This is a genomic window from Kitasatospora sp. NPDC056273 (genome assembly GCF_042268845.1).
Taxonomy (GTDB): Bacteria; Actinomycetota; Actinomycetes; order Streptomycetales; family Streptomycetaceae; genus Kitasatospora.
The window spans coordinates 1-47,916 of record NZ_JBHJSJ010000014.1; the positions used below are offsets into that span (position 1 = coordinate 1).

Below are 47,916 nucleotides of genomic sequence, written 5' to 3' on the forward strand. Positions count from 1 at the left end.
GCCCCCTCCCCCCCCCGCCCCTACCCCCCCGGCCCCCCCCCCCCGGCCCGGCCCCCCCCCCCCCGCCCCCCCCGCCCGGCCCGCCCGGGGGGCGGGCCGGGGCCGGCGGCGTGTCCGGGGCGGAACGACGGACCGCCGCCCGCGCCTGGGCGGGCGCGGGCGGCGGTCGGGTTCGACCGGTCCTAGGAGGGGAGTTCGAGGACCAGTCCGGGATGGATGAGGTCCGGGTCCTCGCCGACCGCGTCGCGGTTGAGCTCGTAGAGCGCCGGCCAGCCGCCGGGGACGCGCAGGGACTCGGCGAGGTCGGCGAGGGTGTCGTTCTCGCGGACCGTCCAGGTGCCGTCCTCGGACTCGACCGGGGCGGCGTGGGTGTGGGTGTGGGCGTGGGCCGGGGGCGGCGGGGCGTTGTCGCGGCCCTGACCGTGGGTGGCGCGGGCGCCGCACACGGGCCAGGGGGAGAGGCCGCGACGTTCGGCCAGGAGCTGGGCGACGGCGATCTGCTGCTCGCGGCTGGCGAGGTCGGCGCGCGGGGCGTAGCCGAGGCCGCCGTTCTCCCGCCAGGTGGGCTGGTCGAACTGGAGGCCGCCGTAGTAGCCGTTGCCGCTGTTGATGCGCCAGTTTCCGCTGCTCTCGCAGGCCGCCACGCGGTCCCAGTCGTACGAGCCGCCGCCCTCCCTCCCGGGGTCGGACCGGCTGTCGCGGCCTGGCGGCGCGGCGTGGGCCGCGGGGGCGGCGAGGGCCACGGTGAGGGCGCAGAGCGCGGTCGGGACGATGCGGCGCAGGCGAACGGTGGGAGGCATGGGCGGCTCTCAGACTCGGGGACAAGACCGGCGCCGTCCACGGGGGCGGCGCACTCCCACCCATGCACGCCGGACGGTGCGTTCCGTGGACGACACGTCCGACGGGTCACCCGCGCGGCGGTCCGGGGCCACCCCGGTGGTCGGCGGCCGACCGGCCGTACTCCTCGTCGCCTTGCCGTTTCGTCGCTTTGGTGCCTCGTCACCTCGCCGCTGGTGCGCCTGCCGCCCGCTTCCGGCGCCGGCAGCCGTCGTCGCGGCCCCGGCTCCCGCGCCGCGACCTCGGGGCTCCCGCGCCGCCCGGCCGACCGGGGACAAGGTCGTGCACCGAGGGTTCCCGGCCACCCGCCGTTCGGCTGCCGTTCGCCGTCCGCACGGCTGGGCGTGACCCGGCCGTGCGGTGCGGCTGGGAGCCTCCTCGGCGTTTCCCCGAGCCCAGGAGGCGGCAGTGGCGGCACAACCCTCTCGTACTTCCCGCACATCCCGTACGTCTCGAAGGACGGTCCTTCGCACCGGTGCGGCGGCCGGTGCGCTCGCCGCGCTGCCCGCGTCCACCCTGCTGTGGACCCAGCCGGCGGTGGCCGGCACGCCCGGTCCGGAGCAGGTCCACCTCCAGTGGGGCGACGAGCCCTCCCGCGAGATGACGGTCTCCTGGGCGACGGCGGCGTCCGTGAACCGTCCCCGGGTGCGGATCGGCACCCCGCGCGAAGGCGCCGGCCGGACGGTGCACGCGCGCAGCCGCAGCTACGTGGACGGCCTCAACAAGGTCGAGACCTTCACCCACCACGCCCGCCTGGACGGCCTGCGGCCCGACACGACGTACGTCTACGAGGTGCTGCACGACGGCGCCCAGCCGGTCCGCGGCACCTTCCGCACCGCTCCCGCGCCCGGCCGGGCAGCGTTCCGCTTCACCAGCTTCGGCGACCTCGGCACCGGCGACAACGTGTTCAGCAAGTCCTCCATCCACGGCGCGGCGGCGGTCCGTCAGGTCGAGGGTTTCGACCCGCTGTTCCACCTGCTCAACGGCGACCTCGCGTACGCCAACAACAACCCGCAGCGCCAGCCGCAGGCCTGGAACGCGTTCATGAACAACATGTCCGCATCGGCCGCCCACCGCCCGTGGATGCCCACGCCCGGGAACCACGAGGTCGAGGCGGGTGGCGGGGAGCTCGGCTACGCCTCCTACCTGACCCGCTTCGAGCTGCCGGACAACGGCACGCGTGACCACTGCGGCACCTGGTACGGCTTCCAGATCGGCTCGGTGCTCTTCGTCAGCCTGGACGGCAACGAGATAGCGGTCGAGGACGACGCCAGCATCGACCCGGCCACCGGGCAGTCGATCTACATCAGCGGGTACAGCGACGGCGCCCAACTCCGCTGGCTGGACCGGCTGTTGTCGCGGGCCCGGGGCGGCAGCTCGGTGGACTGGATCGTGGTCTACCTGCACCAGTTCGCGATGTCCTCCTCCGCCCAGAGCCACGGCGGCGACATGGGCATCCGGGAGAAGCTGCTGCCGCTGCTCGACCGCCACAGCGTCGACCTCGTGCTGGCCGGCCACGACCACGACTACGAGCGCACCCACCCGGTGCGCGGCACCGCCCCCGGCGGCCTGCTCACCCCCGCCGTCGCCGACGACGACCTGCGGCAGATCGACACCTCGCAGGGCACCGTCCACCTGATCCTGGGCGGCGGCGGCACCGCCGGGCACGACGACGTCTACCTGCCCGCCGACGCCGACGGCGTCCGCGAGGCCTCCGTCCGCACCCAGCGCCTCACCTACAAGGCCGACCCGGACGCCAAGGAGAAGGCCCACTGGTCCGCCGTCACCGACCCGGACACCCGCTACCCCTACGGCGTCGCGGTCTTCGACGTCGACCCGGGGACGGTGCCCGGCGGCCGGACCGCCATCACCGTCAGCTACTACCACTCCGTCCCGGCCACCGCCGCCGCCCCGCTCCCGACGCCGGTGCTGTACGACCGCTTCACCCTGTACCGCGACCGCAGCGACGGCTGGGACGACGACGACCAGGGTGAGGACTCCCAGGGCGAGGGCTCGCAGGGCCGGTCGGTCGTCGGCGCCGGCCGGTAGCGCACCCGTCGTCGAGGGCCCGCCGCGCCGCCCGTGCGCGGCGGGCCCTCGCTGTCGTACCAACTCGCCTGCCGTGAAAGGGAATCGAAAACACGTCCGGTGGTGCCGGACCTCTTGTCAAAGGTTAGGGAAGTTTCCTAACTTGATGTCATGTCCGAGACCGAGACCCCACGGCACTCCCGGCGCGACCTCCTCCGAGCCGGCGCGGCGGGCGGAGCGGCCCTCGCGGCCGGCGGCCTGTTGCTGCCGGGCACCGCCCTGGCGGCCCCGCGCCCGACCGCCCTCGCCACCCCGACCCTCCCCGTCACCCCGACCTCCCCCGCCGCCCCGACCGTCCCCGCGCCCCGGAGCGAGCGGACCGCCGGATCCGCGCTGCGGCCCTTCGGCCGGCACCTCGCCTACGGGGCCGACCCGTCCCAGCAGGTCGTCGTCTCCTGGCAGGTGCCGGACGCGGTGACCGCGCCGTTCGTCCGCATCGGCGTCCAGCCGGGCGACTACGGCGCCCCGATCGCCGCCGAGGTCCGCACCCTGGTCAGCAAGCTCTCCTGGCAGAAGCCGGTCGAGGACCAGCCCCTCGTCAAGCCCACCACCGTCACCCAGTACTACCTGCACGCGCGGCTGGACCAGCTGATCCCGGACACCACCTACTACTACGTCGTCGGCCACCAGGGCTACGACCCGGCCGGCCAGGGCGCCCGGCTCGGCGACGTGGCGAGCTTCCGCACCGCGCCCGCCCCCGGCCGCGGCGCCGGATTCACCTTCACCGCCTTCGGCGACCAGGGCATCGGGTACAACGCGGCGGCCACCGGAAACCTGATCGCCGGCCTCGACCCCGCCTTCCACCTCCACATGGGCGACCTCTCCTACGCCAACGCCGGCGGCAGCGGCAAGACCAGCGACGCGTACGACGCCCGCCTGTGGGACTCCTTCTTCGTACAGAACGAACCCGTCGCCGCGCGGACCCCGTGGATGCCGGCGATCGGCAACCACGAGATGGAGCCCTGGTACGGGACCGACGGCTACGGCGGCATGCGCGCCCGCTTCACCACGCCCGACAACGCCTGGAGCCAGTCCACCGGCATCTACTCCTGGCGCTACCAGAACGTCGGCCTGATCAGCCTCGACGGCAACGACGTCTGCTACAACACCCCCGCCAACCTCGACTACACCAAGGGCAGGCAGAAGAAGTGGCTGGAGAGCCGGCTCGCCGCGCTCCGCGCCGACACCGGCGTCGACTTCATCGTCGTCTACCTGCACCAGTGCACGTACTCCACCTGCCACGACAACGGGGCCGAGCTCGGCGCGCAGCAGGACTGGGCCCCGCTGTTCGACAAGTACCAGGTGGACCTGGTGCTCAGCGGCCACAACCACGTCTACGAGCGGACCGACCCCATCCGGGCCGGCAAGCCCACCCGCAAGGTCGCCTCCGGCGACACCGTCGACCCGGTCAAGGACGGCACCACCTACGTCGTCGCGGGCGGCGGTGGCGGCGGGCTCTACTCCTTCCCCGCCGCCGACACCTACCTCGGGCACGAGAGCGCCAACGACAAGCCCGTGCCGATGGTGGTCTCCGACCGGAGCGGCCACAACCAGACCGTCAAGGTCACCTGGTCCAGGGTCCGGTACACCGGCTACTGCCTGGTGGCGGTCGACGTGACCCCCGCCGTCGCGGGCAGGCCCGCCCGGATGGAGGTGCGCTCGCTCACCGAGGACGGCACCGCCGTGGACCGGGTCACCGTGCAGCGCGGCTGACCCGGCGGCCGGCACCCGGTCCCGTTTGAGTACCGCTACTCAGGCGGGCGGGGCCGGTGTGCCGGGACGATGGCGGTCCCACGACGCCGGAGGCCACGGAGGGCCCGCCATGCTCAGCCGGATCGCCGCCGCCCTGGTGCCCGTCCTCGGGCGCCTCTCCGTCACCTCCGAGACGCCCGGCCCGGTCGCCCCGGGCAGCGTCGTCGCGGCCAACCACAGCTCGGCCGCCGACCCCGGGCGTGGTGCTGGCCGCGCTGCGCCGCCTGGGCACCGAGCCGGTGGTGATGGCGACCGCCGGACTGTGGCGGGTACCGGTGCTCGGCGGAGTGCTGCGCTCCGGCGGGCACATCCCCGTCCACCGCGGCACGGCCCGGGCGGCCGAAGCCCTCGACGCGGCCGCGGCGGCGCTCGCGGCCGGCCGGGTCGTCCTCATCTACGGCGAGGGCGGCCTGCCCAAGCACCGGGACTCCCGCGACGCGGAACCGGGCGCCTTCCGCACCGGCCTCGCCCGGCTCGCGGCGGCGACCGGCGCCCCCGTGGTGCCGCTCGGCCAGTGCGGCGCCCGCCGCCTCAGCTCGGGCGGCACCGCCAAACAGCTCGCCGGACTCGCCACCGCCCCCGTACGCCGCCCCGCCCTGCACGTCCACCTCGGCGCCCCGCTCCACCTGCCCGGCGACATCCCCGAGGCCACCGCCACCGCCCACCGGGCCGTCACCGCCGCCTGGCGCACGGCGCAGCGGCGGTGCGGCGGGCGGGGTATGTCACGGATCACGTGATCCGTGACAACTCCCTTCCGGGCGAGGATAGTCAGAGCACCCAGTAAATTTACTGGGTGCCCGGACCGTCCTCGCCCGGTCAGCTCCGGGGCGAGGCCTCCAGTCGGTCGGCGGACCACAGGACGGCGGTCAGCGCCACCAACGCCGGGACGGCCAGGAGGCCGAAGCAGATCGCCCCGGCCTGGGGCGCGCCCATCCCGGCCCGGACGAGACGCCACCCGAGGCCCAGGTCGACCGCCGTCGCCAGGCTGCCGAGACCGCCGGCGGTCACCCGCAGGTGCAGTCGCCGCGACCGGGACGGGGTCGGTGCGGGTGTTTCCTGTGAGAGCATGGCAATGCCTTCCGGATCGGATAACGGATTTCGAACCCGATGAGGCATACGGGCGCCGTTCCGGCGAGGGAGCGGCGCCCATTTCATGCCCGTCTGCGGGTCCGGTGACGAGGATACCCACGCTCGGGCAGGGTGTGGACCGCCTCCTGATTCCGAAGCGACGGTCCTGTACCGGCCGTTGGAGTAGTGCAGATTGATATAAATTATTGCTGATCTCCGCAGGTCAGAGCCATGGTTTCGTCTACGGAGCACACATCTCCACCTGCGAATTCATGAAATCGCCGCAGAAAGAAGCGCACCACATTTCGACGCCGTTCCAGCCCGCAAGTCCGAACTTTGCGGGACGGGCCGCTCTCGTGGGCACTTTTGGATGGCATGCCGACAATGCCTGCCGCCGTTGGGTGGTTGGCATCCGGTCGATCCGGAAAAAAATTCCACCGATCCTTCGACCCGGCCCCGCCCGCCGCGCCACCACCTCGCCGCAGCCCTGGAGGTCGCGCCGGACCAAGCCGCGACGTCCGAACTCCTCGACCAGTACGACCAGTACGACCAGTTCGCCTCCGGCCGACAGCAGGCCGGGCCGTTGCCATCCCTACACTGACGGGATCGGGCTCCAGGCGTCCAGCAGGTTCCGGAGGCGTTCGCGGTGGTCCGCGATCCACCCTTCCGGCAGGTCGATCGGAACCCGCACGGTGACCATCGAGCCCGACTCGTCCTCGACAACCACCTCGGGGCACCCGCGCTCACCGGTGAGCTGGATGAAGACGGACGGTCCGCTGTCCATCTCCATCCACTCGATGTCCTGGCCGACATCGAGCCTGTCCAGGGCCAGGCCCCACTCCTCCAACTTCGAGGCCGACAGCACCAGGTCGATGCGCCCACTGACGAAGGGCGTCGCCACGGCGATCTCGGCGGCAAGCCCGCCGGACCATCGCGGGTGCCGACCCAGGACGGTGACCCCGACGCCGTTGCCCTCATCGTCAGCGAGAACGACAAGATCCATCGGAGCCACCTCGGCCATGACTCTCCCCCGTTCAACCGGCACGAGAGGGCATCGTGGCTCACCCGCCACGCTCGAGGCCAGCGCATTCCGGCCGGAGTGACCTCGACCGGCTCGGGGAGCCGGGGGCAGACCCGTCGGCCCGGGTGATCCCTTCGTCGTGCCGCGAACTACGCTGGCCGACATGGACTGGCTCGATCGGGTGGCGCGGCTGAGGCGCTGGACGAAGGGCGGCGAGCGTGCGCCGCACAAGCCGCTGCTGCTGCTCTACGCGCTCGGCGGCTACCAGCGGGACGCCGGCGGCGAACTGCGGTACAGCGCGGTCGAGGAGGAGCTGAAGCGGCTGCTCGTCGAGTACGGCCCGCCGCGTCCGACGACCCCCGCCTACCCGTTCCACCACCTGGTCAGCGACGGGGTGTGGGAGGTCCGCACCGACCAGGGGCCGGGGAGCCCCGGCAGCGGGGTCGGGGTCCTCCGGTCGAGCGGGGCCGCCGGCAGGCTCGCCCCCGCGCTGCGGGCCGCGCTCGGCGAGGAGCCGGCCCTGCTGGGCCGGATGGCCCGGGTGCTGCTGGACGCCCACTTCCCGACGTCCCTGCACGCCGACCTCTGCGAGGCGGTCGGCCTCGACCTGGAGCGGGCCGAGACCGGGGCCGTGGGCGGGCCCGAGGCCGCGGCCCGGCGTCAGCGCGACCGGCGGATGCGTGAACTGATACTCACCGCCTACGAGTTCCAGTGCGCCTTCTGCGGCTACGACGGCGCCCTCGGGGCGAGCCCGGTCGGACTGGAGGCCGCGCACGTGCGCTGGTGGTCGCACGACGGGCCGGACGAGGTCGACAACGGCCTGTGCCTGTGCTCACTGCACCACAAGCTCTTCGACAAGGGCGTGTTGGGCCTCGGCGAGGGCCATCGCATCCTGGTCTCCGACCGCTTCGTCGGCCGCAGCGAGGCGAGCCGCCGCCACGTGCTCGCACTCTCCGGCCGCCCGCTCATCGGCCCCCAGCCCGGCCGCCCCCCGGTCGCCGACCGCCACCGGCAGTGGCACACGCGCCAGGTGTTCCACGGCGTCCCGCGCCGGCCTGCAGAGCAGGGGGCCTTGGTCTAGTTGTACTGAGCGGGAAGGTTCGCCGGATCGGCGGTTCGAGCGGTTGGATGTCCGGAGACGTCCGATGCGACCGTCGGGGGTGTGGTGGCTGAGCCTGTCCGCGTGCGCAGGGTCGACCGACCAGGAGGGAGAGCGTCAGGCCCTCACACCACGCGCGATTCGGTACAGCACGTTCGGACGCAGTGGCCCTTCGGGCGCGGTGGGGTCGTCGAAATCGTCAGCCGGGTCGCGAGTCATGCCGATCCGGCGCATCACTGCTTGGGAACGGATGTTGGTAGCAGTCGTCACTGCAAGGATCTCGGGGAGTTCAAGCGTTTCGAAGCCGAAGGCAAGACCAGCCAGGGCGGCCTCGGTGGCGTAACCCTGGCCCCAGGCCGAGCGAGCGAGCCTCCAACCGATCTCTACCCCCGTGAACGGCATGTCATCATCCACCTGGTCCAAGCCCGCGAAGCCGATGAACTCGCCCGTGGCCTGCACTTGAACCGCCCACCATCCATAGCCTCGCCGGTCGAACTCGGCCTGGAAGCGCGCCACGGAGGCATCGCTCCGTTCACGGGTGAGCAGGTCGCCCAAGTGCTCCCGAACCTCAGGATCGGCATTCATAGCCGCCCACGGTTCAAGGTCGGAGTCTTGCCATCGACGGAGCACGAGGCGATCGGTACGCAGTTCAGCCATGCTGCCCAGCCAACGTGAGCGCCGCCCCCGAGGCAATCCATTTTCTCCGGGACCGCTACCTCCGCTCAGGAGGAGACTGCTCGGCCGGCTCCAGGACTGACGAAGCGACCACCGCCCCGGCGGGCATCCCGCTGGTCGGATCCTCGGTCACCACGAACAACCAACGGCCGGTTCAGCGGGTCGGCATGCCTCCGTGCGGACTGTTGACCACCAGCGGCAGGGAACCCTCGGCAAGGTAGAAGTGCCCGGGAAAGTAGTCGATGTGGAGGTGGCCGCCGTCCTCGGCGGAGGCCATGCCGCGCAGGTTGTCCGCGAGTACCGCCCGGCCGGCGGAGTCACCGCTGATCACGAGGAACTGCCGCTCGGAGTCCAGATGGACAAGGACACCGGGGCCGGCGGTCCCCTTCACCTCGATCCCCGCCAGGGCGCCGGCGTCCGGCGAGGGGGTAGAGCCGAGAAGCCCCTTGCCCTCGGCCACCGCGTCCGCCAGACGGTTCAGCTCCTCCGCCGACGCCGTCAGATCCACTTCGCCGTACACGGGGTCGCTGACGAGTCTCACGCGGTCGGCACTCCTTCACGATCGGAATCCCTGATGCTACTGAACCTGGGCGGGTGAGGTCGGGGAGCGGTGAGTGCGCCGGTGCCCCGGACTGTTCCGCGGGTGGCTGCCGCGCCAGGATGAGCGCATGACCGAGAGTGAAGCGGACCTGCCGGCGCTGCTGCGCGAGCTCGATGATCCGGCGTGGCTGGAGTGGCCGCAGCGCTACGACCGTCGCGGGACCGCGGTTCGCTTCGGTGCTCTGGTGGCTCGACTCGAAGGCGACTTCGCTGCTCCCTGCCCGGCCGAGCAGGACGCCCAGGACTCCAGCGAGTACGGACGGGTCGTCGTTCCCGGGGACGCGACCGTCTGCGGAACCCGGATCGTCGTCTGCGTCAGCAAGTTCGGCTCACTGGCGCTGGTCTGCGCCGACAACCCGGGCGCCTTCAGCGGAACGGAGGAAGCCCGGACCGAGGGCGAGCTGGACAGCGCGGACCTCGCCAGGGTCAACCGGGCGCTGGCCGAACTCGGCTATGTCGTGGTGGCCGAGGAACTACTGGAGAGCGACTACGACGGGCGGAGCCGACTGCCCTCGTACATTCAGCGGCCCACCTGGTCGGACCGCTTCTTCGGCTACTTCTGACGACCGCGATCGAGACCCGGTGCAGCACCGCGTTGATCCTGCGAGGGTCTTGATCGCCCCCGGCGGGGGTGGGGGCGCGATCGGCTGGGCGCGGTCCGGTTTCAGTCGTGGACGAGTACGGTCGTGTAGTCGGCCAGGGCGGTGTTGATCTCGGCTGGGTCGAACGCGGCGGGGTCGAACTGGTCGGCCGAGTCGAGGCCGAGCCATTCGAGTCGTTCCTCGTGTTCTTCGTGGCCGGGGTCGGTGAGAACCTCGACGAGGTACTCGTATCCCCAGATCCCGCCGCAGTCCTCGGGCGGGCCGGCCCGTCGGCCGGTGAGGCAGTGAGGGTAGGAGACACCGGGTTCGGCGTCTCCTACGGCCTCGACGAGGATGTCGTGCTCCCAGTTGTCGCCGAAGTCGTAGATGTAGCGGAACCGCGTGCCGACGCCGGGGGCGATCTGGTCGAGGCGCATCGCCGTCGCGTCGCGGATCCCCAGGTCCCGATCGGTGACGCCGTACCGTTCCCGCCCGGTCTCGAAGGCCCACAGGTGGTAGTCCTCCCAGCCGAACGCGGCCTGGACCAGGTCGTGCAGCCGCCGCAGATCCGTGCCCGACGGCACCTGCAGGCGACGCCAGATCGGGGGCTCGGAGCCGGACAGGGTGACCTTGATCGTGTGGACGGACGTTCCCGGGGCGGTCCGGGAACGGGTGGGCGGCTTCACGCGCCTGGTGTTCGACATGGCCGCCATCCTGCCAGCGGCACCGGTTCCCGTACGGGCGTCGGCCGTCGGCCCACCCGCCCGTGTGACAATGCGCTGCACTGGCTGAAGCTCGTCCGAGCGGTTGTCGTTCTCACAGCGCGAACGGTCGGTGGGCCAGGGCCAGTTCGACGACCTCGGCCGCTGTCGGCTCCGGCCCGTCGGCCGAGTAGATCAAGTCGCTGACGTAGCCACTCGGACAGCCAAGGCCCCTGTCCAGTGCCTCCAGCGTGCGGTCGACCTCGGCGTCGTCGCAGCAGTCCCCATCCATGATCTTCTGCACCATCGCAATGGCCGACTCACGAGTCATCACTGCTTCAGCCACCCCCTCCGGGATGAGGAGAGAGTCTAGTGAGCCACGTGATCGACCGGACAGATTCCTAGCCGGGGAAGAGCCGCCCGAGGTGGTAGCGCAGGACGGTGGTGGCGGCCTCCGCCGTTCGCTGGCCGAGCAGGACGCTGAGGCCGAGGCCGGCGGAGACGGCGAGGAGGACGACGGCCTCCTGGCGGGGGTCCAGCTGCGGGTCGGCGGTTCCGGTCTGTTGGGCTGCGGTCAGCTGGGCGGTGAGGAAGGCCTCCATCTCGTTGGGCGCGGCGAGGAACTGGGGCCCGCCGAGGGCCGGATCGGTGACGGAGAGCACCGCGTACTCGGTGTGGATGAGGTGGAAGGCCCGGCTCTCCTCGTCGGTGGGGACGGCTTCGAGCAGGACGGCTTCGATGATGCCGCGCGGGTCGGTGGCCCCGCTCGCGCGGACGCGCCGCTGGACGCGTTCGCCCATGCGGGCCGTCAGCCGGGTCATGGCGGCGAGCAGCAACTGCTCCTTGGTGTCGAAGTAGTACTGCACGAGGCGGACCGAGACGCCGGCCTCGATGGCCACCGACCGCATGGTGACGGAGTGCAGGCCGCTGTTCGCCGCCGAGCGGAGCAGGGCGTCGATGATGTGGGCCCGCCGCTCCTCGTGATCCACCAGCTTCGGCATCGGGTTCCTTCCGGATCTTTTTGTGGTACAACCATACCATCAAACAGGGAGGGATCATGACCAGGACCAGCGTCGGACACTTCGTCAGCGAGCCGGCTCGGGCGAAGTTCCTTGAGGCGTACGACCGGGCGATGGAACTCTGGCCGGGCCCGCGCCGGGAACTCGACGTCGAGACCGCGTACGGGAGCGTCCACGTCCACCGCTACGGCGCGACGACCGGCGAGCCGATCGTGCTGCTGCACGGCCACGCCGGGCACCCGTCCAACTGGTACCCGCAGATCGCGGCGCTCGGCGAGCGGCACCCCGTCTACGCGATCGACACCCTGGACGACCCGGGCCGCAGCGTGCAACGCGCCGTCGCGGCCGGGTCGGAGGAGAACGCGGCCTGGCTGGGGGAGGTGCTGGCCGGCCTCGGGCTGGAGCGGGTCCACCTGGTGGGGGTGTCGTACGGCGGCTGGTTGGCGCTCAATCAGGCGATCCACGCGCCCGAGCGGCTGGCCTCGGTCACGCCGCTCGACCCGGGCGGGATCGAGAAGGTCCCCGCGCGGTTCTACGCCCACATGGTCGGCGGCCTGTTCGGCATGCTCGCCCCGCGCCCGCTCCGCCCGGCCGTCGGCCGGCTGCTGGCCAACCCGGCACTGAGCGCGCCGCGCGAGATGATCGCACCGCTGATGCTCGCCATGCGGAGCTACAAGCCGGGCGGCCGCCCGCCGGCCCGGCCGTTCACGGACGAGGAGTTGGCGTCGATCGAGCTGCCGGTGCTCGTCCTGGTGGGTAGGCGCAGTGCGCTGCTGCGGCCGCGCCAGGTGGTGGAGCGGGTCACCCGCCTGATCCCCGGCGTGCGGGCGGAGATTCTGGAACGTGCCGGGCATGGACTCAACCTGGAGCAGCCCGAGCTGGTCAACGAGCGCCTGCTGGCCTTTGTCGAGCGGGAGTAGGGGGGAGGTTCAGGCCGCAGCGGCATGGCTCACGGTGGCGGCCTCCGGCGGGGAGAGCCAGATCAGTCGGGCGGTGATGCCCGGCCGCCTGGAGAAGTGGCGCACGGCCCGCTCGGGCGAGGAGAGGGTCATCCGCGTCCGCCCATCGATACTGATCACGTGGCTCCGGCCGTCCGAGTCGGCGAGCCCCCAGGCCGCGACCCACCCGTCGGCGTTCTCGCCGCACACCTGGACGACGGCGAACAGCCGGGGTGCGGTGTCGAGCACGAGCCCGCACAGCTCCTGCTCGAAGGTCGGTTCGACTGGCGGGCGGAGCGTGGTCGGGCGGGAGTTTGGCGAGGGCGTAGCGCTCATGGAAGTCTCCTACATGTAGGGGAGTTGGACGCCGCGCTGCTGTCACCGCCGGCAGCGGGCATCCATGACGCAGAGTCAAAAGTAGCCAGTCGGTAGTATGTAGTCCACCGCCTTTGAGGAATCTGTATCACTACCACTCCCATGGGTGACGGGCGCCGACGATGGCGGTCGAGAGCGAGGAGACAGCGGATGCCGCCCAGCAAGACTCCGCCGAGCATCCGGCAGCGGCGACTCGGTGCGGAGCTGCGCCGGTTGCGCGAGCAGGCGGGACTCTCGGTCACACGAGCCGGGGAACTGCACGGCACCCCGCAGTCCCGCATCAGCAACATCGAATCCGGCGGGTACCCGGTGAGCGCGGACCGCGTACGGACCCTGGCGCGTCTCTACGGCTGCGCGGACGACGCCCTGATCGAGGCACTGACGCACATGACCGGCGGCCGCACGCGCGGTTGGTGGGAGGAGTACCGCGAGATCCTCCCGGCCGGAGCGCTCGACCTGGCGGAACTCGAACACCACGCGCAAGCGATGCGGATCGCCTCCGCGATTCACATCCCCGGACTCCTCCAGACCCCGGAACACGCTCGCGCGCTCTTTCGGGACGTCGTTCCACCCCTCTCGCCACCGGAAGTGGAACACCTCGTCTCCCACCGAATCAAACGGCAGGCAGTGCTCCATGGCGAGCAGCCGGTCCCGCTGTCTGCGATCGTCCACGAGGCAGCTCTGCGCATAGGCTTCGGCGGTCCGAAGGTCGCTCGTCCGCAACTGGAGTATCTGCTGACCGTAAGCGAGCAACCTCACATCGACCTGCGGGTGATTCCGTTCGATACCGGAAGCTACCCCGGCTCTGGCGCCGGGATTGTGTACTTCGAGGCCGAGGTCGCACGATTGGACAGTGTCCAGGTTGATGGAGATCGATCCGAGTTCATCGACACTGAGCCGCAGTTGATTAAGTATCGGGCTGTGATGGACCGTTTGGAGACAATCGCGCTCCAGCCCGATCCATCCCGCGACCTCATCCGCCGTGTCGCGCAGCGTATCTGAGACAGGACTGAGTATGGCCTTCCACAACTGGCAGAAGTCCTCGTTCAGTGGCGACGCCGCCAACTGCATCTACGTCGCAGCGGTCGCCGACGGAGCTGTTCAGATCCGCGAGAGCGATGACCCCGGCATCGTCCTCTCCACTTCGCCCGGCGCGCTCGGCGCACTCCTGTGCGGCGTCAAGGCGGGGGAGTTCGACCACCTGACGACGTGACCTGTGCGGAGTGCACCCTTCCGGCCCGTGCCCCAGGCGTCCTGGGGCACGGGCCGACGTCATTCCCCCTGCGTGCGTGAGAAGTCGGCCAGGTCGACTTCTCACGCACACCATCGGGCGGGGCCGGCTGCCCGGGCCTGGTCGTAGTGCCGCAGTACGAGGCGGGCGAGGGTCGGGTGGGGGCGGTTGGGACCGGCTGGGGGAGGGCTGCGGACGGGGCGCTGGGCTGTTGGTATGACGTTCGGACGGTTGGGCGCGCGGGTGGATCTCCGGACGGTTAACGTCGGCCGCAATGCGTTCGTACGCCCATACGTCCTCAGACCGGAGGTTTCAGTGCAGCGGTGGATCATCCTGACGGTACTCACCTCGGCCCTCACCGGCCTCACCGGCGCTGCCGGGGCCGCCGTACCGGCCCGGGCCGACGAGCCGGTCCCCACCACCGTCACCCTCGGCGACGCCGTCATCGACCCCAAGCTCCCCGGACGGGTCCGGGTACAGGTCGAGTACCTCTGCTCGATCGCGGACGAGGCCCGATCGCTCACTGTCTCGGTCGAACAGAGGGACCCGGAGGACAACACCGCCGTCGCCTTCGGCTCCAGCCGGACCGCGGAGGCGGACGTGATCTGCGACGGCACGCCGCAGACCCGGCAGGTCCTCGTCCAGTCCAAGACCACCAACTGGATCCCGGACGTCGACGCCATCCTGACCACCACCGTCTCCAACATCGGCGCCACCCCGTCGGCCGCCGCCGACTCCAAGCGGGCCAGGCTGCTCGCTACCTCCGCCTGATGCGGACCCTCCTCCGGGCCTCGGCCCTCCTGCTCGCCGCGGCCCCCGTACTGACCGGCTGCGTCAGCTCGTTCATGGTGCCGGGCCCGGAGGAGACCAGCAGTACCGTCGCGCCGCCGTCGCCATCCACGGCCCCGCCGTCGCCCAGCCCCTTCACGGGGACGGTGACGATCCGCGACTTCTCCTTCGAGCCGGCCGACTTCACCCTCGGCCCGGGCACGGCGGTCACCGTGACCAACACCGGCACCACCGCCCACACCCTCACCGCCCAGGACGGCACCTTCGACACCGGCCCGATCGCCCCGGGCGGCAGCGCGACGCTCACCGCTCCCACCCAGCCCGGCGGGTACTCGTACCTCTGTACGTTCCACCACTTCATGCGCGGGATTCTGACCGTGGCATGAGGGGCGCTTGCCCTACGCTCGTCCCCTGCACATGGGGACGGGGAGGGTACGAGGGATGGTCGACAGCACGTCGAACTCGGCGGACAGGGTGCACGGGACGGTCGTGCAGACCGGAAGCATCGGCGTTCTGAACATGGGCGGGAGTCAGCCCCCGGCCGTACCGGAAGGGGCCGACGAGTGGGTGAAGGCCGCTGCCGAGTCGCGTGTCTGGAAGCACGTCCGGGAGGACCGGGACGCCGAGCCGTACCGGTCCGTCGTCCTGAAGGCCGTCGGTGAACTGGCCCGGCTGCGGGACGAGACGGTGCTCGCCGAAGACCCGTGGCAGGACCCCGGGATCGCGGTGCGTTTCGCTTCACGAGTCGACTGGCTGCTCGGCGACGATCGACTCGACCTTTACCCGGCCGAGGCCGCGTTGCTGGCCGTCCTGCCGTTCCTCTACCGGGTCCGCTCGCTGCGCCTGACAGCGGTCCGCGCTTCTGTGCGTCCAACTGACCTCGCGCGCACACCTGATCCTGACCCCGACCGGGCGGCGTACGAGCAGTTCATCGAGTCCTACGACCTGCTCGTGGGCCGCACCCGAACCCGACCCGCCTCTGCCGCAACACTCGGCTGGTGGCTCTTCCATCGCTGGCTCGACCAGCACGAGGACCTCGCCGACCCCGAGGGCGTCCAGGAGATCGTCGACCAGTTGCCAATGCTCGCCGACCTCGGCGAGACCTTCGCCCTCAAGCGCGTCTGCGCCCTGCTGCACGGTCTCCGCCGAGGCCCCGACATCGGCAACCGCGACTACCTGGCGAGCCTCAGCGCCGATGACCACCTGCGGGCCCCCGGCGAACAGCACGTTCGGGAGCCGAGGTTGGCCCTGCTCCTGGCCCTGGCGTACGGCACCGCCATCGAGATGACAGCCCTTCCCGAGATCGTGGCGGAACACCTTGGAATCCCGGACGAGGTTGACTTCGGCGACCTGCGCCGGACAGTCGAACTGGCCGTCTGGGGCGGCTCCTACGACCTGCCGGTGTTGCGAGCCGAGTGCCACCACGAGGCGGTGGTCGAAGGGCTGCGCGAGTACACCGCCCGCGCCGACGAACTCCTCCACGCCGTCCGCCGGGTCCTCGCGACACACCCACTTCCCACCCGCCTCACCTCGGACGAAGCCGCCCCCGCCGCCGGCGCTTTCACCGGCTGGGCGCGCTTCCGCATGGACGAACGCAGGGTCCGCAGCCTGCTGATGGGCGTTGAGCTCTACCGTGACCGGGACCTGGCCGTCCGCGAGCTCTACCAGAACGCCCTCGACGCCTGCCGCTACCGCCGCGCCCGCACGGAGTACCTGGACCGCACCAACCCCATCGCGACCTTCACCTACGACGGTCGCATCGAGTTCCGCCAGGGCGTGGACGAGAACGGCCGCGCCTACCTGGAGTGCCAGGACAACGGCGTCGGCATGGGGGAGGAGGAGCTGAGAGGCGTCTTCTCCAACGCCGGCGCCCGCTTCGCGGAGCAGCTGGACTTCAAGCTCGAACGCGCCGAGTGGCGCAAGGTCGACCCGCCCGTCGAGCTGTATCCGAACAGCCGATTCGGCATCGGCGTCCTGAGCTACTTCATGCTCGCCGACGAGATCCAGGTCACCACTTGCCGCCTCGACGCCTCAGGTCAGTTGGGTCCGCAGCTGGATGTCTCCATTTACGGCCCGAGCCACCTCTTCCGTACTACCGAGCGGTCGGCGAAGGGGCGCGAGCCGGGCACCAGCGTGCGGCTCTATCTGCGGGACGACATCGACCTCGGCGAGTCATGGTCGGCTCTGGACGTCCTGGAACGCCTACTGGCCGTGGCCGAGTTCCCCACCTCGGTGGCGCACGGTGACCGAGAGGCCTATTGGGAGCCGGGGGCCCTGAAATCGAGGGCAGCGCCCCAAGGAGAGACCTTCGGCTTCAACGCCATGGGCGGGATGATGCCCTGGGCCGAAGCCCCGGGGGGAGCGCAGGTGACGTGGTGCGCCTATGGCGGAGCCCTGCTGGTGGACGGCCTGGTGGTCGAGCCGGAGGTGGTGCGCGGGGTCATCACGCCGCGCGGACTGCCCGGTGTGGTGGTGAACCTCACCGGAGGCCTGTCGCCGGGTGTGCTGTCCGTCGATCGACGTCGTGTCATCAGCGATCTGTCGGAAACTGTCCGGGGGTTGCTGGAGGCAGCGGTAGCCGAGTTCGTGAGCGGCGACTCGGCCGTGCTGAGCATGGAGTGGATCCATCGGGTAACGGAGGAGAACCACCGGCTCGCCGATCTGGTGGCCGTCGAGGTCATTCGGCAGGGGCGACCGCTGGAATTCGGAGGGGTCGACTACGATACCCGTCGGACTGGCTGCTTCCTGGCAGACGGTGAAATCCTCGAGTGGTTCGAGAGCACCGATGGATCGACGAGGGAGAGCATTTCGGGAAGCCTTCCGGACAACGTGGTGCTCTGGCGGACGCTGGCCCACGGGCTGGAAAAATCGTCCCCGGAGCTGGAGAAGTTTTGTGCTGAGTTGATGGGGCAGCGGAGGGTGCGCCCGGCGATTCCCTCTGACATCGCTGTCTTGGCGCCGATCGTCGAGCGCGATATGAGGTCGTGGTCTCAGACGTATCTCGACGACGGCTGGCTCACGAAACTGTCCCACGATCTCGGTGTCGCACCTGAGACCGCTCGTGCTAGGGCTGATGAATTCGGCATTCCCCGTGAATTCGGCTCTCACTTGCAACGGGCGGACGGTCACTGGTTCGCGCGAGTGGACAACCTGCTGGTCATCGCCGATCAGAGAGGCATTCCGGCGGCTGCTGCCGCGGGTGTCTGGGTGAGTTGGGGTCGAGACGTCACCCCCGAGGTGGTGGATCTCGCCATCGCTGTCGATACCGATCCGATATTCCTCTGGAAGCGGTCGGGGGGCGGAACGTTCTGGGGTGGGCCGGAACCGGGAGACGAGGTTCCACCGGGATTACTGGTTGAGTCTGGTCGAGTGCATGGGATTTCGGTGGGACGGGTGGCCGAAGCCATGGCGAAGTATGGTCTAGAGGCGGACGCGACGGGTCTGCAGGCGTTCCCCTCGGACGAGGTCCTGGCGCTATTGAGCCGGGACCTCACTGGCACCCGCCCATGGCTGACGCGCTCGGAAGAGGTGTCGGTGGATCACCTGTTTTGGGCGGAACGGAACCTGGGGATCGCAGCGGACCGGGCTGCGGAGGTTCTCAGGGCCGTCGGATTTCGGGTGCCGCGCATGCCAATGGACGCCTGTCCGGCAGATCTGGAGCTGTTCACGGACAGAGGAGGACGTCGTGACGTGGCCGACCTGACCTTCAGGCGACTCTTCGAACTGCCTGGATCGAGGAACTGCACACTACAAGAAGTCGTCGAGCGGTTCAGGGCCTATGGCGTGGAGGTTCCGATCGTTCTTCCAGAGGAACTCACCCGGCTGGACGATGAGCTGTTCTCGCCGAGCAGTGTGATGGAATGGGGTGAGCTGCGGGTGGGAGACCCGGTGCCTTTCGCGCGTTTGATCATAGGGGCGCGCAGGATGCTACGCCGCCCCGGAGAGCTGGCCCGCCACCTGAGGGCCCGCGGGATTGAGCCCTCCTGTGACGACCTGCCAATCGGGCTGAATGAGGACGTGGCGGTTGACCTCCTTGCCAGAAGCCCTTCCTGGCCGATTGACATGTTGTGGTTCAAAGATGTTGACCTGGCCGATCTGCTGAGGCTGTCACTGAAGACGGGACACTCGATGACCCAGATCGTCGACTGGTACCGCGAGTGGGGACTCAAGGCCCCCGACCCTGCGGAGCTGGTCCGTGCTGCCCTCGCCCGGGTGCCCATGGCCGACCCCTCCTGAGCACCGAATCCACCCGTGAACAGGGCTGCTGCAACGTGCCTCCTTGTTCTACAGTTCTGTAGAACATTGCGCACGGCGATCGGGGACGAGCATGGACAGGCCGCTTCGGCTGCCGCAGCAGGATCGGGCGGACTTCGAGACGGAGCTCGGGCGGGCGCTCTCGGCGCCGGAGGTGCGGGCGGCGTTGCGGGCGAGTGGGGAGGAGGCCCGGGGGGTGGAGCGGTTGCGGCGGACGGCGCGGGAGAACGCGGAGTTCGTGCTGGCCGCGGCGGCGCCGGAGTACGAGCGGTACGCGGCGTTGCGGGCGGATGCCGATGCGGTGGCGCGGCTGCCGGTGGACGTGCCGGCCAGGGAGCGGGCGTCGGGGTGGTGGGGGGTGCTGGGGGTGGTGGTGCCGATCATCGCCGTGGGGGCGGCGGTGGTCTTCCTGCTGCTGGGTTCCGTGCTGGGGCTGGTCGAGGACATGGAGGTGCTGGCGCACGCGCTGGTGGACGCCGGGTGGGTGTCGGCCGGGGCGGGTGCGGTGAGTCTGCTGGTGGGCGGGCTGGGGTTGCTGGGGGCGGCCCGGGCGAGGGGGCCGGAGGCCGGGGAGGCGGCGGACGGGCCGGGGGAGCTGGTGCTGGCGCGGGATGCCTGGCGGTCGGCGCTGGCGGAGCGCGGGCTGGTGCCGTACCTGGTGGCGCAGGCGAGTGCGGCGCCTGGTCAGCGGCGCTGATCGAGTCTCGCCGTGCGGGCGGCGTCGACGAGGAGCTGGGCGGCGTCCGGGGGGATGGCCAGGCGGCGGGCGATCCAGGGGGCGGGGCGGCCGGCCCGGGCGAGCATCCAGGCGGAGTACAGGTGGCCGAGCTGGGGGGCGTTCTCGGCGAGCAGTATGGGGCGGACGGCCTCCATCGGGAAGCCTTCGAGGGCGCGGGCGCTGTACTCGCGGCCGTTGGGGCCGGGCGGGGGTAGCGGGAGTGGGCGGCGGAGGTCGATCCAGCGGCTGAGCAGGACCGCGCCGACCACCAGGAGGCCGGTGCCGGAGGCGCCGATCAGGATGCCGCCGATGACGGGGCGGTCCTCCTCCTCGGCCATGCCGAGGGCGATCTCCTCCAGGACGAGCAGGCCGAGCACGGTGAGCAGCACCGCGGCTTCGGCGGGGCGCGGGTGGGTCCGGGACGTCGTCATGCGGAACCTCTTCCTCGGCGGGGCGGCCGGGGGTTTCGGGCGGGCGCGGCGATTCACCTTCCGTACAACGGGCGGTGGGCGGCCCGGGGCACGCGTCACGGTTCAGGCGGTGAAATCGCGGATGAGAATTGACGGACCGTCAAGAAGGCGATGTGGACGGCTTGTTGGCCGATCGGGAAGGGTCGGCCGGGTGGGCCGTCTGGCGGAGGCTGCGACCGCACCTCCTTCCGGTCGGGCGCACCTGGGCGGTGCGTGCGTCGACGGGGCGAGGGGCCCGACCAGGGGTGGGCTTCGGGTCAGCATAGCCTGGGCATGCCAACTTCGACAGGCTTGTCGAAGTTGCGGAACCCGGGCTCGCGGTGGGGTGCCCGGAGGTGTCCGACCGGCTACTTTGAGTACGGAGCTCCGCTTCCACGGCCGGCCTTCGCGGCAGGGTTCCACAGCGCCGGGTGCCACAGCCGGGTTCCGCAGCCGGGTTCCACGGCCGGGATTCACGGCGGTAGGGGAGATCGGGGCCGATGGGGCTCACCAACCACAAGCTGCTGGCGCTGACGGCGCTGCTCGCGGTGTTCACGGTGCTCGGCACGCTCTGGGTCTGGCCCCGGCTGGCCGTCCGGAGCTGGCCCGCGATGTTCCTGCGGCTCGGCACCATCGCCGTCACCCAGCTGGCCCTACTGGTCACGCTGGGGCTCGCCGTCAACGACTACTTCGTGTTCTACAGCAGCTGGTCCGACCTGCTGGGGCGCGAGCACGGCGCGGGGGTGATCCGGGGGACGGGCGGCGGTACGGGGACGGGCGGCGGAACCGGTGCGGGCAGCGGCACCGGTGCGGGCGCGGCCGGCGTGCAGGTGCTCGGCCCGGCGGAGATCACCGGCGCGGGGGCGGTCGGCAGCGATCCGGCCCGGATCGGGCGGCTCGACCGGGTGCGGCTGCCCGGGGCGACCACCGGGCTGAGCTCCGACGGCTACGTCTACCTGCCGCCGCAGTACTTCCAACCCGGCGGCGAGGCACGGCACTTCCCGGCCGTGCTGGTGCTGACCGGCTTCCCCGGCGACGCCGCCAACCTGGTCACCAAGCTGCGCTACCCGGCGGCCGAACTCGACCTGCTGCGCAAGGGGTCGATGCAGCCGACCGTCCTGGTGCTGATGCGGCCCTCGCCGACCATGCCCCGGGACAGCGAGTGCGAGGACATCCCGAACGGGCCGCAGGCGCAGCGCTACTTCACCACCGACGTGCCCGCCGACCTGCGGGCCTCCTACCGGGTGCTGGACGGCACCGGCAGCCTGGGGATCGTCGGCGACTCGACCGGCGGCTACTGCGCGGTCAAGCTGGGCATGGAGCACCCGCGGACCTTCCCGGCGGCCGTCTCGCTCTCCGGCTACTTCAAGGCGGCGGAGGACGTCACGACGGGCGACCTCTTCGCGGGCGACCCGCAGCGCCGCGCCGAGGCCGACCTCGACTGGCGCCTGGCCCACCTGCCGATGCCGCCCCTGGCGGTGCTGCTCGCGGACAGCAAGGAGGACGGCAGCACCTACGCCGACTCCAGCGCCTTCGCGGCGGCGGCCCGTCCGCCGCTGGTGGTCGACCAGGAGACGGTCGACACCGGCGGCCACAACTTCACCACCTGGGGCCGGCTCATCCCGCCCGCCCTCGGCTGGCTGAGCGCCCACCTGCGCGTCCCGGAGTAGCACAAGTGGGCGTCAGCAGAAGGCCGGTGACGATCTGTCAGCGGGCCAGCAGGGGGAGCGGCGCGCCGGTGCGGGCCGGGAGTTCGAGGCGGGTGAGGAGGGCCGAGGGCGAGACCTCGACCACCCGGCAGCCGGCCCGGTGGCGGCAGTGGCGGGCGACCGAGCCGTGCCGCAGGCGGTCCAGGCGGCGGCGGGTGGCGGCGCCGAGGACGAGCAGGTCCGCCGGGCCGGTGACGGCGCCGACCAGGGCGGGGCCGGGCTCGGCGTTGACCACCAGCGGGTGGATGACCAGGTCGGACGGGTAGCCGCCGTAGGCCTGGTCGAAGGCGACGTCGAGGCGTCGCCGGGCGGCGTGCTCCAGTTCGGAGAGCGGCCGTAGGCCGTCCCGCTCGTTGGCGGCCCAGGCGGCCACGGGCACCAGCACCGCCTGGTGCCGGGCCGCCTCGCCGACGGCGTGGTAGAGGGCGGCCAGACTGCTCAGTGATCCGCTCAGGCCGACGATCACTCGGGTGGTCCCGGTCATGGCCGTTCGCCTCCGTCTCTCCGGCGGCTCTCTCCATCGGGCTCCGCCGGTTCGGAACTCCTTGCTTCGGATGTCTCCAGTGAACCCCGGAACGGAGCCGTCCGTACCGCCGCTGACACCACCATGACGCGGGTCGCCCACATTTTGACAGCGCTCTGACGGGCCGGTCGGGATCCCCCGGCCGATCGCTCAGCCCAGCCCCGGGACGAACTGGACCAGCAGGTCGATCGCCTTGATGCCGAGGAACGGCAGCACCAGCCCGCCCAGTCCGTACACCCGCAGGTTGCGCCGGAGCAGGTCGGTCGCGGAGGCCGGCTGGTAGCGCACGCCGCGCAGGGCGAGCGGGATCAGGGCGACGATGATCAGCGCGTTGAAGATGATCGCGGAGGCGATCGCCGAGGTGGGGCTGTGCAGCTCCATGATGTTGAGGTGGTGCAGCCCGGGGTAGGCGTTCGCGAACATCGCGGGGATGATCGCGAAGAACTTGGCCACGTCGTTGGTGATCGAGAAGGTGGTCAACGCGCCCCGGGTGATGAGGAGTTGCTTGCCCACCCGGACGATCTCGATCAGCTTCGCCGGATTGGAGTCGAGGTCGACCATGTTGCCGGCCTCCTTGGCGGCCGGGGTGCCGGAGTTCATCGCGACGCCGACGTCGGCCTGGGCGAGGGCGGGGGCGTCGTTGGTGCCGTCGCCGGTCATCGCGACCATGTTCCCGGCGGCCTGTTCGCGCCGCAGGTGGGCGAGCTTGTCCTCCGGGGTGGCCTCGGCGAGGAAGTCGTCCACCCCGGCCTCGGCGGCGATGGCGCGCGCGGTCAGCGGGTTGTCCCCGGTGACCATGACGGTACGGATGCCCATCCGCCGCAGCTCGGCGAAGCGTTCGGCGATGCCCTCCTTCACCACGTCCTTGAGCTCGACCACGCCCAACGCCCGTGCGCCGTGCCGGTCGTGGACGGCGACCAGCAGCGGGGTGCCGCCGGCCCCGGCGATCCGGTCCACCAGCGGCTCGGCCTCCGCCGGCAGCCGCCCGCCGGAGTCCGCGACCCAGCGGGCGACGGCGTTCGCCGCGCCCTTGCGGACCAGGCAGGTGGTGCCGTCCGGCCAGGTGAGGTCGACGCCGCTCATCCGGCTGTGGGCGGTGAACGGCACGGGCTGCTGCTCGCCGAGTTCGCCGGGGGAGCGCGGCGGCACCCAGTACTGACGGTTCGTCAGTTCGACCAGTGAGCGCCCCTCCGGTGTCCCGTCCGCGACGGAGGCCAACTGGGCTGCCTCGGCGAGCTGTTCGGTGGTCGCCCCGGGCAGCGGGTGCAGGGCGACGGCCCGGCGGTTGCCGTGGGTGATGGTGCCGGTCTTGTCGAGCAGCAGCACGTCCACGTCCCCGGCGGCCTCCACCGCCCGGCCGGAGAGGGCGACCACGTTGCGCTGCACCAGCCGGTCCATCCCGGCGATGCCGATCGCGGAGAGCAGGGCGCCGATCGTGGTCGGGATCAGCGCGACCATCAACGCGACCAGCACGATGGTGGTCTGGGGCGCGTGCGCGTAGACGGCCATCGGCTGGAGCGAGACCACCGAGAGCAGGAAGACGATGGTCAGGGATGCCAGCAGGATGTTGAGCGCGATCTCGTTCGGCGTCTTCTGCCGGTCGGCGCCCTCGACCAGGGCGATCATCCGGTCCACGAAGCTCTGCCCGGGGCGGGAGGTGACCCGGACGACCAGGTGGTCGGAGAGCACCCGGGTGCCGCCGGTGACGCCGGTGCGGTCGCCGCCGGACTCGCGGATGACGGGTGCCGACTCCCCGGTGATCGCCGACTCGTCGACCGTGGCGACGCCCTCGACCACCTCGCCGTCCCGCGGGACCACCTCGCCGGCCGGGACGAGCACGATGTCGTGCACCATCAACTGCTCGGCGGGGATGACCTCGTGGCGGTGGTCGCGGGTGCCGACCCGCCAGTGCAGCAGCCGCCGGGCGGTGGTGGCGGACTGGGCGCGGCGCAGGGACTCGGCCTGCGCCTTGCCGCGGCTCTCCGCGACGGCCTCGGCGAGGTTGGCGAACAGCACGGTCAGCCAGAGCCAGAAGGAGATCACCCAGGCGAAGACGCCCGGGTGGAGGACGGCGCTGATCGTGGTGAGCGCGGAGCCCGTCTCCACCACCAGCATCACCGGGTTGCGCATCATGGTGCGCGGGTGGAGCTTGCGGACGGCGGCGGGCAGCGCCTCGGCCAGCTGGCGGCGGGTGATCAGCCGGCGGCGGCCGCCCGGCGAGGTGGGCCGGTGGCTCGGCGGCGGCTCGGGCGCGGGGGCCGCGGTGCGCTCCGGGCGGCGGAACCAGTTCTGCTGGTCGGGGGTGTTGTCCGGGGTGGTGAGGGCCGAACGGCGCATCGTCTCGGGGGACCTTCCGGGCCGCCCCGGTTCGTCGGGGGCGGCGGGTTCGGGTGGGGCTGCGGGGACGGCGGACAGCCCACCACCGGAGAACCGGGGGACATGCCGCTCTTGACACAGGATTGGCGGCGAAACCCCCGTCCTTGACGGAGCTCTGACACCGCCGCCGGCCGACCGCCGGACCGCTGTCAGGAAGGCGTCAAGGACGGGCCCCGGGCCGTACGCCCTGCGTCAAGGGCGGGTGCGGTCGGTGTGCGGAGGGTCTCCACTGGAGGGGTGCGGCCGCCCGGGCCGTCGTCTGGAGGGACCCCGCCATGACCACTGTCACCGCCGTCATCGACGTCGACGAGCCGCTGGAGCGGACGGTCCGCCTCGTGCCCGCCGCCTGGCGCCGGGACCGCCCCGAGCCGCCGGAACCGTCCCCGGCCGCCGACCGGGACCGCACCCGCCCGGCGAACTGCCGCTTCGCGATGCACTACGAGGACTGACACCCGTCAGGGCGTCCCGCCGTCCACGCGCCCACCCAGAGGAGCAGCCGCCATGACCCAGCTCATCGCCCCGCCCGTCCCCACCACCCCCGGGACCGCCCCTGGAGCCGTCTCCGCCGACGTGCTCGGCGGCCCCTGGCCGGCCACGGCGCGGCCCGGCCGGGGAGCCGATCTGCTGATCGGCGGGGTCGGGCTGGCCGAGGCCGCCGAGCGGTTCGGCACCCCGCTGTACGTGCTGGACGAGGCCGAGGTCCGGGGACGGGCCCGGGCGTACCGGCGGGCGCTGCCGCACGCCGAGGTGCTGTACGCGGCCAAGGCCTTCCTCTGCAGCGCGATGGCCGACTGGGTGGAGCAGGAGGGGCTGGGCCTGGACGTCTGCTCGTCGGGCGAGCTGTGGCTGGCGGTCTCGGCCGGCTTCCCGGCGCAGCGGATCCTGCTGCACGGCAACGCCAAGTCCCCGGAGGAACTGCGGCTGGCGCGGCGGCTGCGGGTCGGGCGGATCGTCATCGACGGCCCGGCGGAGATCGCGCGGCTGGCCGCCCTGGTGGCCGCCGACACGCCGCAGAAGGTGCTGGTCCGGATCGTCCCGGGGATCGCCGCCGGACACCACGCGGCGGTGCGGACCGGGGTCGGCGGGCAGAAGTTCGGCTTCCCCGTCGAGGGCGGCGACGCGGCCGACGCGATCGCCCGGGTGCTCGACCAGCCGGGGCTCGAACTGGCGGGCCTGCACTGCCACCTGGGCTCGCAGATCACCTCGGTCGAGCCGTACCTGGAGGCGGTGGACGCGGTGGTGCGGCTGCTCGCCGAGACCCGGGACCGGCACGGCGTCGAACTGCCCGAACTGGACCTCGGCGGCGGCCACGGCATCAGGTACCTGCCCGGGGACGAGGAGTTGGACCTCGCCGAGTTCGCCGTCCAGGTCACCGACCGGCTGGCGGTGCGCTGCGCCGAGGCCGACCTGGACGTGCCCCGGCTGATCGTCGAACCCGGCCGCGCGATCGCCGGACCGGCCGCCGTGGCGGTCTACCGGGTGCTGTCCGTCAAGCACACGGCGGACGGCCGCTGCTTCGTCGCGGTGGACGGCGGCATGAGCGACAACCCGCGCCCGGCCCTGTACGGATCGCCGTACACGGTGCGGCTGGTCGGCCGCCGCTCGGAGGCGGGGGAGACGCGGGTCGACGTGGTCGGCCGCCACTGCGAGGCCGGGGACGTGCTCGTCCGCGACGCCGCACTGCCCGCGGACCTGCGCCCCGGCGACCTGCTGGCGATGCCGGCGGCCGGCGCCTACCAGCTGTCCATGGCGTCCGGCTACAACCTGGTCGGCCGCCCGGCCGTGGTCGCGGTGAAGGACGGCCGGGCCCGCCTGCTGATCCGGCGCGAGACGGTCGAGGACTTCCGCCTGCGCGAGGTCGGCCGCTGACGGCGGACGGCGGCCGCGTGGGAAGTCGGCCCGGCTGACTTCCCACGCGGAACCAGGCGAATTTCGCCGTCAGCCGCTCGCGGAGGCCCCCGGGCCGGCGCCGCGCGGGACGCAGGGGGCGACGACGGTCAGGTGCAGGGTATCTGGCGCCGTACCGGGATCGCCCATCACGACCGAGGCGGTGAACCTGTTCGCGTCGTTGGACAGGTCCAGCCGCTTGTCGTCCCTGTGCTCGACGGACTCGATTTTATCGGAGTGATGATCCTTTTCGGGCGGGTGTTGATCGAATCCAACCGGTCGGGGCCTTGCCGGCGAGGGCAAAAATGCAGGTGAAAGGGCTCGGCGGCCGCCGGTAGGGTCCGCGCGTGACGAACTGGCGTGAGATCTACGAGAACGACTGCGAACTTCCCCCGGGGCGCGGGCTGGACGAACTGACCGCGGAGTTGGCGGTGGCTCTGGGGGATCCGGACCCGGAGGTCAGGGACGGTTACCCGTACGCGGTGCTGGACGCCTGGATACGGGGCGGGGTGATCGACGGTGAGGGGTGCCTGGCGCTCGGGGACCTGATGGCGGAGCGCTTCAGCGATCCGCGGATCGAGGCCAGGACGTTCGCCCCGCTCGTCCTGAAGATGATCGTGGGTCAGGGGGTGCTCAGGCCGTCGTGGCTCGACGCGTTCGCCGGCTGGTACCGCGCGGAGGCCGACCTGCGGGGCCGTGACGACGCGCTCGGGTGGCTGCACGCGGTGGCGCACGGCGCGGACCTGCTGGGGGCCTTCGGCCTGCGGCCCGAGGTCGACCCCGAACCGCTGCTCGCGCTCGCCGCCGAGCGTTTGCTGGCCCCGACGGAGTACCTGTTCGCGGAGCGGGAGGACGACCGGCTCGCCAAGGCCGTGGCCCTCGTCCTCACCCGCCCCGACCTGACACCGGAGCGGTCGACCGCCTGGCTGTCGCCGATCGCCGAGGCCCTCGCCCCGTACGAGCGCGGGCCGATGCCGGTCTGGGCCTCCAACACGGTGCGCACCCTGCGCGCCCTGTACGTGCTGGCGGACCTCGGTGTTTCGGTTGAGCGCGGGGGCCGGCCCGTCCCGCTCGTCCACGGTGAGGTGGTCAAGGCCCGGGTGGCCGAGGTCCTGCGCCCGGTGCTCCCGTAGCGCCGCGCGGCCGGGAGCGCGAGAAGTCGGCCCGGCCGACTCCTCGCGCGGGCCCCGTTCGCGCCCGGCCCCGAGCGTCCCGGGGAGGCTAGTCCGCCTGCTGGTCCCGGGACGGCATGTCCGTGGTCGCGGGCAGTCCGAGGTGCTCGCGCAGTTCACGTCTGCCCAGATCCGTGACGGCGAGGGCGCGGGTGGTTCCGATCCGGGTCAGCCACCCCGCGGCCAGGGCGTGCCCGCAGACGGCGGCGCCGACGGCCCCGCCCAGGTGCGGGCGCCGTTCGGTCCAGTCCAGACAGGCGCGTACCAGCGGCCTGCGGGAGGCGTCGGGCAGTGCGATGCCCAGGTCTCCGAGCCAGGCCGCCCCCTTGACGGTGAGCGACGGATCGGCTCCCCAGCCCAGCAGGCCGCGATCGGCCATCGAGTCGGTGACGGCCAGGCCCAGTTCCCCGGCCAGATGGTCGTAGCACAGCCGGGCCCGGGCCAGGGCCCGCTGCCGCCCCGAGCCCGACAGCGAACGCGGTCCGGGGGCGCGGTGCGGCGCGAGCGCGGCGAGGCTCTCGATCAGGGCCATCACGCGCGGATCGGCCATTCGCAGGTAGCGGTGGCGCCCGTGCCGTTCCTCGACGAGGAGTCCGCCGCGTACGAGCACGTTCAGGTGCTCGGTCGCGGACGAGGCCGCGACACCGGCGTGGCGGGCCAGTTCCTTGGCCGTCCAGGCCCGGCCGTCCAGCAGGGCCAGACAGAAGTCCGCCCTGGTGCCGTCGGCCAGCAGCCTGGCCACGACGGCCAGGTCCACACCGACGTCCCGGCTCTCGCGCTGATCGTCCATGCCTTCGATTGTCGTCGGTCTCGATTCGGGATGGGCCGAAGCGTCCGCGCCCTATCGTCCCGTACCGGCCGAGGCCACCGCGTCCTCCGCCCGTACCCCTTCCGCCGACCGCCCTGGGAACCTCATGCCCGCCACCGACAGCACCCCACCGAACCCCTGGCCCGGCATCGGCCTCACGGTCACCGATGCCCCGGAGCCCACCGACGTATCGCTCGTCTCCGATGCCCTGGACCGGTTCAACACCGACACGACCGCCATCGACGACCGCCGCCCGCTGGCCGTCCTGGTGCGCGACTCCCGGACCGGCCGGGTGATCGGCGGTCTGACCGGTCGCACCTCACTCGGGCTGTTCTTCCTCGACCTGTTCTTCCTGCCGCGCGAGCTGCGCGGTGGCGGCCTGGGCAGCGAGATCCTGCGCCGGGCCGAGAACGAGGCCCGCGCACGCGGCTGCCGCACGGCGGTGCTGTACACGATCAGCTTCCAGGCGCCCGGGTTCTACGCGAAGCACGGCTGGCGACGCCTGGGCGACGTCCCGTGCGACCCGCCGGGCACCAGCAGGGTCTTCATGACGAAGGACCTCGCCCCGCCGGCGGCCCCCTGAATCGGCCGGGCCGCACCGGGGCGGGTCATGCCGGAGCAGGACCCGCCGGCTGTTGCTCTGGTCAGTCGTGCGGCGGGCGGCGTCCTGGCTGATCGGTTGCGCGAGAAGTCGGTTGGGTCGACTTCTCGCGCAAGTGTGTTCAGGTGTTGGGGATTTCGCCGGCTTTGAGGGCGGTGACGAAGGCGGACCATGCGGCAGCCTGGAAGACGAGTGCCGGGCCGTTAGGGTCCTTGGAGTCCCGGATGGGAACGGTGCCGGTGAAGCCGTCGGCGACCTCGATGCAGTTGCCTTGGTTGCCACTGAACTTGCTCTTGCGCCAAGCGGCGTGCTTCAGGTTGTCCCGACCCGGGTCGATCATTCGAGTTCCTTCGCAATCTGTGTGACGAGCCGCCGCGTTGGCCCTACGTCGAGGGCGGCTGCCCGAAGCCGATTAAAGGCCTGGTCATAGGCTGTTACATCGTCATCTCGTTCGAGGTAGAGGCTACTGCTCAGAGCTTCGGTGTACACCACATCGAGATCGTTCCGGACAGGGAACTCCAGGATCACGAAGGAGCCGAGTACACCGGGATGCGCGCCAGCCTCGAATGGCACGACCTGCAAGGTCACGTTCGGTTCCTTGGAAGCAGCGATGAGCTGCTGAAGCTGTTTTGCCATGATGGCCTTGCTGCCAACGACCCGCCGGAGTGCGGCTTCATCCACGATCGCCCAGAGCTTGAGTGGGTCCTCTCGCCGTAGCGTGGCGTTCTGGCGCGCCAATCGGACGTCGACCAGGGCATTGACCTCCTCGGCTGTCCCCTCGGGTTGGAGCTTTCGAGTCACCGCCCGTGCGTAGTCGGCGGTCTGGAGCAGCCCAGGGATCAACGACGATTCGAAGTTCCGGATTGCCACAGCCTCCGCCTCGAAGCTGATGAACGAGGCGTAGTGCTTCGAGATCACATCCGAGTACGGCTGCCACCACACCCGACGCTTGCCCTCGCGTGCCAGCGTCGCGAGCGCCTCGCGGGCTTCCGGGTCGGTGACCTGGTAGACGTCGAGAAGTATCCCGACTTCGTTCGCGCGCACGCCGTAGCGGCCGTTCTCCAGTCGGCTGACCTTGGACTGGTGCCAGCCGAGTCGTGCTGCCACTCCGTCAACCGTGAGGCGCAGGCCCTCCCGGATCTTTCGGAGCTCTGAACCCAGCATCCGGCGGCGCACCGTGGGCATCGCGGTCACGCTCCGGCCTCCCCTCATCGCGCTCAGTTGTTGCTCCACAGTCTGGCGTGACGGATGGGGATTCGTCACGTCAGATTCCAAAGAGCATATGCGAATTGATGTTCCGGGTTGCGAGATCACAGTCGCAAGGGTCATGCTACCTGGCGTAGTGCATTGCTCTACAAAGCGTGATCCTGGTGGCTCATCGCTCGGGCATCCCTTTGCCATCCGCCGCCCTTGGGTCGCACCCTTTCCCCGCCCCACCCGGAGGAGGCCCTGCCATGCCCGGAACGTTGGAGAAGTACTCCTGTCGGCTGCCCCGTCAATGCAAGTCCGTCGCCGATGCCACGCCGTCGACCGCTCGAATCGGAGACTCGCGGTGAGTGACGGGTTCCCCTTCTCCGTGAGTGTCGAGATCGTGGGCCTCACCAAGCCCACCGTCTTCGACAGCCTCTTCGACGCCCTCGACGTCCTCCGGGCCGGACTCGCCCTGCTCGCGTTGGACGCCGACCAGGCCGCCGACCTCAACAGCCGGTTCGGCCCTCGGTCCGCCGGGGAGATCGGCCACCGGCTGTACCACTTCGGCGCGGTGGGGGCCGTCGCGTTCGTCGGGCCCGACCCGTTCCCGGTCTACGTGCGTCGAGTGGCCTTCGATTGACCGGATATGAATGATTCTGTCGGCGTATCGGTCATATCGCATGAGGCAGTTGGTGCGAACGTGACCATTTGTGGCGAGCCGCTGTTAGGCTGCGCGCCTGAATACGAACTCTCCACGATGTAAAAGGACTTGGAAGAGCGCGTGAAGCTCTCTTCCTCGCCGTCGCCGCCGACACCCGAGGAGCCACGTGAGACCCGAAGACGTCCCCCTGCTGTTCCAGGAGTTGGCCCGTGAGTTCGCCGACGTCACCGGCATGTCGGTGGCGGCGACCGGTTCACTCGCCCGCGGCGACCACCGCACCGGGCCGGACGGAGACGTCGTCTCCAACCTCGACCTGATCCACCTCGTGGCCGAGGACGCGCCCGTGCCGGAGGTCCGGGCCGTGGTGGGGCGGCGGATGCGGCGGATCTCCGACGCCTTCGGGATCGAGACGACGTCCGTCATCGCCCGGCTTCCGGCGTTCCGGCTGGCCGGCCACGCCCACTACCGGATCAGCATGCGGCCCGAGTGGTTCTGCGACGGCCTCGGGCTCGGGCCGGAGGCCTTCGACCTGCCCGGCCACGAGGACGACCCGCGCGCGGCGCTGGCCTGGATGATGCAGCCCGTCCCCTACTACCTGGCGAAGGCGACCGTCCAGGATCCGCCGACCAACCTGGCCAAGGCCCGCAGGGCCGCGACGCGGCTGGCCGACCGGTTCGACCTGGCCGGGATACGCGACGACCTCGACAACCTCCCGCGGGCCCTGCGCACCCTGATCGCCGAACGGGGCCTGACCCCGCTCGAATCCACCGCCCGCTACCTCGACGCCCCCACCCACCCCGCCGTCGCGCAGCGCGTCCGCGACGCGGTCTTCGTCGAGAGCATGGGGCTGCCGTCCGCCGACTCGATGGTCGTCCTGCTGCCGTCCGCCTCGAACTGACCCCCACCGGAGAACATCCCATGTCCACTCGGCAGCACGTGGAGATCCTGCCCCCGCACCCGTTGCGGGCCGGCTACGACCGGGCCCTGGAGCGCGGGTCGATCGCCGACGACTTCCAACGGCGCCTGGAACCATCCCACTTCAACCCCGGCTACCTCGGCGCCCTGACCTCACGGGTCGAACAGGCCCTGGTCCGGGACCCGGCCGACGAGGCCATGCGGTGGCGCCTGGCGTTCCTGCTGCTCCAGAACAACGCCACCGCGGCCGCCGTCGAACGGGCCGAGGAACTGCTCGCGGACGCCACCCTCCCGCAGGCCCGGCGCCTGGCCCAGCTGGTGGCCGGGATCCGCGGCCGGGCCGACCGGCCGCGTACGGGCCGGCGCGTGCGGCGGGTCAACTGGTCGATCAACAACCGCTGTCCGATGTCCTGCCAGGGCTGCTACAACCCGTTCGCCGCCGAGCAGATCGACCTCGCCCAGGCGGACCGGATCATCGGGAAGCTGGCCGCGCACGGGACGACCGACCTGGTCCTGGCCGGCGGCGACCCGCTGCTGTGGCCGCCGATCTTCGACGTCGTCGACCATGCCATCGCCGCCGGGCTCAAGGTCGGCCTCGACACCACCGGCTACACGCTCACCGCCGAGAAGCTCGCCCGGCTCCGGGGGCTGTCCTCGCTGCGGCTGCCGCTGGACGCCGTCACCGCGGACGTGCAGCGGGCGTTCCGTCGCAGTCCGGACAGCAAGCTGCTGGACGCGCTGCTGGAATCCCTCGCGCTGTGCGACGCCGAGGGCTTCGACCGGGTGCGGGTGCACACCGTGGCGAGTGCCGAGAACCTCCACCAACTGCCGGAGCTCGCGGCCGAGATCATGTCGCACCCCTCGGTCGCCCAGTGGGTGATCTTCCAGTGGTGGGGCCGACGGGCGTCGCCGGACACGGTCCGCCGGCTCGGGGTGGCGGTCGAGGACGTCCGCGAGGTCGTGGACGGCATCCGGCGCGACCACCCCGGCCGGGAGATCCACCTCGCGGAGAGCAGCGAGCGGGAGCTGCTCAACTGGATGATCCAGTCGAGCGGACAGGTCGTCACCTTCGGGTCGGGGGCCGAGGAGGAGTTCATCCTGGGCAACCTCCTGACCGACGAGGTCGAGGAGATCCTGACCCACCCGATCCTGGACTTCGAAGCCATGTCGCGCGGGATCCCGGTCACCCCGGGGACGCGGTTCCCCGGCGCCGACGGGGAGCTGCCGTCGGCGGAAGACTGAGTCCGGGTGAGCGGCTGACGGGCGGCCGGGACGCGGGACGGTCGGACCCCCGGCGGGCACCGGGCGCTCGGCGCTGCGCGCTGCCCGCCGGGGACGGTCGGATCAGGCCGCGAGCAGGTACCAGCCCCCGAGGCCGCTGCACATGCTCGCGTTGTAGGTGCCGGCGCGGAAGCCGGCCGGAACGGGCTGGTAGGGGCACATGTACTCGCCGACGCGGGCCAGTTGCTGGTACCACGAGCCGATGTTGCCGCAGCCGGAGTTCATGTGGCCGGTGAGCACGTACCCGGGCGGGATCGGTGAGCCCGCGCAGGTGTACTGGCCGTCGCGAGGCACTTCCAGGTACCAGTAGTCGATGCCGCTGCAGCCGGTGGCGTTGTGGAGGGTGATCACGTAGCCGGGGGGAATCGGCGAGGTGGCGCAGGTCCAGATGCCGTTCTGCACGGGCTGGATGTACCAGGCCCCGGCCTTGTTGCACCCGCTCGGCTGGCGCTGGGTGATCACGTAGCCGTCCGGTATGGGTGTGCCGGGACAGACCCAGCCGGGGGAGGCCTGGGCGGCGGCGACCGGTGCCGCCGCCGGTGCCGCGGTGGCCGTGCCGGCGGCCGTGCCGGTGAGGACGGCCACGAGCAGGGTGACCACCCCCACCGTGGCGGCGAGCCGGCCCCGGACCGTCGCCGTCCATGAACGACCGGGCACGTGGCGATGCTTGATGTTCACTACTCACCAGTCCAATCGACGGGTCCGCGGAGCGCCGCGCGATGGCCGTACGGCGCCGTGCCGCGAAGCTGGAGCGACCCTAGTCGGCGGGGTGGCGGGGCCGGTCGAAAGTGGATGGATGCATGACAAATCTGGCCGGAAACCGATCCGGGGCCAGCCCGCCGGGTCGGGCCACCGGCTGATAACGGAACGGTTGCGGAGCCCGTCGTTCCCCTCTCCAGGTCTTGACGGCACGGGGAGGGCGGGCGTTTGCTGTGTCCGCTCGTTGGAACCTGTTTGGTTCTGGTTTGTTTTGTGTGTTTGAACGTTCAAAACAGCCAAGCAACCCCCGCCTGCGCTCAGCACCCCCTCGCGCCACCCCTCGCACCACCCCCTTCGCACCACAGCCTTCCGGCGCCACCCCACCGAGAGGAATGCAATGTCACACCTTTCCCGACGCGACCTTCTCCGCGCCTCCGGAGCCGGCCTGCTGGCCGTCGCGGCCGGCGGCTCCCTCGCGGCCTGCGGCGGCGGCTCCGGCTCGGGAGGCGCCGCCGGCGGGGGCGCCGACACCGGCACGATCACCGTCTGGTCCTGGGCCACCGCCGCCGACGCCCTGCGCGGCATCGTCCCGGCCTTCGAGAAGGACAACCCGGGGATCAAGGTCGACGTCCAGGACATCGGCGAGCCCGCCATCTGGGACAAGATCACCGTCGGCCTGGCGGCCGGCGGCCAGGGCCTCGGCGACGTCCTGCACATCGGCTGTGACTACCTGCCCGGCTACCAGGAGAAGTTCCCCGGCGGCCTGGCCGACCTCTCCGCGCTCGGCGCCGACGCGTACAAGGACAGGTTCGCCAAGGGCCTGTGGCCGGTCGTCACCGGCAAGGACGGCCACGCCTACGCGCTGCCCTGGGAGGTCAACGCGCTCGGCTTCTTCTACCGCAAGGACTACTTCGACAAGGCGGGCATCGACCCCGAGGCCTTCGCCACCTGGGACGACCTGCTCGCCGTCGCCGACCGCTTCAAGGCCGCCAACCCCGGCATCGCCCTGATCGGTGTCAACCGGGCCGCCAACCCCACCCCCGACCTGGACTTCCTCCAGGGCCTGATGCAGCTCCAGGGCGCCTTCTACTTCGACCTCCAGGGCAAGATCACCGTCGCCTCGGAGCCGGCCGTGCGGGCCCTGACGATCATCAAGCGGCTGGACGAGGCCGGGCTGATCGGCGACACCCCCGGTGTCCAGAGCTGGCCGCCGGTGATGAAGACCGGCAAGCTCGGGGCGGCCGCGATGCCCACCTGGGTCGCGCACTACCTGGAGAAGAAGTTCCCCGACCAGAGCGGCAACTGGCGCCTCACCAAGCCCCCGGCGGTCACCCCCGGCGGCAAGCGCACCGCCCTGGTCAACTCCACCCACCTGGCCGTCGCCGCCTCCAGCCCGCGCCGCCGCGCCGCCTGGAAGTTCGTCGAGTACGCGCTCACCCGCGCCGCCTCGGTCAACACGATGTTCAACGCGGGCGGCGTCTTCCCGGCCCTCACCGAGGCCTACACCGACCCGATGTACGCCGCCCCCAGCGCCTTCTACGGCGGCCAGCCGGTGCTCAAGACCTTCACCGACCTCGCCGTCGAGGGCGGGGACCCGACCAACTACTCCGGCGACTACGCCCGCGCCCTCAAGCTCGTCAGCGACGCCCAGACCAAGGTCTTCCTCAAGGGCGCCGACCCGGCCGCCGTCCTCCAGGACGCCGCCAAGCAGCTCGCCCAGCAGACGGGACGCGGTATCGCATGAGTGCCGCCAGCCCGCCCGCCGCCCTCGCCAAGGGGCCCGAGGGGTCACAGGGGTCCAAGGGATCCGCGGGGCCCGGCCGCTCCGGCCGGCTCCGCCGCGCCCGCTGGCGCCGCGGCGCCGTGCCGTACCTGCTGCTCGCCCCCGCCCTGCTCACCTTCGGCGTGTTCAAGGCCTACCCGGTCATCGACTCGCTGCTGCTCTCCTTCACCACCGGCTCCGGCGCCGCCACCCGCGACGCAGGCCTCGCCAACTACCGGCGCCTGCTGGACGATCCGCTGTTCTGGACGGCGCTGCGCAACACCGGCGAGATCCTCGTCGTCCAGGTCCCGCTGATGCTCGGCCTGGCCCTGCTGATGGCCGTCGGCATCAACTCCGCGCTGGTGCGCTGGCGTACGGTGTGGCGGCTCGGCGTCTTCATGCCCTCGGTCACCGGCCTGGTCGCCACCGGCGTGATGTTCGCCTACCTGCTCAAGGCCGACGACGGCGCCGTCAACTGGCTGCTGAACGCCGTCGGCCTGCCCTCCGTCGACTGGCTGGGCCAGCCCGTCTGGGCCCGGATGGCCGTCGTCGTGGTGCTCACCTGGCACTACACCGGCTACAACGCCGTCATCTACCTCGCCGGACTCCAGTCCATACCAAGGGAGTTGTACGAGGCCGCGATGGTCGACGGGGCCGGCCCGATCCGCCGCTTCACCTCGATCACCGTCCCCGCGCTGCGCCCGGTGCTGCTGTTCACCGTCGTGCTCTCGACCATCGGCACGCTCCAGCTCTTCGACGAGCCGTACGTGCTGACCGGCGGCGGGCCGGACAACGCCACCCTGACCGTCTCCATGTACCTGTACCAGAACGGCTTCCGGTACTTCGACTTCGGCTACGCCTCCGCCATCGCCTACGCGCTCACCCTGCTCGTCTCGGTGCTCGGCGCCGTCCAGATGCGCCTGATGGGGGAGAAGGACAAGTGAACCTCAAGAAACTGCGCGGCTGGCCGCTGACCTTCTTCCTGGCCGGCGTCACCGGGCTGTCGATCGCCCCCTTCTACTGGCTGGTGGTCTCCGCCACCCGCAAGGACACCGAGGTCTTCGACTGGCCGCCGAAGCTGCTGCCCGGCGGGAGCCTCGGCGAGAACCTGAGCCACCTGGAACAGAAGATCGGCCTGCTCCGGGTGGTCGGCAACTCCCTGCTGGTGGCGGGGGTCCAGACCCTGGGCGCCCTGGTCGTGGCGCTGCTCGCGGGCTACGCCTTCGCCAAGTTCCGCTTCCGCGGCCGCACCCTGCTCTTCGCGCTGCTGCTCTCCACCCTCGTGGTGCCCGAACAGGTCGTGCTGGTACCGCTGTTCAAGATGATGACGGACTTCGGTCTGCTGGACACCTACCAGGCGCTGATCCTGCCGGGCCTGTGCGTGCCGTTCGCCATCTTCCTGATGCGGCAGTCGCTGAGCAGCCTGCCGGACGAGCTCCTGGACGCCGCCCGGGTCGACGGCGCGGGCGAACTCCGGGTGCTGTTCAGCGTGGTGGTGCCGGTCATGCGGCCGGTGCTGGCGGCCCTGTCGATCTTCCTCTTCCTGGGCTCCTGGAACCAGTTCGTCTGGCCGCTGATCGCCCTGCGCAGCCCCGAGATGCACACCCTGCCGGTCGCCCTGGCGACGCTGCACGGCAACAAGTCCAACACCGACTACGGCGCGATCCTCTCCGGCACCGCGCTGTCCACCCTGCCGATGATGGTCCTCTTCCTGGTCCTGCAGCGGCAGTTCATATCCGGCCTGCTGGCCGGCGCCACGAAGGGCTGACCATGACCGAGACGAACGACACCGGCACGACCGTGAGCACGGCCGGCGCCACGGCCGGTACGAGCGGGACGACGGCCGGCGCGGCCGCGGCCGACGTCTGGGAGCCGCACGCCCCCACCGCCGCCGGCGGCCTGCGTCCGCTGTACGCCGACGGGCTGGACCTGCGGGTGAGCGGCACGGGCACGGCCCGGGGCGTCGCCGACGGCGTGGTGGAGGTGACGGCCGAGGGCCCGGGCGAGGTCCGGATCGAGTGGCGGGTGCCCTGCGTCGACGCCACCGCCCTCTGGACCCCCGAGCCGCGCGGCACCGGCTGGCTGCCCGCCGCCTGGAGCGCCCCGCGCCGCACCTCGCTGGCCAACGGCGCGCCGATCGCCGCGCTGGTCGGCACCGGCGACGTCGCCCTGAGCGCCTTCGCGGCCGACCGCCCGGACGTGCTGGCCGGGGCCGGAGTGGTCGAGGAGACCGGCGAGTTCCGGTTCTGGGCCCAGGCCACCGACCGGCTCACCGTCCGGATCGACACCTCGCGCCGGCACTTCGGGCGCGCCCTGGCCGACCTGGCCGCCTGGTGGGGCGAGGGCCGTACGGCCGACATCCCGGAGGCTGCCCGCCGTCCCGCGTACTCCACCTGGTACTCGATGCACCAGGACATCACCCCCAAGGGCGTCGAGACCCAGGCCGCGCTCGGCAAGGAGCTGGGCCTGGACGTGATCATCGTGGACGACGGCTGGATGACCGCCGACCGCACCCGCGGCTACGCCCACTGCGGCGACTGGGAGCCGGTCTCGCTGCCCGACACCGCCGCCCACGTCCGGCGGGTGCACGAGCTCGGGGTGCGCTACATGCTCTGGTACGCGCTGCCGTTCATCGGCAAGGACAGCGCCGCGTACCGGGAGATCGGCCACCTCGCGCTGGCCGACGCCGCCCACATGGGCGCGATCGTCGCCGACCCGCGCCACCCCGAGGTCCGGGCCTTCCTCACCGACCGGCTCGTCCGGGCCGTCGAGGAGTGGGGCATGGACGGCCTCAAGGTGGACTTCGTCGACTGGTTCGCCCGGGCCGCGGAGCGCGACGACGCCCCGCCGGCCCGCCCCGGCGCGGACTGCGCGAGCGTGGACGAGGGCGTGGAGCGGCTGCTCGCCGCGATCCGCGGCCGCATCACCGCCGCGAACCCGGAGGCGATGATCGAGCACCGCCAGCCGTACGTCAGCCCCGGCCTGTGGCCGTACGCCACCATGATCCGCGCCACCGACTGCCCGCTCAGCCCGCAGGAGAACCGGCAGCGGACCATCGACGTGCGGCTGGCCGCCGGGCCCGTCCCGGTCCACGCCGACATGCTGATGTGGCACCGGGAGGAGCCGGCCGAGCAGGTCGCCTGCCACCTGATCAACGTGCTGTTCTCGGTGCCGCAGATCTCCGTCGACCTCGCCACCCAGAGCGAGGGGCAGCGCGAGGCGATCGCCTTCTGGCTCGGCGTCTTCCGCGAGCACGCCGACACCCTCCAGCTCGGCGAGCTGCTCCCGGCCCGCCCGGACCTCGGCTACCCGATGGTCACCGCGCGCGGCACCGGCGCCGGTACCGACACCGGCACGGTGGCCGTGGCCCGCTACGCCGCGCTGCCGGTGGACGCCTCCGGCGACGACTGGCGCACCCTGCTGGTGGCCAACGCCGACGCCGACCCGGACGTCCGGCTCACCGGCGGCCGCGGGCAGGTGGCGGTGACGGTGCAGGACGCCCGGGGGCGTATCGTCCGGCAGGGCGAGGTCGAGCTGGACCGGGCGGACGTGATCCCGGTGCCGCGCGGCGGGCTGCTGACCCTGCGTCGCTGACCGCCTCCGGGGGCCGCCGGCCGGCTCCCGGGCCCCGGCCCGCTCCGCGTACCCGACCACGTCTGGAGAACCGCATGCCCGAGGGACCGCACCGGCCGCGCCGCGGCGCCACCACGATCGAGGAGGTCGCCCGGGCGGCCGGGGTCTCCCGGCAGACCGTCTCCAACGCGCTCAACGCGCCGCGGCGGGTCCGCCCGGAGACGCTGGACCGGGTGAACGCGGCGATCCGCGAACTCGGTTACCAGCCAGACCAGTCGGCCCGCTCGCTGCGCAGCGGCGCCCGGCGCACCCTCGGCTACCTCGCCCCGGTGGACGACCCGCTCGACCCCAACCCGCTGATGGCCGGCTTCCTGGAGGCCCTGGTCGACGCGGCCGGGGCGGCGGGGCAGCGGGTGCTGCTGTTCCGGCCGGGGCAGGGCGCGGCCGACCCGGTGGCCGCCATCGACGAACTGGTGGCGGCCCGTCAGGTGGACGGACTGGTGCTGGCGGACGTCCTGCACGAGGACGTCCGGATCGCCCACGCGGCCCGGCTCGGCGTCCCGTTCGCCAGCTTCGGCCGGACCGGGCCCGGCGAGCCCCAGCGCTGGGTGGACATCGGCAACGAGGCGGCGATGGCCGAGGTGGTGCGGCACCTCGCGGCGCTCGGCCACCGCCGGATCGGCTACCTCGGGGCCGCCGAGGAGCTGCCCTGGATGGCGGCGCGGCGGGCCGGGTTCCTGGCCGAGGCACGCCGGTTGGGCCTGTCCGCGGTGGCGGTGGGGGCTTCCGGGGCGGGGAGTTCCGGTACGGCGGCCGCGGGTTCCGTGGTGGCCTCCGTACGGGCGCTGCTGCGCGGGCCCGACCGGCCCACCGCCTTCGCGGCCGGCAGCGACCTGCTGGCGCTGGACGTGTACGAGGCGGTCCGGGCGGAGGGGCTGGTGGTCGGGCTCGGCGGGGTGGCCGTCACCGGGTTCCACGACACGCCGCTCTGCCGCCACCTCCACCCCGCGCTGACCTCGGTCCGGCTGCCGCTGCGGGCGATCGCCACGGCGCTGGTCGGCCGGCTGCTGGACCAGGTGCGCGGGGAGGCGGCGGCGGGGGAGGGGCTGGAACTGCCCACCGAGCTGGTGGTGCGGGGGAGTTCGGGCCGGCCCGGCTGAATCCTTCGGATCCGTCAGCCGGTTCGGCCCGTGTGGTCCGCCGTCGCGGCCACGATCAGCTCGCCGACCAGTCCGGCGGCGGCCGCCCGCTGCTCGGCGGGCAGGGCGTCGTCGGTGACCAGGACGTCCAGCTGGTCCAGGTCGGCGAAGGAGGCCAGGCCGACCGCGTTCCACTTGGTGTGGTCGGCCACCACGACCACCCGGCGGGCCGAGCGGAGGAAGGCGCGGTTGGTCTCCGCCTCGGCCAGGTTCGGGGTGGTCAGCCCGGCCTCGGGGGAGAGGCCGTGGCAGCCCAGGACCAGCAGGTTGACGTGCAGGGAGCGGATCGCCTGGTCGGCCACCGGCCCGACCAGCGCGTCCGAGGGGGTCCGCACACCGCCGGTGCGGATCACCGTGGCGGTGGACGGGGTGCCGTCCTCGGCGGGCTGTTCCAGCAGCTCGGCGATCCGCAGCGAGTTGGTCACCACGGTGAGGCCCTCGACCGCGCGCAGCCGCCGGGCGACCGCGTAGGTGGTCGTCCCGCTGGCCAGCCCGACCGCCGAGCCCGGCGGTACGAGCGCGGCGGCGGCCCGGGCGATCGCCTCCTTGGCGGGCAGCTCCCAGTGCGCCTTGGCCTCGAACCCGGGCTCGCCGGTGGCCGGCGCCTCGACCCGGACCGCGCCGCCGTGCACCTTGTGCACCAGGCCGCGGCGGGCCAGCGCGTCCAGGTCGCGCCGGACCGTCATGTCCGAGACCCCGAGGTCGCGGACCAGTTCGGTGACCCGGACCCCGCCGCGCGCGCGGATCCGCTCCAGGATCAGCACGCGGCGCTGTCCGGCGAGCGGTTGGGCGCTGTCAGCCATCGGGAGGCCTCCTTCGACCACGTCCGGTGCGTGGTCCTGGTGGATAATGTTTGAGATTGTAGCTTTCTGTTGATTCCGGTGTTCCACTCAGAGCTCAGAGGAAGAAGGGCCATGCCCGGGACGTCCCTGACCCAGCCCACCGTCAGGACCGTGACCGCCCTCGCGGACGGTCGGCAACTGATCTACTACGACAGCGGCGCGGCCTGCGCCGGCGACGCCGCCTGCGACGGCGGTACGGCCTGCGCTGGTGGCACGGCCTGCGACGGCGGCACGGCCGCCCGCCGCGGCGCCGTGGACGAGCGGCCGCTCGACCCGCAGACCCCCGGCTCCGAGGTCCGGCTCGACCCGGCCACCGGCGACTGGGTCACCATCGCGGCCCACCGCCAGGCGCGCACCTACCAGCCGCCGCCCGAGGAGTGCCCGCTCTGCCCGTCCCGGGACGGGCGGCACAGCGAGATCCCGGCCGCGGACTACCAGGTGGCCGTCTTCGAGAACCGCTTCCCCTCGCTGGCCGGCCCGCCCGCGGAGCCCGTCCGGGCCGCCGAGGGCCTGTGGACCAGCGGCCCCGGCGCCGGGCGCTGCGAGGTGGTCTGCTTCACCGCCGACCATGAGGCCTCCTTCGCCGACCTCACCCCCGAGCGGGCCCGGCTGGTCCTGGACGCCTGGACCGACCGCACCGCCGAACTCTCCGCCCTGCCCGGCGTGCGGCAGGTCTACTGCTTCGAGAACCGGGGCGCCGAGATCGGCGTCACCCTCGCCCACCCGCACGGCCAGATCTACGCCCTGCCCTTCACCGCGCCGCGCACCGCCCGGATGGCCGCCCGCGCCGCCGACCACCGCGCCACCGCCGGCCGCAACCTCTTCGACGACCTGCTCGCCGCCGAACGCGCCCACGGCGAGCGCGTCGTCCTCGCCGGGACGCACTGGACGGCCTTCGTCCCCTTCGCCGCCCGCTGGCCGTACGAGGTGCACCTGTACCCGCACCGCCGGGTGCCCGACCTGACCGCGCTGGACGCCGACCAGCGGGACGAATTCCCCACCCTCTACCTGGAGTTGCTGCGCCGCTTCGACCGGCTCTTCGGCACCGGCCGCACCCCGTACATCTCCGCCTGGCACCAGGCCCCCGCCGGACAGCGGGACGAACTCGCCCTGCACCTGGAGCTGTTCACCATCCGCCGCACCGCCGACAAGCTCAAGTACCTGGCCGGGGTGGAGTCCGGCATGGACGCCTTCGTCAACGACGTCACCCCCGAGCACGCGGCCCGCCGGCTGCGGGAGGCCACCGCATGAACGACTTCGCGCAGCTGTACGGCCGTCCGTTCGAGGGGGAGTGGGCCGCCCCCGGCCGGGTGAACCTGATCGGCGAACACACCGACTACAACCTCGGGTTCGTCCTCCCGATCGCCCTGCCGCAGACCGTCCGCGCCCAGGCCGCCCGCAGCGGGGACGGACAGCTGCGGCTCTGGTCCGCGCAGGGCCGGGAACTCGTCGCGCTCCCGGTCGACGACCTCGCGCCGGGCTCCGTGCCCGGCTGGGCCGGCTACCCGGCCGGGGTGGTCTGGGCGCTGCGCGAGGCCGGGTACCCGGTCGGCGGGGCGGACCTCCGGCTGGACAGCGACGTGCCCAGCGGCGCCGGGCTGTCCTCCTCCGCCGCACTGGAGTGCGCCGTCGCCACGGCCTACAACGACCTGTACGGGCTGGGCCTTTCGGCCGCCGAACTGGCGGTGCTCGCACAGCGGGCCGAGAACGCCTTCGTCGGCGTGCCCTGCGGGATCATGGACCAGATGGCCTCGATGTGCTGCCGCCCCGGGGCCGCGCTGTTCCTGGACAGCCGGGATCTGACGATGCGTCAGGTGCCCGTCGACCTGGCGGGAGCGGGCCTGGCCCTGCTGGTCCTGGACACCCGGGTGAAGCACGACCTCGGCGACGGCGCCTACGCCGCGCTGCGGGCCGGCTGCGAACGGGCCGCCGCCCTGCTCGGGCTGCCCGCGCTGCGCTCGCTCCAGCCGTCCGGGCTGGCCGACGCGCTCGCCCAACTCCCTTCGGAGCTGGTTCCGTTGGTGCGGCACGTGGTCACCGAGAACGCCCGGGTGGAGGCCGCCGTCGCCCGTCTGGACGCCGGCGACCCCGCCGCGCTCGGCCCGATCCTCACCGCCGGACACGCCTCGCTGCGCGACGACTACCGGGTCTCCTGCCCGGAGACCGACCTCGCCGTCGAGGCCGCCGTGGCCGCCGGCGCCCACGGCGCGCGGATGACCGGCGGCGGCTTCGGTGGCTCGGTCATCGCCCTGGTGGACGCGGACGCGGCCGGACACGTCGCCGCCGAGGTCACCGCCGCGTTCCGCGCGGCCGGGTACGCGGAGCCGCGCACCCTCACCGCCGTCCCGGCGGAGGGGGCGCGCCGGCTCCGCTGAGCTGCCGGCTCCGCCTCCTTCGGCGGGGTCAGGCCTTGTGGGCCGCCGGGCGCTCCGGAGACGCCTCCGCGAGCGCCCGGGTGACCGCCTCGACACCGGCGCGCAGCCCGTAGACCGGGGTGGCCGGCTGCTGGCGCCAGGACTCGTCGATGCCGCCCGCGTCCACGGTGTCGAAGCCCAACTCGTCGACCAGCGTCCGGACCACCCGCTTGGCCGCCTCGTCGTCCGAGGCGACCGGCACGGCCAGCCGCTCCGGGTCGCCCGCCGGGCGCGGACGCTCCAGCAGGTCCTGGGCGTAGGTGCCGTTGAACACCTTCACCACCCGGTGCCCGATGTGCTGCTCCGTCCACCGGCTCTCGGTGAGCCCGCCGTCCTCGATCGCGTCGATCCGGCCGTCGCGCTCCTTCGGGTAGTAGTTGCCGGTGTCGATCACCGCGACGCCCTCGGCGGCGCCGTCCAGCAGCCCGGCGGGCAGGTCCGGCACGTTCTTCAGCGGCACCGTCACCACCACCACCTGTGCCCCGCGGGCGGCCTCGGGGACCGTCACCGCCGTCGCCCCGGTCTCGTCGACCAGCGCCTTGAGCGTCTCCGGGCCGCGGGAGTTCGCCACCGCCACCTCATGTCCGAGCGCGGTCAGCCGCCGCGTCAGGTTGCCGCCGATGTTGCCCGCGCCGATGATGCCGATCTTCATGGGAAGTCCTTCTTCGCGAGTGCCGTAGTGGACCGTCGCCTTGGCCCAACCACCCGGTGATCGCTCCGATTCCCGGTCGGGAGGGCGGTTTTCCGGAGCCGTTCTCCAGAGGTGAATCCCGGAGGGTGGTCCTCCGGGACCCACGGTCGGAACGGGCCTGGTGCCGCCCCGGCGCCGGTCCCGAGGGTGGACGCCATGAACAACATCTCCTCCGCCCCCACCGCCCCCACCGCCCCCGCCGTCCTCGTCACCGGCGGCACCAGCGGCATGGGCTTCGCCACCGCCCGCCACCTCCTCGGCACCGGCGCCCGGGTCGTCATCACCGGCCGCGACGAGGACCGGCTCGCCCGCGCCGCGGCCCGCCTCGACGCCGGCGACCGGCTGCTCACCGTCCGCGCCGACGCCTCCGTACCCGCCGACCTCGCCCGGCTGGCCGACACCGTGGGTGAGCGGTACGGCCGCCTCGACGGGGTCTTCGCCAACGCGGGCGTGGCCGGCTTCCAACCGGTCGGCGAGGTGGCGGAGGCCGAGTTCGACCGGATCGTCGCCACCAACCTCAAGGGCGTGTTCTTCACCGTCCAGCACGCCCTGCCGCTGCTGGACGCCGCCGGCGGCGGATCGGTCGTCCTCAACGCCTCCTGGACCCCGCACCGCGGCCTGCCCGGCGCCGCCGTCTACGCCGCCAGCAAGGCCGCCGTCCTCAGCCTCGCCCGCACCCTCGCCAGCGAACTGGCCGGGCGCGGCATCCGGGTCAACTCGGTCAGCCCCGGCTACATCGTCACCGAGATGTTCCACGCGGCCGTCCCCGACCCGGCCGACCACGAGCCGATCCGCCGCCACGTCCCGCTCGGCCGGCTGGGCACCGCCGAGGACGTCGCGGAGACGGTCGCCTTCCTGCTCTCCGAGCGCTCCTCGTACATCACCGGTCAGGACGTCGTGATCGACGGCGGGCTCGTCCCGGCGTTCCCGTCGCTGACCGGCTGAGTGCCTCTTCGTGCCTGGTCCTGGCAGGACCAGGCACGGCGGCACCCGTCCGGGTGAGAATCCATGACGTGAACCCGAGCAGCGCCCTGAGCGAATTCCTCCGCACCCGCCGCGCCGGCCTGCGCCCCGAGGACGTCGACCTCCCCGACTACGGCGGCCGCCGCCGCGTCGCCGGACTGCGCCGCGAGGAACTCGCCCACCTCGCCGGCGTCAGCGTCGACTACTACACCCGCCTCGAACAGGGCCGCGTCGGCAACCCGTCCGACGCCGTCCTCGACGCCGTCGCCCGCGCCCTGCGCCTCGCCCCCGACGAGTCCGGCCACCTCCACCGCCTCGCCCGCCCCACGCCCAGGCCGCGCCGCCGCCCCGCCGTCCGCCAGCAGCCGCGCCCCTCCCTGCTGCACCTGCTGGAACAGCTCCACCACACCCCCGCCGTGGTGATGGGCCACCGGATGGACATCCTGGCCTGGAACCGCGCCGCCGTCGCCCTGTTCGGCGACTACGGCGCCCTGCCCGTCGAGGACCGCAACATCGCCCGCATCACCTTCCTCGACCCGGCCTCCCGCGAGCTCTACGCCGACTGGGCGGGCTGCGCACGCGAGAACGTCGCCTTCCTCCACCTCGAAGCCGGCCGCCGCCCCGACGACCCCCTGCTCGCCGAACTGGTCGGCCGACTCTGCCTCGGCAGCGAGGAGTTCCGCCAGATGTGGGCCGACCACCCGGTCGCCGACAAGACCTCCGGCCGGAAGTCCTTCCGCCACCCCCTCGCCGGCACGCTCGACCTCGCCTACGACACGCTGCGGCCCGCCGACGACTCCGGACAGGCGCTGGTCACCTACACCGCCGACCCGGGCTCGGCCTCGGACGACGGGCTGCGGGTGCTGCTGTCGTGGGCGGCGTCGGGCTGAGGATGTTGGGCGACCAGGAGCATGTTCTTCCTCGCCAGCATGGTGTCTGGATGGTCCGGTCCAAGAATACGGTCGAGACCCTCTACTGCCTGGCGGAGCATTGTCGTCGCTTGATCCAGGCGTCCAGCACGCCAATAGACAATGCCAAGGTTATTGCTCGTCATCAGGGTATGGGGATGGCCGGTGCCGAGGACGCGTTGGCGGTCGGCGAGGACCTGTTCCTGGAGCCTGACAGCGTTGTCGATGTGTCCAGTATCCAGATAGCTGGCGGCGAGGTTATTGATCGCCATGAGGGTGTAAGGGTGGTCGGTGCCAAGGACGAATAGGAGGTCGGTAAGAACCTGTTCCTGGAGGCTGATGGCGTCCTCGATGCGTCCGGCGCCGGAGTACGTGGCGGCGAGGTTGTTGCGGGCCAGAACGACGGCGGGGTGGTGAGAGTCGTAGTGGCGCTGGAGGTCGGTAAGAACCTGCTCTTGAAGGCTCATCGCCTCGTCGGTGCGTCCGGCCTCCCAACAGGACTGTGCGAGGTTGCCGCGGGCACTGAGAGTGTCACGGTGATTGATGCCCAGGAATCGCTCGCCTGCGGCAGCGAGATTGCCCCAGTACTCCATGCTTGTGGCGTACAAACCCGCATTGACGAGGCTGGTGCCGCAGCGGAACAGAAGCATGTGAATCCCCTGCGGCCGTTGAATCAGGTTGATGGTCTGGTGTCCGGCGAGCACGTCGGTGTTGGCACGGAGCGTTGCGGCCAGGCCTTGCAGGCCGTAATCCTCACTTGGCCACAGTTCGACCAGGGCATCGGCGAGCGCGAGGCCTGCTTGTGCTGCATCAGGACCGGTATCGAGGGCGGCCCGGGCGGTCAGCGCGTGGAGGGTCACCTCGCGGTTCGGGGTATCCGTCAGAGTGACCAGGCTGTAGTTGTGCAACACCGCGAGCGCGTCCAACGCGTCGTTGGCCGTGACTGGCCTGCCGTGAATAGCACTGAGGTGGTGGAGCACTGCCTCGGTGTTCCACAGTTGTTCCGGATGGCCGGCCGGGTCCAGTAGTGCGGTCAGGTGGAGGACGGGCCCGGCGAGGCCGATCGGTTGCTCCAGCGTGGCCGCGTCCAGGGCCAGGAGTAGCGCCGCCGTCACCGGGCCCCGGTAGCCGTCGGCGCCGGTGCGGGCTGGGAGGACGGCGTCCAGATTGCGCGATCGGTCGCGGAAGAGTTCGAGGTAACGGCCGCAGCTGCGGCGGGTGTTGACCATGTAGGCGGCGGCGTGGGCCAGAGCGAGCGGCAGGTGGCCCAGTTCCTCGGCCAGCTCCTCCGCATGCGCGTCGAGGAATCGGGTGCACTTCGCCCGCTCCAGCCGCTCACCCAGGTAGGCGGCCGACTCGGCGGGGGAGTAGGTGCTGACGTCGATGAGCGTCCGGTCGCCGCCGGTGCTGGCGGCGCCCCGGTGGCGGGTGGTGGCGATGACCCGGCCCCGTCCGCCCCGGCTGGTGACGGGCCACAGCTGTTCGGGGGTGTGCTCGGTGGTGTTGTCGAGGACGATCAGCCAGCCGCGCTCGGTGGCGGCGAGGT

General features: G+C 71.9%; 48 protein-coding genes and 1 pseudogene. 30 read left to right on the top strand and 19 right to left on the bottom strand.

Annotated features, from left to right (window positions below; translation table 11 throughout):
• Positions 1–182 precede the first annotated feature (182 nt).
• Entirely contained in the window at positions 183–800 is a 618-nt protein-coding gene (locus ACFCY1_RS14955; RefSeq protein WP_074002499.1) for a transglycosylase family protein, read from the bottom strand.
• A gap of 574 nt (positions 801–1,374) precedes the next feature.
• Between ACFCY1_RS14955 and ACFCY1_RS14960 the strand changes: the two genes are divergently transcribed.
• From ACFCY1_RS14960 to ACFCY1_RS14970, 3 genes and pseudogenes are all read left to right on the top strand, one after another.
• Entirely contained in the window at positions 1,375–2,886 is a 1,512-nt protein-coding gene (locus tag ACFCY1_RS14960) for a purple acid phosphatase family protein (RefSeq protein WP_375874796.1), read from the top strand.
• A 150-nt stretch (positions 2,887–3,036) separates the two neighbouring features.
• On the top strand, positions 3,037–4,638 hold the full coding sequence (locus ACFCY1_RS14965; RefSeq protein ID WP_375874797.1) for a purple acid phosphatase family protein: 1,602 nt from the start codon (positions 3,037–3,039) through the stop codon (positions 4,636–4,638).
• Positions 4,639–4,747: 109 nt separating this feature from the next.
• A pseudogene (locus tag ACFCY1_RS14970) lies at positions 4,748–5,414 on the top strand (lysophospholipid acyltransferase family protein).
• 79 nt (positions 5,415–5,493) lie between these two features.
• Here ACFCY1_RS14970 and ACFCY1_RS14975 read toward each other — a convergent pair.
• Complete coding sequence (locus tag ACFCY1_RS14975) at positions 5,494–5,745, bottom strand: hypothetical protein (protein ID WP_375874798.1); 252 nt, start codon at positions 5,743–5,745, stop codon at positions 5,494–5,496.
• 397 nt (positions 5,746–6,142) lie between these two features.
• On the opposite strand from ACFCY1_RS14975, the gene ACFCY1_RS14980 reads away from it, so the two are divergent.
• Complete coding sequence (locus tag ACFCY1_RS14980) at positions 6,143–6,346, top strand: hypothetical protein (protein ID WP_375874799.1); 204 nt, start codon at positions 6,143–6,145, stop codon at positions 6,344–6,346.
• Here the strand turns inward: ACFCY1_RS14980 and ACFCY1_RS14985 are convergent.
• Complete coding sequence (locus tag ACFCY1_RS14985; RefSeq protein ID WP_375874800.1) at positions 6,338–6,748, bottom strand: DUF5959 family protein; 411 nt, start codon at positions 6,746–6,748, stop codon at positions 6,338–6,340. The genes ACFCY1_RS14980 and ACFCY1_RS14985 overlap by 9 nt on opposite strands.
• Before the next feature lie 181 nt (positions 6,749–6,929).
• On the opposite strand from ACFCY1_RS14985, the gene ACFCY1_RS14990 reads away from it, so the two are divergent.
• On the top strand, positions 6,930–7,847 hold the full coding sequence (locus ACFCY1_RS14990) for a phosphorothioated DNA-binding restriction endonuclease (RefSeq protein WP_049650070.1): 918 nt from the start codon (positions 6,930–6,932) through the stop codon (positions 7,845–7,847).
• Positions 7,848–7,982: 135 nt separating this feature from the next.
• On the opposite strand, the gene ACFCY1_RS14995 is transcribed toward ACFCY1_RS14990, so the two are convergent.
• A complete protein-coding gene (locus ACFCY1_RS14995; protein WP_049650069.1) occupies positions 7,983–8,522 on the bottom strand; it encodes a GNAT family N-acetyltransferase in 540 nt (179 codons plus the stop codon).
• Between the two features lie 172 nt (positions 8,523–8,694).
• A complete protein-coding gene (locus ACFCY1_RS15000; RefSeq protein ID WP_375874801.1) occupies positions 8,695–9,081 on the bottom strand; it encodes a hypothetical protein in 387 nt (128 codons plus the stop codon).
• Positions 9,082–9,208: 127 nt separating this feature from the next.
• Here ACFCY1_RS15000 and ACFCY1_RS15005 point away from each other — a divergent pair, with 127 nt between their 5' ends.
• Positions 9,209–9,703: a hypothetical protein gene (locus ACFCY1_RS15005; protein WP_375874802.1), complete on the top strand. Its 495-nt coding sequence runs from the start codon at positions 9,209–9,211 to the stop codon at positions 9,701–9,703.
• Positions 9,704–9,804: 101 nt separating this feature from the next.
• On the opposite strand, the gene ACFCY1_RS15010 is transcribed toward ACFCY1_RS15005, so the two are convergent.
• The 3 genes from ACFCY1_RS15010 to ACFCY1_RS15020 all read right to left on the bottom strand — a co-directional run bounded on the left by ACFCY1_RS15010 (position 9,805) and on the right by ACFCY1_RS15020 (position 11,423).
• Positions 9,805–10,425 (bottom strand): plasmid pRiA4b ORF-3 family protein, encoded by a 621-nt coding sequence (locus ACFCY1_RS15010; RefSeq protein ID WP_375874803.1) that lies wholly within the window; start codon positions 10,423–10,425, stop codon positions 9,805–9,807.
• 112 nt (positions 10,426–10,537) lie between these two features.
• Entirely contained in the window at positions 10,538–10,768 is a 231-nt protein-coding gene (locus ACFCY1_RS15015) for an e9imm peptide (RefSeq protein WP_375874804.1), read from the bottom strand.
• A gap of 55 nt (positions 10,769–10,823) precedes the next feature.
• A complete protein-coding gene (locus ACFCY1_RS15020) occupies positions 10,824–11,423 on the bottom strand; it encodes a TetR/AcrR family transcriptional regulator (RefSeq protein WP_375874805.1) in 600 nt (199 codons plus the stop codon).
• 56 nt (positions 11,424–11,479) lie between these two features.
• Between ACFCY1_RS15020 and ACFCY1_RS15025 the strand changes: the two genes are divergently transcribed.
• Complete coding sequence (locus ACFCY1_RS15025) at positions 11,480–12,361, top strand: alpha/beta fold hydrolase (protein ID WP_375874806.1); 882 nt, start codon at positions 11,480–11,482, stop codon at positions 12,359–12,361.
• Positions 12,362–12,370: 9 nt separating this feature from the next.
• On the opposite strand, the gene ACFCY1_RS15030 is transcribed toward ACFCY1_RS15025, so the two are convergent.
• Entirely contained in the window at positions 12,371–12,715 is a 345-nt protein-coding gene (locus tag ACFCY1_RS15030) for a hypothetical protein (RefSeq protein ID WP_375874807.1), read from the bottom strand.
• Positions 12,716–12,904: 189 nt separating this feature from the next.
• On the opposite strand from ACFCY1_RS15030, the gene ACFCY1_RS15035 reads away from it, so the two are divergent.
• From ACFCY1_RS15035 to ACFCY1_RS15060, 6 genes are all read left to right on the top strand, one after another.
• The gene (locus ACFCY1_RS15035; RefSeq protein WP_375874808.1) at positions 12,905–13,756 is read left to right on the top strand and encodes a helix-turn-helix domain-containing protein; all 852 of its coding nucleotides are present in this window, start codon (positions 12,905–12,907) and stop codon (positions 13,754–13,756) included.
• Between the two features lie 13 nt (positions 13,757–13,769).
• Positions 13,770–13,967 (top strand): DUF397 domain-containing protein, encoded by a 198-nt coding sequence (locus ACFCY1_RS15040; RefSeq protein ID WP_375874809.1) that lies wholly within the window; start codon positions 13,770–13,772, stop codon positions 13,965–13,967.
• A 333-nt stretch (positions 13,968–14,300) separates the two neighbouring features.
• Complete coding sequence (locus tag ACFCY1_RS15045) at positions 14,301–14,756, top strand: hypothetical protein (protein WP_375874810.1); 456 nt, start codon at positions 14,301–14,303, stop codon at positions 14,754–14,756.
• Positions 14,756–15,160 carry a cupredoxin domain-containing protein gene (locus tag ACFCY1_RS15050; RefSeq protein ID WP_375874811.1) on the top strand — a complete coding sequence of 135 codons (405 nt, stop codon included), beginning with the start codon at positions 14,756–14,758 and terminating at the stop codon, positions 15,158–15,160. The genes ACFCY1_RS15045 and ACFCY1_RS15050 overlap by 1 nt, the downstream gene beginning before the upstream one ends.
• 55 nt (positions 15,161–15,215) lie before the next feature.
• The gene (locus ACFCY1_RS15055; protein WP_375874812.1) at positions 15,216–19,010 is read left to right on the top strand and encodes an ATP-binding protein; all 3,795 of its coding nucleotides are present in this window, start codon (positions 15,216–15,218) and stop codon (positions 19,008–19,010) included.
• 91 nt (positions 19,011–19,101) lie between these two features.
• Positions 19,102–19,725: a hypothetical protein gene (locus tag ACFCY1_RS15060; protein ID WP_117487038.1), complete on the top strand. Its 624-nt coding sequence runs from the start codon at positions 19,102–19,104 to the stop codon at positions 19,723–19,725.
• Here the strand turns inward: ACFCY1_RS15060 and ACFCY1_RS15065 are convergent.
• A complete protein-coding gene (locus ACFCY1_RS15065; RefSeq protein WP_117487037.1) occupies positions 19,713–20,177 on the bottom strand; it encodes a hypothetical protein in 465 nt (154 codons plus the stop codon). The genes ACFCY1_RS15060 and ACFCY1_RS15065 overlap by 13 nt on opposite strands.
• Positions 20,178–20,695: 518 nt before the next feature.
• On the opposite strand from ACFCY1_RS15065, the gene ACFCY1_RS15070 reads away from it, so the two are divergent.
• Positions 20,696–21,865, top strand: coding sequence for an alpha/beta hydrolase (locus ACFCY1_RS15070; protein ID WP_375874813.1), 1,170 nt, complete (start codon positions 20,696–20,698; stop codon positions 21,863–21,865).
• Between the two features lie 37 nt (positions 21,866–21,902).
• On the opposite strand, the gene ACFCY1_RS15075 is transcribed toward ACFCY1_RS15070, so the two are convergent.
• Entirely contained in the window at positions 21,903–22,388 is a 486-nt protein-coding gene (locus tag ACFCY1_RS15075; RefSeq protein WP_049650056.1) for a universal stress protein, read from the bottom strand.
• Between the two features lie 189 nt (positions 22,389–22,577).
• On the bottom strand, positions 22,578–24,764 hold the full coding sequence (kdpB, locus tag ACFCY1_RS15080; protein ID WP_375874814.1) for a potassium-transporting ATPase subunit KdpB: 2,187 nt from the start codon (positions 24,762–24,764) through the stop codon (positions 22,578–22,580).
• A 314-nt stretch (positions 24,765–25,078) separates the two neighbouring features.
• Between kdpB and ACFCY1_RS15085 the strand changes: the two genes are divergently transcribed.
• The 3 genes from ACFCY1_RS15085 to ACFCY1_RS15095 all read left to right on the top strand — a co-directional run bounded on the left by ACFCY1_RS15085 (position 25,079) and on the right by ACFCY1_RS15095 (position 27,823).
• Complete coding sequence (locus ACFCY1_RS15085; RefSeq protein WP_375874815.1) at positions 25,079–25,252, top strand: hypothetical protein; 174 nt, start codon at positions 25,079–25,081, stop codon at positions 25,250–25,252.
• A 52-nt stretch (positions 25,253–25,304) separates the two neighbouring features.
• Positions 25,305–26,672, top strand: coding sequence for a diaminopimelate decarboxylase (gene lysA, locus ACFCY1_RS15090; RefSeq protein WP_375874816.1), 1,368 nt, complete (start codon positions 25,305–25,307; stop codon positions 26,670–26,672).
• Between the two features lie 365 nt (positions 26,673–27,037).
• Positions 27,038–27,823, top strand: coding sequence for a DUF2785 domain-containing protein (locus ACFCY1_RS15095; protein WP_375874817.1), 786 nt, complete (start codon positions 27,038–27,040; stop codon positions 27,821–27,823).
• An 88-nt stretch (positions 27,824–27,911) separates the two neighbouring features.
• Here ACFCY1_RS15095 and ACFCY1_RS15100 read toward each other — a convergent pair whose 3' ends face one another.
• A complete protein-coding gene (locus tag ACFCY1_RS15100; RefSeq protein ID WP_375874818.1) occupies positions 27,912–28,652 on the bottom strand; it encodes an ArsR/SmtB family transcription factor in 741 nt (246 codons plus the stop codon).
• Positions 28,653–28,776: 124 nt separating this feature from the next.
• Between ACFCY1_RS15100 and ACFCY1_RS15105 the strand changes: the two genes are divergently transcribed.
• Entirely contained in the window at positions 28,777–29,253 is a 477-nt protein-coding gene (locus ACFCY1_RS15105) for a GNAT family N-acetyltransferase (RefSeq protein WP_375874819.1), read from the top strand.
• Positions 29,254–29,392: 139 nt separating this feature from the next.
• Here ACFCY1_RS15105 and ACFCY1_RS15110 read toward each other — a convergent pair whose 3' ends face one another.
• Complete coding sequence (locus ACFCY1_RS15110; RefSeq protein WP_375874820.1) at positions 29,393–29,611, bottom strand: DUF397 domain-containing protein; 219 nt, start codon at positions 29,609–29,611, stop codon at positions 29,393–29,395.
• Positions 29,608–30,456 carry a helix-turn-helix domain-containing protein gene (locus ACFCY1_RS15115; RefSeq protein ID WP_375874909.1) on the bottom strand — a complete coding sequence of 283 codons (849 nt, stop codon included), beginning with the start codon at positions 30,454–30,456 and terminating at the stop codon, positions 29,608–29,610. The genes ACFCY1_RS15110 and ACFCY1_RS15115 overlap by 4 nt, the downstream gene beginning before the upstream one ends.
• A 391-nt stretch (positions 30,457–30,847) precedes the next feature.
• Here ACFCY1_RS15115 and ACFCY1_RS15120 point away from each other — a divergent pair, with 391 nt between their 5' ends.
• From ACFCY1_RS15120 to ACFCY1_RS15130, 3 genes are all read left to right on the top strand, one after another.
• Positions 30,848–31,102: a hypothetical protein gene (locus ACFCY1_RS15120; RefSeq protein WP_375874821.1), complete on the top strand. Its 255-nt coding sequence runs from the start codon at positions 30,848–30,850 to the stop codon at positions 31,100–31,102.
• A 187-nt stretch (positions 31,103–31,289) separates the two neighbouring features.
• Positions 31,290–32,021 (top strand): hypothetical protein, encoded by a 732-nt coding sequence (locus tag ACFCY1_RS15125; protein WP_375874822.1) that lies wholly within the window; start codon positions 31,290–31,292, stop codon positions 32,019–32,021.
• A gap of 20 nt (positions 32,022–32,041) precedes the next feature.
• Positions 32,042–33,280 carry a radical SAM protein gene (locus ACFCY1_RS15130; protein WP_375874823.1) on the top strand — a complete coding sequence of 413 codons (1,239 nt, stop codon included), beginning with the start codon at positions 32,042–32,044 and terminating at the stop codon, positions 33,278–33,280.
• A 102-nt stretch (positions 33,281–33,382) separates the two neighbouring features.
• Here ACFCY1_RS15130 and ACFCY1_RS15135 read toward each other — a convergent pair whose 3' ends face one another.
• Positions 33,383–33,976 carry a hypothetical protein gene (locus tag ACFCY1_RS15135; RefSeq protein ID WP_375874824.1) on the bottom strand — a complete coding sequence of 198 codons (594 nt, stop codon included), beginning with the start codon at positions 33,974–33,976 and terminating at the stop codon, positions 33,383–33,385.
• 439 nt (positions 33,977–34,415) lie between these two features.
• Here ACFCY1_RS15135 and ACFCY1_RS15140 point away from each other — a divergent pair, with 439 nt between their 5' ends.
• The 5 genes from ACFCY1_RS15140 (at position 34,416) to ACFCY1_RS15160 (ending at position 40,513) form a co-directional block, all read left to right on the top strand.
• Positions 34,416–35,762: an extracellular solute-binding protein gene (locus ACFCY1_RS15140; RefSeq protein WP_375874825.1), complete on the top strand. Its 1,347-nt coding sequence runs from the start codon at positions 34,416–34,418 to the stop codon at positions 35,760–35,762.
• Positions 35,759–36,724, top strand: a complete 966-nt coding sequence (locus ACFCY1_RS15145) for a carbohydrate ABC transporter permease (protein WP_375874826.1) — start codon at positions 35,759–35,761, stop codon at positions 36,722–36,724. Before ACFCY1_RS15140 ends, ACFCY1_RS15145 begins: the two co-directional genes overlap by 4 nt.
• Positions 36,721–37,548, top strand: a complete 828-nt coding sequence (locus tag ACFCY1_RS15150; protein ID WP_053111977.1) for a carbohydrate ABC transporter permease — start codon at positions 36,721–36,723, stop codon at positions 37,546–37,548. Before ACFCY1_RS15145 ends, ACFCY1_RS15150 begins: the two co-directional genes overlap by 4 nt.
• Positions 37,549–37,550: 2 nt before the next feature.
• Entirely contained in the window at positions 37,551–39,374 is a 1,824-nt protein-coding gene (locus ACFCY1_RS15155) for a glycoside hydrolase family 36 protein (RefSeq protein ID WP_375874827.1), read from the top strand.
• 74 nt (positions 39,375–39,448) lie between these two features.
• Positions 39,449–40,513, top strand: coding sequence for a LacI family DNA-binding transcriptional regulator (locus tag ACFCY1_RS15160; RefSeq protein WP_375874828.1), 1,065 nt, complete (start codon positions 39,449–39,451; stop codon positions 40,511–40,513).
• A 14-nt stretch (positions 40,514–40,527) separates the two neighbouring features.
• On the opposite strand, the gene ACFCY1_RS15165 is transcribed toward ACFCY1_RS15160, so the two are convergent.
• Positions 40,528–41,355 carry a DeoR/GlpR family DNA-binding transcription regulator gene (locus ACFCY1_RS15165; protein WP_375874829.1) on the bottom strand — a complete coding sequence of 276 codons (828 nt, stop codon included), beginning with the start codon at positions 41,353–41,355 and terminating at the stop codon, positions 40,528–40,530.
• Between the two features lie 111 nt (positions 41,356–41,466).
• On the opposite strand from ACFCY1_RS15165, the gene galT reads away from it, so the two are divergent.
• Together galT and galK are read left to right on the top strand one after the other, a co-directional pair.
• A complete protein-coding gene (gene galT / locus ACFCY1_RS15170) occupies positions 41,467–42,645 on the top strand; it encodes a galactose-1-phosphate uridylyltransferase (protein ID WP_375874830.1) in 1,179 nt (392 codons plus the stop codon).
• Positions 42,642–43,769, top strand: coding sequence for a galactokinase (gene galK, locus ACFCY1_RS15175; RefSeq protein WP_375874831.1), 1,128 nt, complete (start codon positions 42,642–42,644; stop codon positions 43,767–43,769). The genes galT and galK overlap by 4 nt, the downstream gene beginning before the upstream one ends.
• 28 nt (positions 43,770–43,797) lie before the next feature.
• Here galK and ACFCY1_RS15180 read toward each other — a convergent pair whose 3' ends face one another.
• Positions 43,798–44,460, bottom strand: a complete 663-nt coding sequence (locus ACFCY1_RS15180) for an NADPH-dependent F420 reductase (protein ID WP_375874832.1) — start codon at positions 44,458–44,460, stop codon at positions 43,798–43,800.
• A gap of 195 nt (positions 44,461–44,655) precedes the next feature.
• Between ACFCY1_RS15180 and ACFCY1_RS15185 the strand changes: the two genes are divergently transcribed.
• Both ACFCY1_RS15185 and ACFCY1_RS15190 read left to right on the top strand, forming a co-directional pair.
• Positions 44,656–45,444 (top strand): SDR family NAD(P)-dependent oxidoreductase, encoded by a 789-nt coding sequence (locus ACFCY1_RS15185; RefSeq protein WP_375874833.1) that lies wholly within the window; start codon positions 44,656–44,658, stop codon positions 45,442–45,444.
• Positions 45,445–45,512: 68 nt separating this feature from the next.
• Positions 45,513–46,352, top strand: a complete 840-nt coding sequence (locus tag ACFCY1_RS15190) for a helix-turn-helix domain-containing protein (protein ID WP_241852881.1) — start codon at positions 45,513–45,515, stop codon at positions 46,350–46,352.
• Here the strand turns inward: ACFCY1_RS15190 and ACFCY1_RS15195 are convergent.
• On the bottom strand, positions 46,280–47,916 hold a 1,637-nt coding region (locus ACFCY1_RS15195), incomplete at its 5' end, for a tetratricopeptide repeat protein (protein ID WP_375874834.1). The two genes, ACFCY1_RS15190 and ACFCY1_RS15195, sit on opposite strands and share 73 nt — an antisense overlap.

Bases quoted from the DNA above. Each gene is read 5' to 3' on its own strand.
- ACFCY1_RS15060 (WP_117487038.1), top strand. From the start codon at position 19,102: ATGGACAGGCCGCTTCGGCTGCCGCAGCAGGATCGGGCGGACTTCGAG.
- ACFCY1_RS15110 (WP_375874820.1), bottom strand. From the start codon at position 29,611: ATGATCGACCCGGGTCGGGACAACCTGAAGCACGCCGCTTGGCGCAAG.
- ACFCY1_RS15005 (WP_375874802.1), top strand. From the start codon at position 9,209: ATGACCGAGAGTGAAGCGGACCTGCCGGCGCTGCTGCGCGAGCTCGAT.
- ACFCY1_RS15180 (WP_375874832.1), bottom strand. From the start codon at position 44,460: ATGAAGATCGGCATCATCGGCGCGGGCAACATCGGCGGCAACCTGACG.
- ACFCY1_RS15040 (WP_375874809.1), top strand. From the start codon at position 13,770: ATGGCCTTCCACAACTGGCAGAAGTCCTCGTTCAGTGGCGACGCCGCC.
- ACFCY1_RS15050 (WP_375874811.1), top strand. From the start codon at position 14,756: ATGCGGACCCTCCTCCGGGCCTCGGCCCTCCTGCTCGCCGCGGCCCCC.
- ACFCY1_RS15035 (WP_375874808.1), top strand. From the start codon at position 12,905: ATGCCGCCCAGCAAGACTCCGCCGAGCATCCGGCAGCGGCGACTCGGT.
- ACFCY1_RS14995 (WP_049650069.1), bottom strand. From the start codon at position 8,522: ATGGCTGAACTGCGTACCGATCGCCTCGTGCTCCGTCGATGGCAAGAC.
- ACFCY1_RS15065 (WP_117487037.1), bottom strand. From the start codon at position 20,177: ATGACGACGTCCCGGACCCACCCGCGCCCCGCCGAAGCCGCGGTGCTG.
- ACFCY1_RS15145 (WP_375874826.1), top strand. From the start codon at position 35,759: ATGAGTGCCGCCAGCCCGCCCGCCGCCCTCGCCAAGGGGCCCGAGGGG.
- ACFCY1_RS15105 (WP_375874819.1), top strand. From the start codon at position 28,777: ATGCCCGCCACCGACAGCACCCCACCGAACCCCTGGCCCGGCATCGGC.
- ACFCY1_RS15075 (WP_049650056.1), bottom strand. From the start codon at position 22,388: ATGACCGGGACCACCCGAGTGATCGTCGGCCTGAGCGGATCACTGAGC.
- kdpB (WP_375874814.1), bottom strand. From the start codon at position 24,764: ATGCGCCGTTCGGCCCTCACCACCCCGGACAACACCCCCGACCAGCAG.
- ACFCY1_RS14975 (WP_375874798.1), bottom strand. From the start codon at position 5,745: ATGCTCTCACAGGAAACACCCGCACCGACCCCGTCCCGGTCGCGGCGA.
- ACFCY1_RS15030 (WP_375874807.1), bottom strand. From the start codon at position 12,715: ATGAGCGCTACGCCCTCGCCAAACTCCCGCCCGACCACGCTCCGCCCG.
- ACFCY1_RS15020 (WP_375874805.1), bottom strand. From the start codon at position 11,423: ATGCCGAAGCTGGTGGATCACGAGGAGCGGCGGGCCCACATCATCGAC.
- ACFCY1_RS15100 (WP_375874818.1), bottom strand. From the start codon at position 28,652: ATGGACGATCAGCGCGAGAGCCGGGACGTCGGTGTGGACCTGGCCGTC.
- ACFCY1_RS15115 (WP_375874909.1), bottom strand. From the start codon at position 30,456: ATGCCCACGGTGCGCCGCCGGATGCTGGGTTCAGAGCTCCGAAAGATC.
- ACFCY1_RS15160 (WP_375874828.1), top strand. From the start codon at position 39,449: ATGCCCGAGGGACCGCACCGGCCGCGCCGCGGCGCCACCACGATCGAG.
- lysA (WP_375874816.1), top strand. From the start codon at position 25,305: ATGACCCAGCTCATCGCCCCGCCCGTCCCCACCACCCCCGGGACCGCC.
- ACFCY1_RS15085 (WP_375874815.1), top strand. From the start codon at position 25,079: ATGACCACTGTCACCGCCGTCATCGACGTCGACGAGCCGCTGGAGCGG.
- ACFCY1_RS14985 (WP_375874800.1), bottom strand. From the start codon at position 6,748: ATGGATCTTGTCGTTCTCGCTGACGATGAGGGCAACGGCGTCGGGGTC.
- ACFCY1_RS15010 (WP_375874803.1), bottom strand. From the start codon at position 10,425: ATGTCGAACACCAGGCGCGTGAAGCCGCCCACCCGTTCCCGGACCGCC.
- ACFCY1_RS15165 (WP_375874829.1), bottom strand. From the start codon at position 41,355: ATGGCTGACAGCGCCCAACCGCTCGCCGGACAGCGCCGCGTGCTGATC.
- ACFCY1_RS14965 (WP_375874797.1), top strand. From the start codon at position 3,037: ATGTCCGAGACCGAGACCCCACGGCACTCCCGGCGCGACCTCCTCCGA.
- ACFCY1_RS15130 (WP_375874823.1), top strand. From the start codon at position 32,042: ATGTCCACTCGGCAGCACGTGGAGATCCTGCCCCCGCACCCGTTGCGG.
- ACFCY1_RS15185 (WP_375874833.1), top strand. From the start codon at position 44,656: ATGAACAACATCTCCTCCGCCCCCACCGCCCCCACCGCCCCCGCCGTC.
- ACFCY1_RS14955 (WP_074002499.1), bottom strand. From the start codon at position 800: ATGCCTCCCACCGTTCGCCTGCGCCGCATCGTCCCGACCGCGCTCTGC.
- galK (WP_375874831.1), top strand. From the start codon at position 42,642: ATGAACGACTTCGCGCAGCTGTACGGCCGTCCGTTCGAGGGGGAGTGG.
- ACFCY1_RS15140 (WP_375874825.1), top strand. From the start codon at position 34,416: ATGTCACACCTTTCCCGACGCGACCTTCTCCGCGCCTCCGGAGCCGGC.
- ACFCY1_RS15025 (WP_375874806.1), top strand. From the start codon at position 11,480: ATGACCAGGACCAGCGTCGGACACTTCGTCAGCGAGCCGGCTCGGGCG.
- galT (WP_375874830.1), top strand. From the start codon at position 41,467: ATGCCCGGGACGTCCCTGACCCAGCCCACCGTCAGGACCGTGACCGCC.
- ACFCY1_RS15070 (WP_375874813.1), top strand. From the start codon at position 20,696: ATGGGGCTCACCAACCACAAGCTGCTGGCGCTGACGGCGCTGCTCGCG.
- ACFCY1_RS15155 (WP_375874827.1), top strand. From the start codon at position 37,551: ATGACCGAGACGAACGACACCGGCACGACCGTGAGCACGGCCGGCGCC.
- ACFCY1_RS15055 (WP_375874812.1), top strand. From the start codon at position 15,216: ATGGTCGACAGCACGTCGAACTCGGCGGACAGGGTGCACGGGACGGTC.
- ACFCY1_RS14990 (WP_049650070.1), top strand. From the start codon at position 6,930: ATGGACTGGCTCGATCGGGTGGCGCGGCTGAGGCGCTGGACGAAGGGC.